This is a genomic window from Pseudonocardia humida (assembly GCF_023898865.1).
GTDB lineage: Bacteria > Actinomycetota > Actinomycetes > Mycobacteriales > Pseudonocardiaceae > Pseudonocardia > Pseudonocardia humida.
Genome location: NZ_JAGSOV010000005.1, coordinates 1 through 57087 on the forward strand (window position 1 = coordinate 1; position 57087 = coordinate 57087).

Genomic DNA, 57087 nt, shown 5'->3' on the forward strand with positions numbered 1-57087 from the left:
CGGGGGCCCGCCCGCGCCGCGCCCGCCGGCGCCCCGGCCGCGGGGCGGGCGCCGCGGCGCGCCGCGGCGCAGCGCGGGGGTGTCGGAGCTGTCGGAGCTGGTCAGGGTGCTGGTCACGGCTCCTCCTACCGCAGGAACGCGGCGGCCACGCCGCTGTCGACCGGGATGTGCAGGCCGGTGGTCTGCGCCAGCTCGCCCGCGGTGAGCGCGAACACCGCGGCGGCCACGTGCTCGGGCAGGACCTCCCGGCCCAGCAGGGTGCGCTTGGCGTAGTAGGCGCCCAGCTCCTCCTCGGGCACGCCGTAGACCTCGGCGCGCTTGGCGCCCCAGCCGCCGGCGAAGATCCCCGACCCGCGCACCACGCCGTCGGGGTTGATCCCGTTGACCCGGATGCCGTGCGGGCCCAGCTCCGCGGCCAGCAGCCGCACCTGGTGGGCCTGGTCGGCCTTGGTGGCCCCGTAGGCGACGTTGTTCGGCCCGGCGAACAGCGAGTTCTTGGAGGAGATGTAGACGACGTCGCCGCCGATCCCCTGCTCGATCATGACTCCCGCCGCCGCCCTGGACACCAGGAACGAGCCCTTGGCCATCACGTCGTGCTGCAGGTCCCAGTCGGCGACGGTGGTCTCCAGCAGCGGCTTGGAGATCGACAGCCCGGCGTTGTTGACCACCAGGTCGAGCCCGCCGAAGGCCAGCGCGGCCGCGTCCACGGCCGCCCGCACGGCGTCCTCGTCGCGCACGTCGGCGCCGACGCCGATCGCGACGTCGGTGCCGCCGATCTCGGCGGCGGCCGCCGCGGCCTTGCCCGCGTCGAGGTCGGCGAGCACGACGCAGGCCCCCTCGGCGGCCAGCCGCTCCGCGGTGGCCCTCCCGATGCCCGACGCGGCCCCGGTCACCAGGGCGATCCGCCCGGCCAGCGGCCGGGGGGCGGGCATCCGGGCGAGCTTGGCCTCCTCCAGGGCCCAGTACTCGATGCGGAACTTCTCCGACTCCGGGATCGGGGCGTAGGTCGAGATCGCCTCCGCGCCGCGCATGACGTTGATCGCGTTGACGTAGAACTCGCCGGCCACCCGAGCGGTCTGCTTGTTCGCCCCGAAGCTGAACATGCCCACGCCGGGGACCAGCACGATCGCCGGGTCGGCCCCGCGCATGGGCGGCGAGTCCGCGTCCGCGTGGCGCTCGTAGTAGGCGCGGTAGTCCTCGCGGTAGGCCGCGTGCAGCTCGCGCAGCCGGGTGATCGTCCGGTCCAGCGGCGCGTCCGCGGGCAGGTCGAGCACCAGCGGGCGGACCTTGGTGCGCAGGAAGTGGTCCGGGCAGGAGGTGCCCAGCTCGGCCAGCCGCGCGAGCTCCTCGCCGGCGAGGAACTCCAGCACCACCTCGGAGTCGGTGAAGTGGCCGACCTGGCGGCGGTCGGTCGAGGCCAGCCCGCGGACGACCGGGGCCAGCGCGGCGGCCCGGGCGCGGCGCTCGTCGGGCGCCAGTGCGGCGAAGCGGGGGCGCACCGGGCCGAACGGCTCGGCCCCGCCCGCGCGGGCGTCGATGAAGGCCTGCGCGGTGCGGATGATCTCCAGGGAGTTGCGCTCGCACTCCTGGCTGGTGGCGCCCCACGCGGTGATGCCGTGCCCGCCCAGGACCACCCCGATCGCCCGGGGGTGCGCCCGGTGCACCGCGGCGATGTCCAGGCCGAGCTGGAAGCCGGGCCGCCGCCACGGCACCCAGACCACCCGCTCGCCGAAGATCTCCGCGGTCAGCGCCTCGCCGTCGGCCGCGGTGGCCACGGCGATCCCGGCGTCGGGGTGCAGGTGGTCGACGTGCGGCGCGTCGACGAGCCCGTGCATGGCGGTGTCGATCGAGGGCGCCGCCCCGCCGCGGCCGTGCAGGCAGAAGTCGAACGCCGCGACCATCTCGTCCTCGCGCTCGACGCCCGGGTATACGCCGGGCAGCGCGCGCAGCCGGTCGAGGCGCAGGGCGGCCAGCCCGCGCTCGGTCAGGGTGCCCAGGTCGCCGCCGGAGCCCTTCACCCACAGCAGCTCGACCGGGCCGCCGGTCACCGGGTCGGTCGCGCTGCCCTTCGCCGAGGTGTTGCCCCCGGCGTAGTTGGTGGTGGTCGGGTCGGCGCCGAGGCGGTTGCTCCGCTCGAGCAACTCCTGCACGGTGGCGTGGCTCATGGTTCCTTCCGGTGTCGTCGGTCCGGCCGGTTCAGGAAAGCCACGTTCAGGTCCGCTGCGGGCAGCATCGTGGCTTTCCTGGACGTCGGGGCGGGCCGGGTCAGGCGCCCCAGCCGGCCTGGGTGCCGCCGACCCGCTCGGCCACGATCCGCTCCTGGTAGCCGGAGCGGCGGTAGGCCGCGACCGGGTCGGGGTCCAGGCCCATCTCCTCGCGCAGCCCGCCCAGCAGCGGGCGCACGTCGGTGGAGAAGGCGTCCATCAGCGCGGCGTTGGCGCCCAGCACGTCGCCGCCGGACTGCGCGGCGGCCAGCGCGTCGGTGTCGACCAGCAGCGCCTTGGCCGTGGCCTCCTGCACGTTGAGCACCGAGCGGATGATCGCCGGGATCTTCGCCTCGATGTTGTGGCACTGGTCGAGCATGAAGGCGATCGGCGCGCCGCCGGAGGTGTAGCCGGTGCCGAGCGCGTCCGCGGAGACGATCTCGAACAGGATCCGGAACAGCTGGAACGGGTCGGCCGCGCCGACCATCAGGTCGTCGTCGGCGTAGAAGCGCGAGTTGAAGTCGAACGCCCCCAACCGCCCGGCCCGCAGCAGGAACGCCACGATGAACTCGATGTTGGTGCCCGGCGCGTGGTGGCCGGTGTCGATGCAGACCGTCGCCTTCGGGCCCAGCTCCAGGCAGTGCGCGTACGAGGTGCCCCAGTCGGGCACGTCGGTCGTGTAGAAGGCCGGCTCGAAGAGCTTGTACTCCAGCAGCATCCGCTGGTCGTCGCCGAGGCGGTCGTAGACCTCGCGCAGCGCCTCGGCCAGCCGGTCCTGGCGGGCCCGGATGGAGTCCTGACCGGGGTAGTTGGTGCCGTCGGCGAACCAGAGCTTGAGGTCGCGGCTGCCGGTGGCGTCCATGATGTCGACGCACTCCAGCAGGTGGTCGGTGGCCTTGCGGCGCACCCCGGGGTCGGGGTTGGTGACCGAGCCGAGCTTGTAGTCGTCGTCCTGGAACACGTTGGCGTTGATCGTGCCGATGCCGATGCCGTGCTCGCCCGCGTACTTCGCCAGCGCCCCGTAGTCCTCGACCCGGTCCCACGGGATGTGCAGGGCCACGGTCGGGGCGACCCCGGTGAACCGGTGCACGGTGGCGGCGTCGGCGAGCTTCTCCCACGGGTCGCGCGGCACCCCGGCCTGGGCGAACACCTTGAACCGGGTCCCGGAGTTCGCGTACGCCCACGACGGCGTCTCGATGCGCTGCTCGCGCAGCGCCCGCCGCGCCGCCGCTGCTCGATCCGTCACGTCCGTGCCTCCGTTCGGGCCAGCTGGTCCTCCAGGTGGAAGACCTCCTCCAGGACTTCGAAGCCCTCGTCGGGCGGACCGCCGTCCAGACCCGTGAAGAACGGGGCCATCTCGGCCTGCCAGCGGGCGTTCACCGCGGTGGCGGCCATCGCCCGCCGGGCCGCGCCCAGGTCGTCGGCCTCGACGTAGCCGACGAGCAGGCCGTCGGGACGCAGGTGCAGCGAGTAGTTGCGCCAGCCGCTGTCGCGCAGCGCCGCGAGCATCTCCGGCCAGACGGCGCGGTGGCGCTCCCGGTACTCGGCGAGCCGGTCGGGCCGGACCTGGAGCAGGAAGCAGTAGCGCACGGGGCACCCCCTGGAGCGCCGGGGCGGGCCGGTGCGCCGGCCCGCCCCGGTCCGGTCAGAAGTCGAACTGGTCGATGTTGCTCGCGTCGAACACCGTGGGCGGGCCGAGCACGACCTCGCCGTCGGCGCCGATCGTGTACTCGCCGAGCTTGCCCGCGGTGAACGTCTCGCCCTCGGCCCCGGTGATCTGCCCGGAGGCCAGCGCGGCGCCGGCGTACCCGGCCAGGTAGCCGATGTCGGCCGGGTTCCACAGCGCGAACTGGGCGACGGTGCCGTCCTTGACGTACTCGCGCATCTGGTTGGGCAGGCCCAGCCCGGTGACCGCGACCCGGCCCTTGTACTCCGAGCCGGAGATGTAGCGCGCGGCCGCGGCGATGCCGACCGTGGTCGGCGCGACGATGACCTTCAGGTTCGGGTGGGTCGCCAGCAGGCCCTGGGCCTCCTGGAACGACTTCTGGTCGTCGTCGTTGCCGTAGACCGTGGCGACCAGCTCCAGCCCGGCGTTCTCCGGCTTCTGCAGCTCGGCGTTCACCACCTCGATCCAGGCGTTCTGGTTGGTCGCGTTCGGGGTGGCCGACAGGATCGCGATCTCGCCCTGGCCACCGGTCAGGGCGGTGGCCATCTCCACCAGCTTCTGCCCGATGCCCTCGGTGGTCGCCTGGTTGATGAACACGTCGCGGCACTCCTTCGCCGCGTCGGAGTCGAAGGAGACGACCTTGATGCCGGCCTCGCGGGCCTGCTGCAGCGACGGGCACACGGCGTTGGCGTCGTTGGCCGCGATGCCGATCACGTCCTGCTGCTGCTGGATCAGCGTGTTGATGTAGCTGACCTGCGAGGAGGCGCTCGCGTCGTTGGGGCCCACGAGCTTGTACTCGCCCTTGAGCTCGGCCACGGCGGCCTCGCCGCCGCCGGTCTCGACGTCGCTGTAGGGGTTGTTGAGCTGCTTGGGCAGGAAGGCGATCTTGAGGCCCTCCTTGATCGGGGCGTTCGGGTCGGCGGTGGCCGCCGGCTCGCCGCCGCCCGCTCCCGGTTGCTCGGACTCGACGCTGTCGCGGGTGGTGCCGCCGCAGGCGGTCAGGCCGAGCGCGACGACGGCGCCGAGGGCCACGGGCGCGACGGTGCGCCGCAGGTGTCGGAACATCGGACTTCCTCTCAGGAGGGCCGGGCGGAGGACGGGGACGGGGCGACCGACGCGGACGTCGTCGGCGGGGTGGAGCCGGCCGGCGGGGGGTCGGCGGGCGGCGGGTCGGCGGCGGGCGGGGTGGGCCCGGAGCGGCGGCGGGCCAGGGCCGGGCGGATCGCGCCGGCCGCGTTGGGGGCGATCACCGAGGCGATCAGCAGCAGGCCGGTGACCACGGTCAGCGCCTCGGTGGACACGTCGGCCAGGCGCAGGGCGTTCTGCAGCGCCGCCAGCAGGGTGGCACCCGCGGCCACGCCCCACAGCGTCCCGCGCCCTCCGAAGATCGAAACGCCGCCGAGCAGCACGGCGGCGACCACGGCGAGTTCGAGGCCGGCGCCGTTGTCGGCGCGGGCGCTGGCGTATCGCAGCGTCCACAGCACGCCGGCCAGCGCGGAGATCCCCCCGGTGAGCACGTAGAGCCAGAACTTGGTGCGCGCGACGCGGATGCCGGCGAAGCGGGCGGCGTCCACGCCCGCGCCCATGGTGAACAGCGAGCGCCCGAGCGGGGTGGCGTGCAGGACCACGGCGAACGCGACCGCGAGCACCAGCAGCGGCAGCAGCAGGTTGGGCAGCCCGAGGGTGCGCCCGGTGACCAGGTCGGTGTACGCGCTCGGGAACTGGGCGACCGCGGCGTCGCCGAGCACCACCAGGGCCAGCCCCCGGTAGAGCGCCAGCGTCCCGATGGTGACCGCCAGCGACGGCAGCCCGAACACCGTCACGAACAGCCCGTTGACCGCGCCCAGGACGAGCCCGAGCAGCAGGCACAGCGGGATGATCGTCTCGATCGGCAGGCCGCCCTGCCACATCGCGCCCATCGCCGCGCTGGACAGCCCGAGCGTGCTGGCCACCGACAGGTCGATCTCGCCGGTGATCACGACCAGGGTCATGGGCAGCGCGATGAGCAGGATCGGGGCCAGGTCGAGCACCAGGAACGACAGGTTGCGGCCGGTGCCGAAGCCGTCGACGGTCAGCGCCGCGACGACCAGGAACAGCACCAGCAGCGCGATGACCGCGCGGTCCCACCCGGCCAGCCGCCGCCGGACCGGCGGGCGCCCCTCCGCGGTGCGCTCAGCCATGGTGGGCCTCCCTCCGGCGCAGCCGCGCCGCCACCCGGGCCGCGACGGCCCGGTCGGTGCCGATGGCGGCCAGGATCAGCGCGCCGACGATGGCGCCCTGCCAGAACTGGTCGATGGCCAGCACCGGCAGCGCGCTGCCGATGGTGGTGAGCAGCAGCGCGCCGATCGCGGCGCCGTAGACGGTGCCGCTGCCGCCGAACACCGCCACCCCGCCGACCACGACGGCGGCCACGACGTCCAGCTCGTCGCCGGTGCCCGAGGCGGCGTCGACGGTGCCGAACCGGGCCGCGAACAGCACCCCGGCCAGTCCGGCCAGCGCCCCGCTGACGGCGAACGCGGCCAGCAGCCGCCTGCCCACCGGCACCCCGGCCAGCACGGCGGCCTGCGGGTGGGAGCCCATCGCGTAGAGCTCGCGGCCCGACCGGTAGTTGCGCAGCGCGTACCCGGCGACCAGCACCACCGCCAGCGCGATGAGCAGCAGCCATGGCACCCCGAGCACCGTCGCGGTGCCGAAGGCCAGGAACGCCGGGGGCAGCTCGTCGGCGTTGATCTGCTGGCCGCCGGCCCAGAAGAAGCAGACGCCCCGGTAGACGTAGAGGGTGCCCAGGGTGACCACCAGCGCGGGCACGTTGCCGAAGCGCACCAGCGCCCCGTTGACCAGCCCGCACAGCCCGCCGACGAGGGTGCCGACCAGCAGCGCCACCACGACGGGCGTGCCGGGCGCGGCCTGCAGCAGCGAACCGGTGGCGAACGCCGAGAGCCCGAGCACCGAGCCGACCGACAGGTCGATGTTGCGGGTGATGACCACGACGGTCTGCCCGACGGCCAGCACGACCAGGATGGCCGCGCCCAGGGCCAGGTCGCGCACGCTCTGCGCGGACAGGAACCGCGGGTTGATCGCGGCGGTCACCGCGACGAGCGCGCCGAGCGCGAGCACGATCCCCAGCTCGCGGGCCCGCAGCAGCACGGCCACCCGGGACGCCGCGGCGTCGTCGGGGGTCCGCCCGGTGGGCGCCGCGGCCTTCTCCGGCGCAGTCACGCCGCCGCCCCCTGCCCGGTGGCCGCCCGCATCACGCTCTCCTCGTCGGCCCGCTCGCGCGGGATCTCGGCGACCAGCCGGCCCTCGCGCATCACCAGCACGCGGTCGGCCATGCCGAGCACCTCGGGCAGCTCGGAGGACACCATCAGGACCGCGACGCCCTCGGCGGCGAGGTCGGACATCAGCCGGTGCACCTCCGCCTTGGTCGCGACGTCGATGCCGCGGGTCGGCTCGTCGACGATCAGCACCCGCGGCGCCGTGGACAGCCACTTGGCCAGCACGACCTTCTGCTGGTTGCCGCCGGAGAGCCGTGACACGGGGTCGTCGAGGTCGGCGTACTTGGTCTGCAGCCGCGCCGTCCACTCCCGCGCCGCGCGGCGCTCGGCCCCGCCGAGCAGCAACCCGAACCGCGCCAGCGAGCGCCAGCGGGTGGTCGTGGCGTTGCGCGCGACCGAGGCCTCCAGCACCAGCCCCTGCTGGCGGCGGTCCTCCGGGACCAGGGCGACGCCGGCGGCCATCGCCGCGCGCGGGTCGCCCGCCCGCAGCTCGCGCCCGCCGACCCGGACCACGCCGGTGTCGCGCGGGTCCACGCCGAACACCGCCCGCACGACCTCCGAGCGCCCGGCCCCGACCAGTCCGGCCAGCGCCACGATCTCCCCCGCCCGGACCTCGAACGACACCTCGGAGAAGACACCGCGCCTGCCCAGGTCCCGCACGGCGAGCAGCACGTCGCCCGCGGGCACGTCCCGCTTGGGGAACAGCGTGGACAGCGGCCGGCCGACCATCCGGCGGACCATCTCGTCGACGGTCAGGTCCTCGATGGGGTCGCTGGACACGAGCGCGCCGTCGCGCAGCACCGTGACGCGCTGGCACAGCGCGGTGATCTCCTCGAAGCGGTGCGAGATGAACAGCAGCGCGGCGCCGCCGTCGCGCAGCGCCCGGGCCACCGCGAACAGCCGCTCCACCTCCACCGGCGACAGCGCGGCGGTCGGCTCGTCCATGACGATGACCCGGGCGTCCAGCGACAGCGCCTTGGCGATCTCGACGATCTGCTGGTCGGCGATGGACAGCCCGCGGGCGGGGCGGTCGGGGTCGATCGCCACGCCGAGGCGGGTGAAGAAGCCCGCGGCCAGCGCGTTCATCGCCGGCCGGTCGACCCGGCGCAGGGAGCGCCGCGGCTGGCGACCCATGACGACGTTCTCGGCGACGGTGAGGTCGGGGAAGAGCGTGGGCTCCTGGTAGATCACCGCGATGCCGGCGGCGATGGCGGCGGCCGGGCCGTCGAGGGTGAGCGCGCGCCCGTCCAGCTCGATGGTGCCCGAGTCGGGGCGGTGCACGCCGGCCAGCATCTTCACCACGGTGGACTTGCCGGCGCCGTTCTCCCCGACCAGTGCGTGCACCTCGCCCGCGTGCAGGTCGAGCGACACCTCGCGGACGGCGGCGACCGCGCCGAACGACTTGGTGACCGCACGGACCGCGAGCCGCGGCGCCTGCTCGGTGCTCATCCACCCTCCTCGGCTTCGGCGATGAAACGTTTCAAGAGGTGGCTCCGGACCGTACGGTGGCCCACCGGGCCCGTCAAGGGGATGTCAGTGCACCGGTCGTGGCGTGCGCCTTCGCCGGGCCGGTCCCGGCGGTGTCGTACAGTCTGATCACGTTTCACTCACGGGAGGCTGCGGTGTCCGGACCAGGCGCGCCGAGCATGAAGGACGTCGCCGCGCGGGCCGGGGTCTCCCTCGGCACGGTCTCCAACGTGCTCAACCACCCCGAGCTGGTCAGCGAGCGCACCCGCCGCCGGGTGCAGTCCGCGATCGACGCGCTGGGCTTCGTGCGCAACGAGTCGGCCCGCCAGCTGCGCGGGGGCGGCAGCCGCACGGTCGCCTACGTGGTGTTCGACGCGGCCAACCCGTTCTTCACCGACGTGGCCGCGGGCGCGCAGGCCGCCACGGACGCCGCGGGGCTGGCGCTGTTCCTGTGCAACAGCGGCGAGGACCGCGAGCGCCAGGCCGCCTACCTCGACCTGCTGGAGCAGCAGCGGGTCGAGGGCGTGCTGATCACCCCGGTCGACCCGGCCGACCCGCGGCTGGCCGCGCTGGCCCGGCGGGGCACGCCGGTGGTCCTCGTCGACCGCGGCGCGGGCCCCGAGCACTGCTCGGTCACCGTCGACGACGTCCTGGGCGGCGACCTCGCCGCCACCCACCTGCTCGACCTGGGCCACCGCCGGATCGCCTTCGTCGGCGGCCCGCGCAGCATCGGCCAGGTGGCCGACCGGATCACCGGCGCCGAGCGGGCCATCGCCCGCGGCGGCGGCGAGCCGCTGACGGTGCTGGAGACCGAGAAGCTCAACATCGCCGAGGGCCGCCGCGCCGGCGAGCGCTTCCTCGGGCTGCCCGCCGCCCGCCGGCCCACCGCCGCGTTCTGCGCCAACGACCTGCTCGCGTTGGGCCTGCTCCAGCAGCTGGTGCACCTGGGCCTGCGGGTGCCGCAGGACGTGGCGATCGTCGGCTACGACGACATCGAGTTCGCCGCCGCCGCGGCCGTCCCGCTCACCTCGGTCGCCCAGCCGCGCCAGCGGCTCGGGCGCACCGCGGCCGAGCTGCTGCTCGACGAGGCCCGGGGCCCGGCCGGGCACACCCACCAGCACATCCTGTTCGCCCCGGAGCTGGTGGTGCGGGCCTCGACGGGCCTGCACCGAGCCGCCACCGTCGCCTGACCACTCCCCGCCCGTCCCCGTCGGGCGGGCGGGTCAGGCCGGGCGCAGGGCGCGCAGCAGCTCCGCGGCCACGGCGTCGGGCTGCTCGAGCAGTGCCAGGTGGCCGGCCCCGGGCAGCGCCACCGACCGGGCACCGGGCACGTGGGCGGCGGTGGGCTCCGCGCCCCCGCCGACCAGCGGGTCGTCCGCGCCGTCGAGGACCAGCAGCGGCGCCGTGAGCTCCCCGGCCCGCAACCGCTGCCACGGGGTGGGCCGCACGGCCGCCACCGCCGGGACGTCGGCGAAGTTCTCCGGCACGAACGCGGGCGCGCGCAAGGTGCTCGTCACCTGCGCGTGCACGGCCGCGGCCAGGGCGGGGTCGGGGATGCGGTGGGCGAAGGCCACCGTCTCGGGCAGGCCCGCCAGCAGCGCGGGCAGCCCGTCGCGGGCCAGCCGCAGCACCTGCCCGGCCCACGCCAGGAACGCCGGCGCCGGCGGCTGCCCGGCGACCGGGGCACCGAGCAGGGCGAGGGAGGCGACCCGGTCGGGGTGGGCCAGCGCGACCTGCACGGCCACCATCCCGCCCAGGGAGTGCCCGACCAGGTGCGCCGGGCCCGGTCCGACCGCGTCGAGCACGGCCACCACGTCGGCGGCCAGGTCGGCCAGGCGGTAGCCGCTCGACGGGGCGTCGGACGGGCCGTGGCCGCGGGTCGACGGGCGCACGACCCGGTGCCCGGCGCCGACCAGCCGGTCGGCGACCGGGTCCCACCCGGCGGTGCTCATCGCCAACCCGCTGAGCAGCACCACCGGCGCGCCACCGGTGGGACCGCTGTCGTCGACGTGGAGCCGGACGCCGTCCCGCTCGACGGTGCGCCGGCCTGTGCGGTTGCCTTCGGACACCAGCCGATCATGCCCGTCCGGCGTCAGCCGTCCCAGCCCGGACGGACCAGCCCGCTCTCGTAGGCCATCACCACCACCTGGGCCCGGTCGCGCGCGCCCAGCTTGGTCATCGCCCGGCTCACGTGCGTCTTGGCCGTGGTGGGGCTCAGGAACAGCTCCCTGGCGATCTCCTCGTTGGTGCGCCCGGCCGCCACGTGGGTGACGACCTCGCGCTCGCGCTCGGTCAGGCTGGCGATCAGCGCGGCGCGGCGCCGGTCGACGCGGGCCGGGCGGGCCCGCGCGGCGAACTCGGCGATCAGGGTGCGGGTGACCGCGGGCGCCAGCAGCGCCGCTCCCCCGTGCACCACCCGGATGGCCTGCACGAGCTCGGCCGGCTCGGAGTCCTTGACCAGGAACCCGCTGGCCCCGAAGCGGATCGCGTCGAAGACGTAGGAGTCGTCGGTGAAGGTGGTCAACACGATCACCCGGGTACCGGACAGCCCGACGTCGGCGGCGATCTCGCGGGTCGCGGCCAGCCCGTCGTGGCCGGGCATCCGGATGTCCATCAGCACGACGTCCGGGCGCAGCCTGCGGGCCAGCCGCACCGCGACCTCGCCGTCCTCGGCCTCCCCGACGACCTCGACGTCGCGCTGGGCGTCCAGCAGCGCGCGGAAGCCGCTGCGCACGAGCGCCTGGTCGTCGGCCAGCAGCACCTTGATCACACGGTCGCTCATCGGACCACCCGCTCCCCGATCCCCTCGCCGGCCGCCCGGGGGCCCCGGTCCCCCGACAGCGGCAACCGCACCTCGACCCGGAACCCGCCGCCCGGGCGCGGTCCGATGCGGCTGGTGCCGCCGAGGGACTGGGCCCGTTCGCGCATGCCGGCCACCCCGCTGCCGCCGCTGCCGGTGTCCTCGACGTCGACGGCGCCGTGCGGACCGCCGTCGTCGTCGACCTGGACGGTCAGCTCGTCGTCGGCGTGGATCAGCCGCACCGTGGCGGTGGCCGCGCCGGAGTGGCGGCGGGTGTTGGTCAGCGCCTCCTGCACGATCCGGTAGGCCGCCCGGTCGACCCCGGGCGGCAGCTCGGCCGGCAGCCCCCCGGTCTCCACGCGCACCGCCAGCCCGGCGGCCCGCGCGTCGCCGACCAGCGCGTCGAGGTCGGCCAGGCCGGGCACCGGGTGGTGCGGGGGCGCGACGTCCACGCCGCGCAGCACCCCCAGCGTCGCGCGCATCTCGCGCAGCAGGTCGCGGCTGGACTGCTTGATCGCGGTGAGCGCGGTGCGGGCCTGCTCGGGGTCGTCGTCCATCAGGTACAGCGCCACCCCCGCCTGCACGTTGATCAGCGACACGTGGTGGCCCAGCACGTCGTGCAGCTCCTGGGCGATGCGCAGCCGCTCGTCGCTGCGCCGGCGCAGCGCGGCCTCCTCGCGGGCCGCGCCGGCCTGCTGGATGCGCTCGCGGCGGGCCCGCCAGCCCTCGCAGGCCGCGATCACCGCCACCAGCGCGGCGATCCAGGCCGCGGTGCCGGCCAGCGGCAGCGCGCCGGGGTTGCGCAGCATGTGCACGGCGGCCAGGGCGGGCACCGCGAGCGCGGTGGTCGTGTACGGGACGCGGCGCCGACCGGCCAGCACGGCCGAGCACAGCGCCACCAGCGGAGCCAGGAACAGCGGACCGAACGGGTAGCCCAGCACCAGGTAGGCGAGCACGAGCGCCGTGGCCGCCACCAGCACCGGCGACGGGTGGCGGCGGCGCAGCGCCAGCACCAGCGCGCTGGCGAGCAGCAGGGCGTCGCCGAGCAGGTCGAGCGGGCGTGCGGTCGGCTGGACGAGCGCGGCACCCCGCGTGCCGACCAGCAGGACCACCGCGACCAGCACCGCCGACACCGCAGGCCAGGCCCGGCCCGCGAGCCGGCCCACCCGGGCCCAGCGGCCCGCGACCCGTCCCGCGGAGAACGTCACCCGCTCACGGTAGCCAGCGCGCGGCCCCCGGGGCGTCGTCCGCGGGGAGCGCGGGCGGCTACTCCCCCGGCAGTAGCCGTTCGACGGCCTCCCGGAGCGCCCGCGGCGCCCGGACCAGGAAGCTCTCGGTCACGAGCTCGCCGACCTCGGCCCAGTCGACGCTCGGCCCGAGCACCATGCCGACCACGTCGGGGCCCCACGGGGCGGGGAAGAACGGGGGGCCACCGGCGCGCAGGACCTCCAGCTCGGGACCGGACGAGCGCAGCATGAGCACCGTGACCGGGCCGTCGGTTCCGGCCGCCCGGGCGAACGCCTGCGGGCGGCCGCCGACGATGGTCAGCAGGTGGGCGAAGGTGCGCCGGCGGACCTGCCAGCGCACGCCCTCCCAGGCCGCCTCCTCGCGCACCTCGGGCAGGGCCAGGCAGGCGGCCCGCACCGGAGCGAGGAGGTCGGGCGGGACGTCGTCGGGGCCGCTCACCGGTGGGCGGCGCGCGGCTCAGTCGTCGTCATCGTCGTCGTTCTCGCCGTTGTCGTTGTCGTTATCGTTGTTGTCGTTGTCGTCGTTGTCGTTGTCCACCGGCGGCTCGCCGACCCGCTGGATGTTCAGCGAGCCGAACGCCCCGCTGGCGTCGACGACGACGTCGCGGGTGCCCGAGCCGTCGCACGCGGCGTTGCAGTTCGTCCCGCTGAAGATCCGCACGCCCTCGACCTGCACCCTGGCGTCGGCCGGCACCACGACCCGGGTGCTGCCGAAGACGAACCCGACGTCGACCCGGTCGTCGCCGGGGACGACGTTGACGACCGAGCTGCTGAAGGCCGAGAAGCCGTCGTCGGCCACGAGCACCTGGCTGGCGCCGAACACCGCGGCGCCGAGCACGGCGAGCCCGACCAGCGCCTGGACCGGACCGCGGTGCCCCGACCGGGCCGGCGGAGCGGGGGCGGGCTCGGGCTTGTCCACGACGGCCTGCGCGACCGGCTGCGCCTCGGCACTCGTGTCGGGGTCGGGGAGGTCGGCGACGAGCGGCGCCAGCTCGCTGCGGGTGCGCGCGGCCCAGCACCGCCCGGAGCGCTCCTCGTACTCGGTCATCGTGAGCACGCCGTCGGCGTAGGCCTGCTGGAGGCGGGCGTCGACCTCCCGCCGCTCGCGGTCGCCGATGCGCACCTCGGGTCGCGACTCGTCCACGACCTCATCCTGGCAGCAACCCGCGCCGGCACGTCGCCCGGTCGGTGGACGAGCGGTCACGCGGTGGCGTCAGCGCCTCCGGTCGTGCCGGTGGCGTCACGTTCCCCCCGCCGGCGGTGGCCGGCCGGCGGAGCGGCGCACCCGTCCCCATGGCTTCACCACCGCCAGCACCGTGGCCACGACCAGCGCGGTGAGCGAGACCGCGGGCGGGAACGCCAGCGCGCCCAGGCCCGCGGCCGGGTCGGGGCCACCGGCGGCGCCGCGCGCGGCGGCGTCCTGCAGACCCGCCCGCAGCACCAGGGCGACGAGCGCGACGAGCACGAGGTTGAGGGCCAGCTTCACCGCGACCCACCAGTAGCGCAGCAGGCCGTAGCGGGTGCCCAGGCCGAGCACCACGCCGCTGAGCAGGCTGAGCAGCCCGGCGCCGAGCAGCGGCCAGAACAGCAGCGGCGACACCTGCAGGCACAGGGCGGCTGTCCGCGCGTCGCCCAGCAGCGCGCCCAGCACCAGCACTCCCAGCACGACGTCGACGCCGACCCACCCGCCACTGGCCAGCAGGTGCACGACCAGCCACGCCCGGCGGCCGCCGCGGCTCAGCGGTCTGGTCACCGGCGGGCCGGCGATCGGGCGGGCGGAGCGGCGCATGTCGCCATGCTGGGCGTTCCGCCGGACCGCGGCGTCGGGCCGCGGGCCCGTTCCGGCTACCACCGCGGGTGTACCGACGCCGCCGGCCCGTACTCCCGCGGGAGCACGGGTGATCCCCGATCCCGACCCCACCCCGAGCGGGCTCGCTCGGGGTGGGGTCGGGATGCCCGGGTCGTCCCGTGCGCCCGGCGACGGACCCCGGCTGACGTCCGTGGGCGGATCCGGCGCCGCCCCCGCGTTCCTAGCGTTCCCGGCGTACCGAGCACGACCGAGCACCGAGACCCGGGAGAGACCATGGACCTCACGACCGCGACCCCGACGCCCGCCACCCGCCCGGACGGCGCTGACGGCCTGCGCCGGCACGCCCCGACCCTGCTGCGCGTGGCGCTCGGCGTGGTGTTCGTCTGGTTCGGCGCGCTCAAGATCGCCAACGTGACGCCGGTGGCCGCGCTGGTCGCCGACACCCTGGCGTTCGTCCCGGTCCCGCCCGAACTGCTGCTGCCCGCGCTCGGCGCGTTCGAGGTGGTCGCGGGCGGCCTGCTGATCGCCGGGCGGCTGCTGCGCCCGGTGCTGGCGGTGCTGGTCGCGCACCTGGTCGGCACGTTCCTGGTGCTGGTGACCCTGCCGGGCGTGGCGTTCCAGGACGGCAACCCGCTGCTGCTGACCACCGAGGGCGAGTTCGTGGTGAAGAACCTGGTGCTGGTGGCCGGCGCGCTGGCCGTCGCGGCGGTCCTGCCGCCGAGAAGTCGCTGACCGCGTCGGGGCTGATGACCTCGGTGGGCGGGGTGCCGCGCAGGATGCGCTTGATCGGGGTCTCCGGCTTCTTCCCGGTCAGCGCGCGCGGCACCGCGGGCACCACGACGATCTCGTCGGGCACGTGCCGCGCCGACGGCTCGCGGCGCGGCGCGCCGGCGCTGCGGCCCTTCAGCGCGTCGTCGAGCGATGAACGTGTGCGCCTGGCTCAACCGGTGGCGGCGGGGACCCGGGCGCGGACCAGGACGTACGCCTCGGTCCCCGGGAACGCCATCCCGGCCCGCAGCGCCCCGTCCTCGCGCAGCCGCTGCAGCACCGCGCCCGCGAGCTCGGCGGCGCCATCCGCAGCCCAGACGGTGACGAGCAGCCCGACTCCCGCGCCCCGGTCGACCAGCACCTCGCCGCCGGCGAACCCGGCGCAGGACCGCAGCCGCGGCAGCGCGTCGCGGAGGAACTCCAGGGCGGCCGGCACTCGGGACGGGTCGACCCGCACCCGGGTCAGCCGCACCGCGGCACCCGGGGCGGCGACCGGAGCGCCCTCGCGGAGCGCGACCTCGTAGCCCTCCACCACCAGGTCACCGCCTGCCGCCGCGGCCGCGATGTCCCGGGCCCTGGTCAGGGCGGCTTCGGAGGAGTGCGTCGACTCGTCCCAGTAGGACACCGCCACGATCACCCCGCCCGCCCGGTCGACCATCGTGACCAGGCCCCGGTTCCCGGCCGCCGCCTCCACGGCGGCCCGGTCCGCCTCCTCCAGGCGTGCGACGCCGTCCTCGACCCGGTCCCGCTCCCCGAAGATGATGTTGACCCGCGCGTGCATGTCGACCTCCTCGACGTACCGCCGTCACCCGGACACCGCGTCGCTCCGACCCGATGAGTCAGCGACTTAAACAACTCTGCAATTGCGATACTATGCAGGAATGGGTCGACCCGGGGCCGGACCGGGCGTGAGACGAATGACCTCGACGGCGTCGAGCAGCCGGGCGAGCGCGAGTGCCGAGGCGGCGCGAGGCCCGGCCGTCAGGGGGCGGCCAGGCGGGCGAAGGCGGTCACCGCCGAGAAGTCGCTGACCGCGTCGGGGCTGATGACCTCGGTGGGCGGGGTGCCGCGCAGGATGCGCTTGATCGGGGTCTCCAGCTTCTTCCCGGTCAACGTGCGCGGCACCGCGGGCACGACGACGATCTCGTCGGGCACGTGCCGCGGCGACAGCTCGCGGCGCAGCGCGCCGGCGATGCGGCCCTTCAGTGCGTCGTCGAGCTCGGCGCCCCCGCGCAGCGCCACGAACAGCAGCAGCCGGCCAGGGCCGCCGCCCGCGGCGTCCTCCAGGTGCACGACGAGGCTGTCGGCCACCTCGGGGAGGTCCTCGACGACGGAGTAGAACTCCGCGGTGCCCAGCCGCACGCCGCCGCGGTTGAGGGTGGCGTCGGACCGGCCGGAGATCACGAAGCTGCGGTGCTCGGACATGGTCACCCAGTCGCCGTGGCGCCAGACGCCGGGGTAGGTCTCGAAGTAGGACGACCGGTACCGCTGGTCGCCGGGGTCGTTCCAGAACCGCACGGGCATCGACGGCATCGGCTGCCGGATCACCAGCTCGCCCAGCTGCCCGACGACCTCGTTCCCGTCGGGGTCGAACGCGGTGACGTCGACGCCCAGGCACGGCCCGGACAGCTCGCCGCGGTACACCGGCAGCCAGACGTTGCCCGCGACGAACCCCGAGCACACGTCGGTGCCCCCGCTCATCGAGTTGACCAGCACGCGGCGCCCCAGCAGCCCGTCGAGCCAGTCGAAGCCCTCCGGCGGCAGCGGCGAGCCGGTGACACCCAGCATCCGCAGCCGCGACAGGTCCAGCTCCGCGGTCGGGTCGACGCCGGCCTTGCGGCAGGCCATCAGGTAGGCCGGGCTGGTGCCGAGCAGGGTGGCACCGGTCTCGGCGGCCACGCGCCACTGGGCCAGGAGGTCGGGGTGCAGGAAGTCGCCGTCGACCATGACGACCGTCGCGCGCCGCAGCAGGCCGGAGACCAGGATGTTCCACATCGTCCACGCGGTGGTGGTGAACCACAGGAACGTGTCGCCGGGCCCGATGTCCAGCTGCAGGGCCGCGCTCTTGAGGTGCTCGAGCAGGATGCCGCCGTGGCCGTGCACGATCGCCTTGGGCAGGCCCGTGGTGCCCGAGGAGAACAGCACGTAGAGCGGGTGGTCGAAGGGCACCGGCTCGAACGCGAGCGGCTCGTGCCCGGCCAGCAGCTCCTCCCAGGTCAGCGCGTCGGGAAGCGGGCGCGGCCCGTAGGGCACCTCGACGACGCGGCGCACGGTGGCCAGCCCGGCCCGGATCGTGGCGACGTCGTCGGACTTGTCGATGCTCTTCGCGCCGTAGGTGTAGCCGCTGACCGCGAGCAGCACGGTGGGCTCGATCTGGGCGAAGCGGTCGACCACGCTGCGCGCGCCGAACTCCGGCGCGCAGGAGGCCCAGACGGCGCCGAGCGAGGCGCAGGCCAGGAACGCGACCAGGGCCTCGGGGATGTTGGGCAGGTAGCCGACGACTCGGTCGCCGTCGCCCACGCCGAGCGCGCGCAGCCCGGCGCGAGCCCTGGCCACCCGGTCGGCCAGCTCGCCGAAGGTCAGCTCGACCGGGTCGCGGGTCTGCGAACGGGCGATCACCGCGACCCGGTCGGTGTCCTCGGGGAGGCCGAACATGTGCTCGGCGTAGTTGAGCCGCGCTCCGGGGAACCACCGCGCGCCGGGCATCTCCCGCGAGCCGAGCACGGTGTCGTAGCCGCCTCGGACCCCGAAGTGGTCCCAGACCGCGGCCCAGAAGCCCTCGACGTCGTCGACCGACCAGCGCCAGAGGGCGTCGTAGTCGTCGAAGCGCAGCCCGCGCTCCGCGGCGAGCCGGCGCACGAACCGGCCCAGGGACGTGGTGTCCAGGACGTCGTCGTCGGGGCGGCGCATGATGTCGGCCAACGGTGCCCTCCAGCCATGGTCGTCAGCGGACCGTACTGCGCGGGGCCCGCCCCGCGCCCGTGCCGCCGACCGACGCCACACCGACGGCCACGACAATCATCCGGTGCGCCCCCGCGACAGGTCGTCCCGTTCGTCCGGTGCCCGCCACCGCCGCGCCGCGGAACCGGAGCAGCCGCCGGAGGCCGTGCCCCAGCACGGCCACCAGCACGGCCACGGCCACGGCCCGCCGCCCCGGGCCGACCGGCGGGTGCGCACGCTGCTGTGGGTGCTGCTCACGCCGTGCGTGCTGGCCACCCTCGTCGGGCTGGTGCTGCTGTACCCGACGACCGACCCCACCGCCGACGTCGAGGCCGCGGGCCCGCGCGTCGACGGGCACGTCAGCGCGGCGGTCGAACGCGCCTGCGACGAGGAGGCCGCCCCGGACGCCGGTCCGCCGGACTGCATGGCGCTGACCGTGCAGCTCGCCGAGGGGCCGCTGGCCGGGCGCACGATCGAGGTGCTGATCTCGGCGCCGGGCGGGCGGGCGCCGTTCGGGGCGGGCGACGACGTGGTGCTCACCGCGGCCGGCGGCGACCCCGCCGACCCGGCCGCCTACGTCGTCGTCGACCTGCAGCGGGAGGTGCCGCTGCTGACGCTGTTCGCGGTGTTCGCGGTGGCCGTGGTCGGGCTGGGCCGGATGCGCGGGCTGGCCGCGCTGGCCGGGCTCGGGCTCACCGTCGCGGTGCTGGTGGGCTTCGTGCTGCCCGCGGTGCTGGCCGGGCGCAACGCGCTGCTGGTCGCGGTGGTCGGCTGCTGCGCGATCATGTTCGGGGCGCTCTACCTGACCCACGGGGTGTCCGCGCGCACGTCCACGGCGGTGCTCGGCACGCTCGCCGGGCTGGTGCTGATCGCGCTGATGGGCATCACCTTCGCCGAGCTGGCCCACCTCACCGGCGTCGACGAGGACACCGCGAGCCTGGCCGCCACCCTGGGCACCGAGGTCGACGGCCGCGGGCTGGTGCTGGCCGGGCTGGTGATCGGGGCGCTGGGCGCGCTCGACGACGTCACGGTGACCCAGACGACCGCGGTCTGGGAGCTGCGCGCGGCCGACCCGCGGCTGCCCGCGGCGCGGCTGTTCGGCTCGGCCATGCGCATCGGCCGCGACCACCTGGCCTCCGCGGTCAACACGCTGGTCCTGGCCTACGCGGGCACCGCGCTGCCGCTGCTGCTGCTGTTCTCGGTGGCCGAGCGGGGCCTGGGCGACACCCTCACGACGCAGGTCATCGCCACGGAGGTGGTGCGCACGCTGGTCGGGAGCATCGGCCTGGTGATCTCGGTGCCGGTGACCACCGCGCTGGCCGTCGCGGTGGCGACGCGGGGTTCGCTGCGCCTGCCCGACGCGGACGAGCCGACCACCGGGGCCGTCCCGGACACGGCCGCCGAGACCACCGGGCCGATCCTGCGGCAGTCCTGAGCCTCGGCGGGGCTCAGGCGGGCAGGCGCTCTCCGGCTTCGACGGGGACCGTGATCCGGTTCTGCGCGGGCGGCAGGGGGCAGGTGGCGTAGGCGGTGAACGCGCAGGGCAGGTTGACGGTGCGGTTGAAGTCGATGCGGACCCGCCCGTCGGCGTCGGGCTCGTCGACGGTGAGCGTGCGCCCGCCGCCGTAGTGCTCGTGCCGGAGGTGGCGTCGCGGAAGTGCAGCCGCAGGCCGGCGGTCTTGGCGGTCAGCGCGACCAGCTCCTGCTCGACGCCGCCGAGGGTGAAGCGGAGCACGCCCAGCGCGGTCGGGAAGTGCGAGAGCCCGTCGACCACGGCCCCGACGGTGATCCGCCGCGGCTGCGGGTAGGGCTCGCAACACCCGTCCACCACCCACGCCGGGTCCACCGGGAAGGCGGGCACGCCGGTGAAGGAGGTGCGGGTGGGCGCCTGCGGGTCGCGCACCCGCAGGGCGTAGTCGTCGGTGCGGCGCCTGCGTCCGGTCCTGCACTGCGACACCGCCGCGGCGGCGGGCATTCCGCGAACGGCGGTCCCGGATATTCCCGCCGGTGGCTGTGCCGTGCTTCACGGCACCGATTCCCGGCGCGACCGTGGCTGCCCGCCGGGGCCGCTGGTTACTGTGGACGGGCTGGTCCGCTCCGGAGGTCCGTGATGCCTGGTCGTCGCCGCGCTCTGCGCGCCCGCGTGCTCGTGGGCCGGCGCTGGCTGGACGGCGTCGGCTCGCCTCCCGGGCACTGTCGCCGCTGACCCGGGCCGCCTCCCGGTCGCCGTGCGGACCCCGCGTCCGCCACGGGCACCGCCGCGCCGAGCGAGCACGCGCCCCGCACGCCGCCACCCGCCTCCGGCCGACGAGGAGCGTCACGAGCATGCCGAGCCACGACCCCGCACTCCACCTGGCCCTCGCCCTGGACGGCACCGGCTGGCACCCCGCGTCCTGGCGCGAGCCGGGCGCGCGCCCCACCGAGCTGCTGTCCGCGGCGTACTGGACCGAGCTGGTGCAGGAGGCCGAGCGGGGGCTGCTCGACCTGGTCACCCTCGAGGACGCGATGGCGCTGCAGTCGGCCCACCCGTCCCGCCCCGACGACCGCACCGACCAGGTGCGCGGCCGGCTCGACTCGGTGCTGGTGGCGGCCCGGGTCGCCCCGCTCACCCGGCACATCGGCCTGGTCCCGACCGTGCAGGTCACCCACACCGAGCCGTTCCACGCGTCCAAGGCGATCGCCACGCTCGACTACGTCAGCACCGGGCGCGCCGGGGTGCGGGTGCGCGTGTCGGCCCGGCCCGACGAGGCGGCGCTGTTCGGCCGGCGCGACGCCGTCGCGATCGACCGCACCCGGCCCGACGACGCCGGGCTCACCCAGCTGTTCGCCGAGGCCGCCGACTACGTCGAGGTCATGCGCAGGCTGTGGGACAGCTGGGAGGACGACGCGGAGATCCGCGACGCGGCCACCGGCCGGTTCGTCGACCGGGCCAAGCTGCACTACATCGACTTCGTCGGTGAGCGGTTCTCGGTGCGCGGGCCCTCGATCACGCCCCGCCCCCCGCAGGGCCAGCCGCTGGTCACCGCGCTGGCCCACCAGACGGTGCCCTACCGGTTGGTCGCCGGATCGACCGACCTGGGCTTCGTCACCCCGCAGGACCCCGGGCGAACGGCCGCGATCCTCGCCGAGGTCCGCGCCGAGCAGGCCGCGGCCGGTCGCGGCGCCGAGCCGCTGCCCGTGCTCGGCGACGTCGTGGTCTTCCTCGACGAGGACGCCGCGGCGGCCGCGACCCGCAAGGCCCGCCTCGACGAGCTGGCCGGGGCCGAGCTGCACAGCGACGCGCTGGTGTTCGCCGGCACCCCGGCCCAGCTCGCCGACCTGGTGCAGGAGTGGCACGCGGCCGGGCTGGCCGGGGTGCGGCTGCGCCCCGGCGGCAACGCCCACGACCTGCCGCTGATCACCCGGGCGCTGGTGCCCGAGTTGCAACGCCGCGGGGCGTTCCGCACCGCCTACGCCGAGTCCACCCTGCGCGAGCGCTTCGGCCTCGCCCGCCCGGCCAACCGCTACGCCGCCGTCTGAGGGGTCGAGGAATGAGCACAGGCACGCGCGCTCGCAAGCAGATCCACCTCGCCGCGCACTTCCCCGGGGTCAACAACACCACGGTGTGGAGCGACCCGGCGGCCGGCAGCCACATCGAGTTCTCCTCGTTCGCGCACCTCGCGCGGACCGCGGAGCGGGCCAAGTTCGACTTCCTGTTCCTGGCCGAGGGCCTGCGCCTGCGCGAGCAGAACGGCCTGGTCTACGACCTGGACGTGGTCGGGCGTCCCGACACCTTCACCGTGCTGGCCGCGCTGGCCGCGGTCACCGACCGGCTCGGGCTGGCCGGCACGATCAACTCCACGTTCAACGAGCCCTACGAGGTGGCCCGCCAGTTCGCCACGCTCGACCACCTCTCCGCGGGCCGCGCGGCGTGGAACGTGGTCACCTCGTGGGACGAGTTCACCGGGGAGAACTTCCGCCGCGGCGGCTTCCTCGCCCAGGACCAGCGCTACGTGCGCGCCCGGGAGTTCCTGGCCGCCACCGCGACGCTGTTCGACTCGTGGTCGGGCGACGAGATCGTCGCCGACCAGGCGTCCGGGGTGTTCCTGCGCGATCCCGACGCCGGGCGCTTCGCCGTGCACTCCACCCAGTTCGACATCTCCGGGCGCTTCGCCGTGCCGCGCAGCCCGCAGGGCCGCCCGGTGATCTTCCAGGCCGGCGACTCCGAGGAGGGCCGCGAGTTCGCCGCGGCCGGCGCCGACGCCATCTTCACCCGGCACGGCACGCTGGAGGCCGGGAAGGCCTTCTACGCCGACGTCAAGGGCAGGTTGGCCCGCCACGGCCGCACGCCGGACTCGCTGAAGATCCTCCCGGCGGCCACGTTCGTGCTCGGCGACACCGACGCCGACGCCCAGGAGAAGGCCGACGTCATCCGCCACCAGCAGGTCAGTGGGCAGACCGCGATCAAGTTCCTGGAGCAGCTGTGGAACCGCGACCTGTCCTCCTACGACCCCGACGGCCCGCTGCCCGCGGAGGACCCGTTCGTCGGCGACAGCCACATCGCCCGCGGCCGGGCCAGCGTGCGCATGCACCGCGACCCGCTGGCCACCGCGAGGCAGTGGCGGGAGCTGGCCGAGGCCAAGAACCTCTCGATCCGCGAGCTGATCATCCAGGTGACCGGGCGGCAGTCGTTCATCGGGACGCCGTCGGCGGTGGCCGCGGCGCTCGACGAGTTCGTGCAGGCCCAGGCCAGCGACGGGTTCATCCTGGTCCCGCACATCACCCCCGGCGGGCTCGACGAGTTCGCCGACACCGTCGTGCCGCTGCTGCAGGAGCGCGGCGTGTTCCGCACCGAGTACGAGGGCACGACGCTGCGCGAGCACCTGGACCTGCCGCCGCTGCCGACACCGCGGCGCGGGTAGGCCGCGACCGCGTGGACCGCTCACGGGCCGTCCCCGCCTTCTCACGGAGAAGGAGTAGTCGGGTCAGCGCGAACGGATTGTGCCGTCGGCGATAACGGACGGAGCGCGTGCGACGATCCGACCAGTGTCTGCTGCTCCCCACGCCGGACCGTCCCCGGGGCCGGCGACAGCGACGTGGTCGGGTGGGTGAACGCGGTCCGCCGCCTCTCCGGCCGGATCGGAGAACCGTGCGCATCCTGCTGCTCTGCTCGGCCTTCAACGGTCTCAGCCAGCGGGTCTGGACCGAGCTGCGCCGCGACGGGCACCACGTGGTGGTGCAGACGGCCGACTCCGACGACGCCGTCCGTGCCGCCGTCGCCCGCGCCCGGCCCGAGCTGGTGCTGTGCCCGTTCCTCAAGGAGCGCGTGCCGGAGGACGTGTGGCGCCGGCACCCGACGGTGATCATCCACCCCGGCCCGATCGGCGACCGGGGCCCGTCCTCGTTGGACTGGGCCATCGCCGAGGGCGCAGACCGGTGGGGGGTGACGGCGCTGTCGGCCATCGACGAGATGGACGGCGGCCCGGTCTGGGGCACCCGGACCTTCGCCGTCGACACCGCCGACCCGCCCCGAAAGAGCAGCCTCTACGGCGGCGCCGTCACCGACGCCGCCGCCGCGCTCGCCCGCGAGGTCGTCGAGAAGGCCGCCGACCCGGCGTTCACCCCGCTGCCGCTGGCCGACCACGCTCCCGGCGCCGCGCGGGGACGGCTGCGCCCGCTGATGACCCAGGTCGAGCGGGCGTTCTCCTGGGAGGACCCGACCGCCGACGTCCTGCGCCGCATCCGGGCCGCCGACGGCTTCCCCGGCGTGCGCACGACGCTGGCGGGCCTGGACGTCTCGGTGTACGACGCCCATCCCGACCCGCACTACGGCGCCGCGCCCCGGGTGCGCCCCGGCGAGATCTCGCTGTGCCAGAACGGGGCGGTGCTGGTGCACACCGGCGACGGCGCGCTGTGGGTCGGGCACGTCCGGGTGCGCGGCGGGGGCAGCACGCCGAGCGTGAAGCTGCCGGCCACGACCGCGCTCGGCGCCCGGGTCGCGCACCTGCCCCGCCGCCACGAGCCGTTCCCCGGCCGGCCGGGCCAGTCGAGCTGGTCGGGCTACCGCGAGATCGGCTACGACCGGGTGGGCCCGGTCGGGGTGGTGAGCTTCGACTTCCACAACGGGGCGATGTCCACCGCCCAGTGCGAGCGCCTGACCGCGGCCCTGCGCTACGCGGCCGGCCAGGACACCGCGGTGCTGCTGCTGCAGGGCGGCGACTCCTTCTCCAACGGCGTCCACCTCAACGCGATCGAGGCGAGCCCCCGGCCGGGCCCGGAGGCCTGGCGCAACATCAACGCCGTCGACGACGCCTGCGCGGCCGTGCTGGACTGCACCCGCCAGCTCGTGGTCGCCGCGGTCGGCGGCAACGCCGGGGCCGGCGGGGTGATGTTCGCCCTGGGCGCCGACATCGTCCTCGCCCGCGAGTCGGTGGTGCTCAACCCGCACTACAAGAGCATGGGCCTGTTCGGCTCGGAGTACTGGACCTACACGCTGCCGCGCCGGGTCGGCTCCGCGACCGCCACCCGGCTCACCGAGCAGTGCCTCCCGATCGGCACCGCGGAGGCCGCCGAGATCGGCCTGGTCGACGAGGTGCTGCCGGGCACGCGCGCGGAGTTCGAGGCGGCGGTACTGCACCGGGCCGTGGAGCTGGCCTGCGGCGCCGACCGCGTCCGGCTGCTCGCGGACAAGGTCCACCGCCGGGAGTCCGACGAGCGCCACCGCCCGCTGGCCGCCTACCGCCACCACGAGCTGGCCGCGATGAGCCTGGACATCTTCGAGAACCGCAACGGCTTCGACGAGCTGCGCCACGCGTTCGTCACCAAGCAGCCCTCCGGCCGGCCGGCCGCCGCGGCCCGCGCCCACCTGCTGCCCGCCCTCGTCCCCGCTTAGACCGCGTCCGGGTCCGACGGCCCCCGGGTCACGGCCGGACGCGGTAGCGGAGCAGGGTGCACCCGACGGCGAAGCCGCGCGACTCCAGCGGCTCGAGCCGGATCGCGGTGCCCTCGGGGAAGAGCCGCTGCCCGGTCCCGACCGCGACGGGGAAGACGAACAACCGCAGCTCGTCGACCAGCCCCTCGCGCAGGGCCTCCTGGGCCAGCCGCGGACTCCCGGTGATGACGACGTCGCCGCCCTCGCCCGACCTGAGCGCCCGGACGTGGTCGGCGGCCGGGCCGCGCACGACGGTGGTGTTCGTCCACCCGGGCTCGGTCAGCGTCGAGGACACGACGTGCTTCTGCACGCGCTGCAGGTAGTCCGCGACCCCGGTCGTGTCGTCGCGCAGGTGCGGCCAGAAGTCGCGGAACGACTCGAACGTGCCCCGCCCCACGAGCAGCACGTCGGCGGCGTCCTGGTGGACCCGGTTGACCTCGACCAGGTCGCTCTGGTCGACGCCCTGGGCGGCCGGGTCGAACCACCCGCCGGACATGTCCATCACGCCGTCGGCGGTCAGGTTCTGGGTGATCACGATCTTGCGCATGCGGCTCCGTCCCTCGGCGTCGTCTTCCGCGGGTAGGACCCGGGCGGGGCCGGGACCTCATCGGCGGACCATCGACGGCGGGACATCCGGCACCCGCCTCTGATCCTGCTCACGAACCCCTGAGCCGGGACAGCAGGCGCTGCAGCGTGGCGCGCAGGGCGTCGATCTCGGCCGCGCTGGTCAGCCCGGTCCAGCGCTCCTCGACGCGGCGGCCCGCAGCGATCGCGACCGCGCGGACGGCCTCGCCGCGCTCGGTCAGCAGGACCAGGCGGGCGCGGCGGTCGTGGGGGTCGGGCCGGCGCTGGACGTAGCCGGAGCGTTCGAGCTGGTCGACGGCCTCGGCCATGGACTGCTTGCGCATGTTCGCCCGCCGGGCCAGCTCGCTGACGGCGATCCCCCCGGCCGGGACGAACGGGAAGACGTTCGCGTGCGGCGCCCGGATGCCGTCGAGCCCGGCGGCGCGCAGGGCGGCGTCGACGTCCTCCCCCCAGTGCTGGTGCAGCAGCCGCAGCAGCAGGCCGAGCGCGTCCGGCTGCCCGTCGCCCACGACATGGACAGGCTCCTGTCTTTCTGTGCTAGCGTCATGTTCGTCAGGCACCTGTCTACTTTACCCCGGAGGCCGCGATGCCCATCGCCGACGTGCTCGACTCGACCATCTCCTACACCGACCGGGGCACCGGCACCCCGATCGTCTTCCTGCACGGCAACCCCGGCTCCTCGCACGTGTGGCGCAAGGTCCTCGACCACCTCCCCGACGAGCTGCCGGCCCGGCTGCTGGCCCCCGACCTGATCGGCATGGGCCGCTCGGGCAAGCCGGACTCGGACTACCGCTTCGGCGACCACGCGCGGTACCTCGACGCCTGGTTCGACGCTCTCGAGCTCGACCGGGCGGTGCTGGTCGGGCACGACTGGGGCGGCGCGCTGGCCCTCGACCGCGCCGCCCGGCTGCCCGACCGGGTGCCGGGCGTCGCGTTCTTCGAGACGGTGCTGCGCCCGATGAGCTGGGCCGAGCTGCCCGCGGGCGGCCGCGAGCGGTTCCAGGCGCTGCGCGAGCCCGGTACCGGTGAGCGGATGGCGCTGGAGGAGAACGACTTCATCACCGTCGCCCTCCCCCGCACGATGATCACCGAGCTGTCCGCAGCCGAGGCGGCGGTCTACGCCGAGCCGTACCCGGACGCGCGGAGCCGCCGACCGCTGCTGGCGTGGGCGCGGTCGATGCCGGTGGACGGCGACCCGCCGGACGTGCACACCAGGGTCGAGGCCTACGACAAGTGGTTGGCCACCAGCCCGGAGGTGCCCAAGCTGCTGCTCACCTTCTCCGGGCACCCCACCCTGATGGTCGGCCCGGAGGCGGTCGACTGGTGCCGCACGAGCATCGCCGGTCTGGACGTCGTCGACGGCGGGGTCGCCGGGCACGTCGCGCCGGAGGACCGGCCCGCGGAGATCGCCGCCGCGATCAGCGCGTGGGTCACCGGCCACGGGCTGGTGCGGCGATGAGCGACGAGCTGTTCCGGATCGACCGGTTCGACGTGCCCGATCCCGCGTTCGACGAGTTCCTCACGAGCCTGCAGCCCACCCACGACCTGCTGCGCGAGCTGCCCGGCTGCGGGCAGAACGTGCTGCTGGAGGGTCCGCGGGAGAACGGCTCCACCCGGCTGCTCACGCTCGTGACCTGGACGGACGACGCGGCCATCGCCGCGGCCCAGCGGGCGGTGCGGCGGCTGCACGAGGCCACCGGGTTCTCCCCGGCGCGGACGGTCGCCCGGCTCGGGGTCACCGCCGACCTCGGCCTCTACCGGGTCCGCCCCTGGCCGCAGGCCCGGTGACCGGCCCATGGGGAAATCCCTACCCGCCTCCGCGGGCTGGCCTGCTGGGAGACGATCTCCGCCGGCTCGATGCTCGGCGGCATGCCGAAGCTCGCCTCCACCCCCGTCGAGGGGTCCGTCCACCGGGTGCGCTCCGGCGCGTCCTCCGTCCTCACCGGGGTCCGCCGCGGGCACCCGGCGCTGTTCTGGTTCGCCGTCGCCGCGGGCGGACTGGTCGTCGCGGCCGCCGTGGGGCTCGTGGTCGACGACCGCGTCCTGCTCGGTGCCCCGCTGTGGCTCAAACCGCTGAAGTTCGCGCTGTCGTTCGGCATCTACGCCCTGGCCCTGGCCTGGATGCTGTCGCTGGTCGACGGCGGGCGCCGGACCGGGGCGGTGCTCGGGTGGATCGTCGCGGTGGGTTCGGCCGCCGAGGTGGGGATCATCTTCGCGCAGGCCGCGCGCGGCGTGCGCAGCCACTTCAACGAGGACACCGACATCGACGCGCTGCTGTTCTCGATCATGGGGATGACGGTGGCGGTCATCTGGCTGGCCACCGCGTGGCTGGCCGTCGGGGTGCTGCGCCGTCCAGGGGTCGACCCGGTGGTCACGTCCTCGATCCGGCTCGGCCTGTCGGTCGCGCTGCTCGGGATGCTGGTCGGCGTGGTGATGTCGGTCAACGGCGGGCACGCCGTCGGGGTGGCCGACGGCGGGCCGGGCCTGGCGGTGTTCGGCTGGAGCACGGCGGGCGGCGACCTGCGCGTCGCGCACTTCGTCGGGATGCACGCCCTGCAGGTGCTGCCGCTGCTGGCCGCGGTGCTGCTCGCGGTGCCGCGGCGCACGCTGCCCACGGGGGCCCGGCTGCCCCTGGTCCGCCTGGCCGGTGCCGCCTACCTGGTCCTGCTCGGGCTGCTGACGTGGCAGGCGCTGCGCGGCCAGCCGCTGACCGCACCCGACGGCGCCACGCTCGCCGTCCTGGGCGCGCTGCTGGTCGCGGTCGGCGCCGCGGCGGTCGTGATCGTCCGGCGCGGGCGAGCGCCGGTCAGCCGAACAGTTCGTGCACCAGCGCGGTGATCGGCACGACGGCCGGCCCCCCCGTCGCGGACCAGCTCCCGCACCCGGCGCCAGCCGTACGCGGTCCCCGCGGCGGGGTCGTCGCCGGCGAGCGCCTGGTCGAGCTGGTCGAGCTCGAAGCGCAGCATCGTCGCCTCGACCTCGGTGGCGACCGCCCCCACCAGCTGCCGACGCGCCGCCCGCAGGCGCGCGCAGCTCGGCGACCAGGGCGGCCACCGCATCGGGGTGCCTGGAGGGCGGGGTCCGGTCGCCACCGGGATCGGCCGGACGACGATCGGGGGGCGCTCGGGTGGGCGGGGGCCGGGAAGGCGCGGACGGTCTCAGCGGGCATCGCGGGGCTCCTGGCGAAGGGAGTCCGGCCGGCGGGCAGCTGCACCGGCGGGAGTGTCGGACACCGGTGGCGTCGCGATCACGACCCGTGGCGCTGACCGGCCCCATGGCGTTTTCACCAACACTGGGGACGGATCATCGCCGGACCGGCCGACCGGGCAGCGCGTCCGGCACGAGCCGCCCGTCGCGCACCACGGCCGTGCCGTTGACCAGAACGTGCACGATGCCGGCCGAGGGCAGCGTCCCGTCGGCGTAGGTGGCGCGGTCGGCGAGGCGGTCGGGGTCGAGCACCACGACGTCGGCGTCGCTGCCCGCGCCGATGCGCCCCTTCCCGGCCATCGCCGGCACCGCCGGGCGCAGCACCCGCGCGGGCACCGAGGTGCAGCGCGCGATCGCCTCGGGCAGCCCGAGCCCGGCCCCGGTGAGCATCCGCACGGCGCGCGCGAACGTGCCGGCGCCGCGCGGGTGCCCCACCGCCCCGGGCGGCAGCGGCCAGGTCATCGGGTCGGGCGCGGGACCGGTCCAGGTCAGCGGCATCGCGTCGCTGGCCACCGCGGTCCCGTCGAACAGCAGGGCGCGGTGCAGGAACGCCGCGTCGGCCGGGTCGTCCTCGTCGAGGAAGTGGACCAGCACCAGCCCGCCCGGGTCCTCGGCGCGCAGCTGCTCCAGCCGCCGCGCGTCGGCGACCCGCTCGCCGGTGCGCACGTAGGTGAGCGAGTCGGGGCGCAGGCCCTGGGCGGTGAGGCGCTCGGGGGCCAGGAAGGCCGCGCCGATGGCGGTGGACCCGGCGCCGTAGGGGTAGGCCTCGGTGGTCACCGCGGAACCCTGCGCGCGCACCCGCTCGACGAGGCCCAGCACCCGGTCGACGTGCCGGGTGGAGGTGCTGTTGACGTGGCAGTAGTGCATGGCGGCGCCGGTCTCACCGGCGGCGCGCACGATCTCCTCGGCCCCGTCCACCGGCAGTCGCGGGTCGACCTCCACCAGCGGCCGGGCGTGGGTGAACGTCGGCGAGCCCGCCTCGGCGGCCAGCGCGGCCACGGCCAGGTACTCGTCGGGGTCCAGGCCGGGCGCGTAGCCGGCCAGCACGCCGATCCCGAGCGCGCCGACGTCCAGGTCGGCGCGCAGCCTGCCCAGCACCGCGGCCCGCTGGGTGGCCGAGGCCGCCGCCTGCCAGCGCGGGTCGCCCAGGTTGCGCAGCACGCTCGCCGTGCCCCCGCCGACCGGCACGCCGGCCAGCTCGACCATCCGGGCCAGCGCCCAGGAGGTGGCGTAGCCGTAGTTGATCGGACGCCCCTGCGCGGCGGCCGCGGCGTAGGCGGCGGCCACCGGGAGCGTGCCCGCCTCCAGCTCCAGCGCGGTGGTGACGCCGTCGAGGGCCTGCAGCCGCTGCTCGGGGATCGCCTGGCCGTGGCTGTGCAGGTCGACGAAGCCCGGGCAGACCACCAGCCCGCGGACGTCGATCCGCTCGACGCCGGCCAGCGGTCCGGTGGAGATCGCCGCGACCGCGTCGCCGTCGAGGGCGACGTCGGCCACCGCGTCCAGCCCGCTGTCCGGGTCGATGACCCGGCCACCGGCCAGGACCAGGGGGTACTCCGCCACCGGCGCTCCCGTCGTCGTCCCCGCCGCTGCCCGTGCCGTCGTCCGTGCCGTCGTCCGTGCCACCGCCCGCACCGATCATCCTGCCCGCCCGCTCAGGCCGCCCGCAGCACGTGGCTCCACGAGCCGATCACCAGCCCGTAGAGCCGACCGGCCGTGGCGGGCGGCACCCGGCGATAGAGCGCGGCGACCACCCGCGCCGGGGGACGGTTGGTGACCTGCGACGCGGCCAGCCGCGACACCCGCCGCACCCGGCGGGCCCGGCGGCGCTCGTAGTCGCGCAGCGCGGGCACGACCGCACCGCCGCGCAGCGCCCGGCGCAGCAGCCAGGCGTCCTCCAGCGCCTGGTTCGCCCCCTGGGCCTGCGACGGCGGGAAGGCGTGCGCGGCGTCGCCGAGCAGGGTCGTGGGTCCGGCGCCCCAGGCGTCGGGGACGCGGTGCAGGACGTGCGGGTACAGCGCGACGTCGGCGTCGGTCACCGCGGCGAGCAACCGGCCCACCGGCTCGGCGTAGCCGGCGAACCGCTCGCGCAGCATCGCCACCGGCGAGCCCGGGAGCGGGTCGGCGGCGCCGCGGCGCACGTCGAACCACCACTGCAGGCGCCCGGACCCGGCGGGCAGCAGCCCGACGAAACCGGCCGGACCCACCAGGCACCGGCCGCGGTGGCCCCCGGCGAGCTCGGGCAGCACCGGCGAGAGCCCCTGCCAGGTGGCCCAGCCGGCGTCGCGGGCCGGGGGGCCGCCGAGCACCGCGCGGCGCACCGCGGAGCCCTGGCCGTCGGCCCCGACCACCACGTCGGCGTCGAGGCACGCGCCGTCCGCCTCCACGACGGCCCGCCCGCCCCGCACCCGCACGTCCTCGACCCGCCGCCCGAACCGCACGGTGCCCTCCGGCAGCCCCTCGGCGATCCGGGCCACGAGCTCCTGCCGGGAGACCGACACGAAGCCGAAGCCGGTGCGCTCGCGCGGCACGCGCAGGTCGACCGCCGAGGTCGGCCGGCCGGTGTGGTCGCCGAAGTCCAGGCGGTCCAGCGGGGTGCCCGTCCCGTCGAGCGCGACGCCGAGCCCCGCGAGGGCCGCGGTGCCGTTGCTCGCCAGCGTGACGGCCGCGCCGCCGGCGCGCAGCGACGGCGCCCGCTCCAGCACCCGCACCCGGTGGCCGTCCGCGACGAGGCCCCGGGCCAGCGCCAGCCCGCCGACCCCGGCTCCCACGATCAGCACGTCCACGTCACCCTCCCCCGGTTCACTACGCTCGTCGTGAACCGACGGTGCCATACTCGTGGTCCGTGCCGCCACCCAACGAGCCCCGGCGCCGGGCGCTGGCCGACGCCGCGATCGCGCTGCTGGCCGCGGCGGGCGTCCACGGGGTCACCCACCGCTCGGTCGAGCGCGCCGCCGGGCTGCCCCCCGGGACCTCCTCGAACTACTTCCGCGACCGGGAGGCGCTGCTCGTGGCGGCGGCCGAACGGGTGGTGGACCTGCACCACCGCGACCTCGACGCGGCCGCGGCCACCGCTGCCCCGCCGACCGCGCCCACCGCGCAGCGGGTCGCCGACCTGCTCACCGACTCACTGCTGCTCGCCGCGACCACCCACCGCGACCGCTACCTCGCGGTCTTCGAGCTGCGCCTGGAGGCCCGCCGCCGCCCCGCGCTGGCCGCGGCGCTGGACCGGCTGGTCGACGGGTCGCGCGGCGTCGTCGCCCGCCACCACGCCGAGCTCGACCTGGCGATCCCCCGCGACCGCATCCCCGAGCTGCTGGTGCTCTACGGCGGCGCGTTGTTCACCCTGGTCACCGCCCCGGAGGCGGCGGTCACCAGTGACGCCGCCCGGACCGCGGCCGAGGCGCTCACCCGCGTCGCCCTCGCGACCGCGCCGACCTGACCCCGGACACGACCGGGGCCCCGCGGGGTTGGACCGGTCGGAGCCGGGTATCGCGCCGGCATGGAGCAGACCCCCATCGAGGACCCCCGCGCGCGCGCCTTCGCCGAGACCCTGCAGGAGTTCGAGCGCTCCGCCGACCCGACCGCCCTGGTCGCGCTGTTCACCGACGACGCCACCCTCACCCGGCTCGACGCCCGCGGCGAGCGCGACGACCCCGAGGGCTTCTGGCGCGAGTACCGCGACCAGTTCGACGAGCTGCGCACGACCTTCGAGCACGCCGTGGAGGGCGAGGACCGGTGCGCCCTGGAGTGGACCAGCAGCGGCACCCTGGCCACCGGGCGGTCCGTGGAGTACCGCGGGGTCACCGTCGTGGAGTTCGCGGGCGAGTCCGTCTCCCGGCTGCGCACCTACTACGACACCGCGGCGTTCACCGCGGTTCCGGCCGGCACGGCGTGAGCGGGCCGGCCGCCCGGGATGGCGCCGACGGCCCCGCCGCAGTTTCCCCGTCCCGGTAGATTCCGCCCGGTGGAGGACCAGCGGGATCCGGACGCGACGCGGGGTTCGCTGGTGGAGTCCGCGCCCGTCGGCCTGCTGACCCTCGACGTGGCCGGCCGGGTCGCGCAGGCCAACCCGGTGGCCGCGGAGCTGCTGCGCACTCCGCGGGCCGCGCTGCTGGGCGTCGAGCTGCACGCGCTCGTGCACGACGCCGCGCACGGCTGGCGCGACTGCCCGTTCCACCGGGCGGTGGACGGCGACGGTCCGCTGCGCGGCGAGGAGCTGTTCCACCGCCCGGACGGCAGCACGCTGGCGGTGGGCTGGAACGCCGGCCCGCTGCTGCGCGACGGGCGCGGCGTCGGCGCCGTCGTGGTGCTCGACGACATCTCCGAGCGCGCCGACGCCGCCGCGCGCGACCGCTTCCTGGCCGGGCTGGCCCGCGACCTGCAGCCGCTGGAGGACCCGGACGAGGTCATGGCCACGGTCGCCCGGCTGGTCGGCGAGCACCTGCGGTGCGACCGCTGCGCCTACGCCGAGGCCGAGGCCGACGAGGACCACTTCACGATGACCGGCAGCTACGCCCGGGGGCTGCCCGAGCTGGTCGGCCGGATGGCGATGTCGCAGTTCAGCGCGGAGACGCTGCGCTGCATGCGGGCCGGTGAGCCGTACGTGGTCGGCGACGCCTTCACCGACCCGCGCATCCTGCCCGAGCAGCGCGACATCTACCGGCGCACCGGGATCACCGCGGTCATCTGCGTCCCGCTGCGCAAGCGCGGGCGGTTCGTCGCGGCGATGGCGGTGCACCACGCCACCCCTCGGGTGTGGACCGACGCCGAGGTCGACCTGCTCAGCACGGTCGTCGCCCGGTGCTGGGACTCCCTGCAGCGGGCGCACGCGCTGGCCGCGGTGCGCGAGAGCGAGCAGCGGTACCGGCTGCTGGTGGAACGGGCCAGCGACGCCATCTGGCTCAGCGACGAGCACGGCCGCTACGTCGAGGTCAACGAGGCCGCCTGCGAGCTGCTCGGCTACTCCCGCGAGCAGCTCCTGCAGATGTCGGGCGAGGACCTGGTGCGGGCACCGGACCGGGAGCGGCTCGCCGCGCTGCCGGGGCGCCTGGCCGACGGCAGGGCCCTGACCGAGGTGTGGGAGCTGCGCCGGGCCGACGGCAGCACGGTGCCGGTCGAGGTGAGCACGCGCTCGGCCGGGCGCGGTCGGCGGCAGTCGATCGGCCGCGACATCACCGCCCGGCTGCGCGCGGAGGCCGAGCGCGAGCGCCTGCTCGACCGCGAGCGCGAGGCCAACCGGAACCTGCGGGTGCTGCAGGGCGCCACCGCCGCACTCGCCATGGCCGACACCCCCGACCAGGTCCTGGAGGTGATCCTCGGGCAGGCCGGGCGGTTGGAGCCCGCGGGCGCCGTCGTCGTGCTGGGCCGCGGCGGTGCCTTCGACCTGCTCGTCGAGCGCGGCAGCACGGGTCCGCTGCCTGCGGCGACCGCCGCCGAGCACCCCCTCGCCGAGGCCGTGCGCACCGGGCAGCCGCAGTGGACGACCGAGCCGCTGGCACTGCCGCTGGTGGTCTCCGACCGGGCGATCGGCGCGGTCGGCCTGTGGTTCGACGACCGGCCCCCGCCGCTGACCGCCGAGCGCCGGGCCGCGGTGATGTCGGTGGCCGGCCAGTGCGCGCAGGCCCTCGACCGCGCCAGACTGCACGAGGCCGAGCACGAGGTCGCCGACGTGCTGCAGCGCAGCCTGCTGCCCGCGCGGCTGCCGGCGCTGGCCCGGCTGGCCTGCGCCGCCCGCTACACCCCCGCCGCCGAGCACGCGCTGTCGGGCGGCGACTGGTACGACCTCATCCCGGTGGACGGGTCGCGCGTCGCGCTGGTCGTGGGCGACGTGGTCGGCCACGGACCGGCGGCCGCGGCGGTGATGGGGCAGCTGCGCAGCGCGCTGGCCGCCCACCTGCTCGACGGCCACTCCCCCGCCGCCGCCCTGGAGCGCCTCGACCGGTTCGCCTCCCGCATCGCCGGAGCCGCCGGCAGCACCTGCGCGTGCATGGTGCTGGACTGGTCGACCGGCGAGCTGACCTGGTCACTGGCCGGACACCCACCGGTGCTGCTGGTCGACGACGACAGCGCGTACTTCCTGGAGGGCGGCGACGGCGCGGTGCTGGGCGTCCCCGGCCGGGCGCCCTACGCCGAGGCGAGTGCGACGGTGCCGGCGGGCGCCTCCGCGGTGCTCTACACCGACGGGCTGGTCGAGCGCCGCGGCGAGACCCTCGACACCGGTCTGGACCGGCTGGCCCACGCGGCCGTCCGGCGGGCCGCGTCGGACCCGGACGCGCTGGTGGCCGGCCTCGTCGAGGCCGTCCTGGACGCCGAGGGCCCGGCCGACGACGTCGCGCTGCTGGTGGTGAGGGCGATCCCGGCCCCGCTGTCGGGCCGGCTGCCGGCCGCGCCGACGAGCATGCGGGCGCTGCGCCGCGAGGTCGCCGGCTGGATCGCGGCGGCCGCGTTGGCCCCCGACACCGCGGAGGACCTGGAGCTCGCCCTCGGTGAGGCCGCCGCGAACGCCGCCGAGCACGCCTACCCCGAGGGCGGGGGCGAGTTCGAGTTCGCGGTGGCGCGCACCGACGACGGGTCCGTCGAGGCCCGGGTGCGCGACCACGGGCGGTGGCGCCCGGTCCCCGAGGACAACGGCTACCGCGGGCACGGCCTGCGGGTCATCCGCGAGCTGGGCCAGGACGTGCGCGTCGACCGCGGCGAGGACGGCACCGAGGTCCGGTTCCGGATCCCGGCCGCGCCGGTGCGCCCGGGCGCACCGGCCCCTCGCCGGCCCGGCCGCGGGCGGGCCGGCGAGCCGGCGACGGTGCAGGAGTGGCCCGGCGGGTTGATCGTGCTGCGCGGCGACGTCGACTTCGCCGGGCGGGAGACGGTCGCCCCCGCGCTGCTGCGGGCGGCGAAGGGGCCGGGTCCGCTGGTCGTGGACCTGACCGCGGTGCGCTACCTGAGCAGCGCGGGTGTCGCGCTGCTGGCCCAGACCGCCGCCACCGGGGTCGCGCTGTCGGTGGTGGTGGCGGCGGGGTCGGCGCCGGCGCGGGTGCTGGAGCTGACCGGCCTCACCGGTGCGCTGGCGGTGACGGTGCGCGACGCGGAGGGGCCGTGACGGCGGGGCTCAGTCGACGGCGACGTCGACGGTGACGTCGATGTTGCCGCGGGTGGCGTTGGAGTACGGGCAGACCTGGTGGGCCGCCTCGACCAGCTCGGTGGCGGTTGCCCGGTCGACGCCGGGGATGTCGGCGTGCAGCGCCACGGTCAGCCCGAACCCGCCCGCGTCGTTCGGCCCGATGCCCACCTCGGCCGACACCGCGGAGTCGGTGAGCTCCAGCTTGCGCTGGCGGGCGACCACCTTGAGCGCGGAGTGGAAGCAGGCCGAGTAGCCGGCGGCGAAGAGCTGCTCGGGGTTGCTCGCCCCGCCCGCCCCGCCCATCTCCTTGGGGGTGGCCAGGTCGAGGTCGATCAGGCCGTCGGACGAGCGGACGTGGCCGTTGCGGGCGTCGCCGGTGGACATGGCGGCGGCGGTGTAGAGGACCTTCACGGTGGCGGCTCCCTAGGTAGAACGTTCGGTCTCTTTCTGTCTCCGAGAGTGGCACGCGCGCTCGGGTAGCGCAAGACCGAACGTTCTCCCTGTTAGGCTGGTCGCGTGTCCACCACCACCGTGCGGCGCGTGTCCGAGGCCCGCGAGCGCCTGCTGCGCACCGCATCGGCGCTGTTCTACGCCGAAGGCATCCGCGCCGTCGGGGTCGACCGGGTCATCGAGGAGGCCGGGATCACCCGGGCCACCTTCTACCGGCACTTCCCCAGCAAGGACGACCTCGTCGTCGCCTACCTCACCGTCGTGCACGAGGCCGTCCGCGACGCCGCGGGCGAGGAGGTGGGCGAGCAGCGGCTGCGCCGCACCGTCGGCACGATGGGCGAGATGGTGTGCTCCCCCGGCTTCCGCGGCTGCTCGTTCATCAACGCCGCCGCCGAGTTCGCCGACCCCGACAGCCCCGTGCACCGGGCGGTCACCGCGCACCGCCGATGGCTCGGCGCGCTGTTCGCGGCCGACCTGACCGCCGCGGGCCACCCCGACCCCGCCGCCGCGGCCGCCCACCTGATGATGCTGCGCGACGGCGCGATGGTCGCCGGCTACCTGGCCGACCCCGAGGTCGCCCGGACCACCCTCGGCCGCGGGCTCGACGCGATCCTGGCCGAGGCCCGATGATCTGCCGGTGACCAGCCCCCGCGAACGCGCCGCCGCGTTCTGCCGCCGCTACGGCCTGCGCGTCCCCGTCCTCGAGGCCCCGATGGCCGGCGCCTGCCCGCCGGAGCTGGCCGTGGCGGTCGCCGAGGCCGGCGGCATGGGCGCGAACGGCGTCGTGCTCGACCCGCCCCCGCGCATCACCGAGTGGGTGCAGCGCTTCCGCGCGGCCGGCGACGGCCCGCTCCAGCTCAACATCTGGATCCCCGACCCTCCGGTCGACGCCCCGGCGCGCGTCGCGGCGGCCGAGGCGTTCCTGGCCCGCTTCGGCGAGCCCGGCGAGCCCGGCCGGGCGGCACCGGTGTTCAGCGAGCAGTTCGCCGCGATGCTGGCGGCCCGGCCGACGGTCGTGTCCTCGATCATGGGCCTGTTCGAGCCCGACCAGGTCCGCGCGCTGCACGAGCGCGGCATCGCCTGGTTCGCCTGCGCCACCACCCTCGACGACGCCCTGGCCGCCCAGGACGCCGGGGCCGACGCGGTGGTCGCCCAGGGCATGGAGGCGGGCGGGCACCGCGGCACGTTCGACCCGGACGCCGCGGAGGCCACCACGGTCGGGCTGTTCGCGCTGCTGCCCCGGTTCGCCGACGCGCTGCGGGTCCCGGTGGTCGCGGCCGGCGGGATCGCCGACGGGCGCGGTGTGGCCGCCGCCCTGGCGCTGGGCGCGAGCGCCGTGCAGGTCGGCACCGCCCTGCTGCGCTCCCCCGAGGCCGCGATCGCGCCCGCATGGGCGGCCGCGCTGGAGGGGCTGGCCCCGGAGGACACGGTGCCCACCCGCGCCTACTCCGGGCGGCTGGGCCGCGCCGCGCCCACCCCGTACGTGACGGCGTGGACATCGTCCGACGCGCCGCCGCCCGCCCCCTACCCGCAGCAGCGCAGGCTGGTCGGGCGCTGGCGGGCCGGGCGGCCCGACGGGCTCGACGCGGTCAACTTCTGGTCCGGCCAGAGCGCCGCCCTGGCCACCGCCGAGCCCGCGGGCGCCATCGTGTCCCGCATGTGGCGCGAGGCGCAGGCGCTGCTCGGCTGAGGGGTCGGTACCGCAGGTCGGCGACCACACCGAAGTGGTCCGACCCGACCAACCTCGTAGGCGCGTGGGAGCGCTCACATCCGTACCCCCACTCGGGGGACGGGGCCGTCACTCCCCGTGCTAGCCTCCCCGCGTGCTGGTGGGCCGCGGCGGGGAGTGCGGCCGGCTCGACGACGTCCTGGTGGCCGCGGCTGCGGGAGACCCACGCGTCGTGGCGCTGCGCGGTGATCCCGGGATGGGCAAGACCTGCCTGCTGCAGTACGTGGCGGAGCAGGCCGGTGGCTTCCGCGTGGTCCGGGCCGCCGGGCACGAGGCCGAGCGGGAGATCCCGTTCGCGGCGCTGTCGATGCTCGTCGGCCCCCTGCTGGCCACGGTGCCCCGGCTGCCCGACGCGCAGGCCTCCGCGCTGGAGGGCGCGCTGAACCTGGGCCCGGCCGTGCACGGCGACCGGCTCGCCGTCGGCCCGGCCACGCTGGCCGCGCTGGCCGCGGCGGCCGAGCAGGGCCCGGTGCTGCTGGCCGTCGACGACGTGCACCTGTTCGACATGCCCTCGCTGGAGACGCTGTTCTTCGCGCTGCGCCGGCTGCACTCCGAGCGCGTCGCGGTCGTGATGACCGCCCGCTCGGAGGCCGACGTGCTGCCGGTCGTCGAGCAGTGGCTCGAGCCGATCGAGCAGATCCGCGTCGAGGGCCTCGACCTGGAGTCCGCCCGGCAGCTGACCGCCGAGCGCGGCACGCTGTCGGTCGCGACGTGGGAGGCCGCGACCGGCAACCCGCTGGCGCTGCTCGAGATGACCGCGTCCACCAGCGCGGACGTCCTCGACGAGCCGCTGCAGCTCTCGGCACGGCTGCTGCGCGCCTACGGCAGGCGCCTGGTCGGGCTGCCCGCGCGCACCCGCGACGCCCTGCTGCTGCTCGCGGTGGCCGGCCGGGCGGGCGACATGCTCGACGGGGCGCTGGCCCAGCGCGGGCTCGACCGCTCCGACCTGGAACCGGCCGAGGACACCGGGCTGATCGTGCAGGACTCGGGCACCACGGCGTTCACCCATCCCCTCGTCTGCAGCGCCGTGTACCACTCGGCCTCGCCTGCCACCAAGCGCTCCGCGCACCGCACCCTGGTCGAGGTGTACTCCGGGCGCAGCGCCCCCGGCGCTGCGGAGCGCCGCGCGTTCCACCTGGCCGCGGCCACCGCCGGGCCGGACGAGGCGGTCGCCGCCCAGCTCGCCGAGTCCGCGCGCACCGCCGCCGCCCGGCACAGCCACACCACCGCGGCCGTGCTGTTCGAGAAGGCCGCCCGGCTCAGCCCGCCCGGACCCGACCGCGCGGCCCGCATCCTGGAGGCCGCCCTGGCCGGGCAGGCCGCAGGCACCCTCGACGTGGTCGCCCCCCTGCTCGACGCGGCGATCGCCGAGACCGAGGACGAGGACCTGCTCACCGCGGCCCAGCACCTGCAGTGCCGGATCGCGATGTGGAGCGGGCACCCCGCGCAGGCCCGCGACCAGCTGCTCGACCTGGCCGAGCGCACCCGGACGCGCTCGCCGCAGTGGTCGGCGGTGATGCTCAGCCAGGCCGCGGTCGTCAGCATCACCCTGGGCGACCAGCGCGCCGCGGGCGACATGGCCGCCCGCGCCGCCGAACTGGTGCGCGGCGTGCCCGACGAGCTCGCGCTGCAGGTGCTGCTCGTGCGCGCGCTGACGATCGCGATGAACGACGACCCGGCCCCGGCGCGGGCCCTGCTGCAGCGCTGCGAACCGCACCTGCGCGCGGTCGATCCGCTCTCGATCGATCAGCTCCCGGTGGTGGCCGCGCTGGCCTACGCCTCCTTCGAGGAGACCGCGCCCGCCCGCGCGCTGCTGGAGGGCTCCGTGCGCGCCACCCGCAACGCGCAGGCCGTCGGGCTACTGCCGTTCCAGCTGTCCTGGCTGGCCTGGCAGTGCTGGCGCGACGGCGAGTGGGTCAGCGCGCTGGCCCACGCCCAGGCCGCCGTCCAGCTCGCCGAGGAGACCGGGTGGGCCACCGAGCTGCCCAACGGGCTCATCGTGCAGGCCACCGTGGAGGCCGCGCTGGGCAACGCCGAGGACGCCAGGACGCACGCCGAGCAGGCCGCCCGCATCGGCGCCGGCCAGTCCGACTCGAGGATCTTCGCCGCGCACGCCGCCCGGGTGCTGGGCCTGCTGGAGCTCGGGGCCGGGCACCCCGAGCAGGCCGCGGAGCACCTGGAGGCGGCGGGCGGGTTCGCGCTGGCCCACCGCATCGGCGACCGGGTGCTGTTCAGCTGGGCCGCCGACCTGACCGAGGCGCTGGTCCGCTCCGGGCGGGTCGAGCAGGCGCGCACGGCGTCGCTCGCGGTGGCCCGGGAGGCCGAGCGCACCGGCGGGCCGAACGCGATGGCCGTCGCCGCCCGCTGCCGGGCGCTGCTGGCCGAGTCCGACGAGGACGGCCTGCGCGCCTTCGAGGAGGCCCTGCGCCGGCACACCTCGGCGGGCAGGCCGTTCGAGCAGGCCCGCACCCAGCTCTGCTACGGCGAGTTCCTGCGCCGCCAGCAGCGCCGCGTGGACGCCCGCCCGCACCTGACCGCGGCACTGGCCACCTTCACCCGCCTCGGCGCGGCGCCCTGGGCGCGGCGGGCCGAGGCCGAGCTGCAGGCCACCGGGATGACCTCGCGGCGCAGCGCCGCCCCCAGCACCACCGAGCGGCTCACCCCGCAGGAGCTGCAGGTGGCCACCGTCGTCGCCGACGGGGCGACCAACTCCGAGGCCGCGACCCGGCTGTTCCTGTCGGCCAAGACGATCGAGTACCACCTGTCCAACGTCTACCGCAAGCTCGGCATCCGCTCCCGGGTCGAGCTGGCCCGGCGGATGATGGAGGGCCCGGAGCAGCCCGCGCCGACGCCCCGGGCCGCGCCGTCGAGCCCGCCGTCGAGCCCACCGTCGCACCCCCCGGCCCAGTCGCGACCGCGCTCGGGGCCCCGGGCCACCCCGCCCGCGGCGCCCCGCGCCGCGCCGCCCGGCGCCTCGGACGCGCTCAGCCCTGGTCCCGCCGCGGCCAGACCGCCCGCCATGGCCTGACCGCCTTCTCCGCCGCCTCGGCGCCCACCGCCACCGGCTCGACGCCCGGCCCGACCAGCGGTTCGACCGCCGGTGCTGCCGGTGCTGACGGTGCCGCCGACTCCGTCGGTCGCGGCGGCAGGACCGACGGGACCGGCGCCCCGAAGGAGATGGCCAGCTGGGCGGGCGTCACCTTCACCACGTCCTGGTTGAAGATCGCCCCGACCGCCAGCAGGCACCGGGCCACCAGCCCCGAGCACGTGTAGGTGCCGTCCATGAAGAAGGTGATCCGCCAGCCCAGGAACGCCCACAGGGCGATGCTGACCGTGGACAGCGCGCTGTACTGCGCCTTGCGCTCGAGGATGTCGACCGCGACGTCGACGACCTGCTGGCGGTCCTCGGGCGAGGCGTCGATGTGCACGATCGTGTACGGCTCGTCGACGTAGTCGGCCAGCGTCGCGTGGCGCACGCCCGACCCGACCGCCTCGACCAGGTCGCCGTCGGCGGAGATGATCAGGGCGGCGTGGGTGTACTCGCGGTAGACGCGGTGGTCGCGGCGCAGGCGGCGGGCCTGGCCGAACCGGATCAGCCGGTGGCGGAACCCGTGCGCGCGGCTGAGCAGGAAGTCGCCCGGCTGGACGGCCTTGGCCGTGCCGCCCCCGGGGACCCGCTCGATCGTGACGTGGTCGAGGGAGAGGGCCGGGGGGACCTCGCGGCGGGGTGGGTGCGTCGCGGCCATCGCTGTGCTCCTGCGGGACGGGTCCGGCCGCGGGCGCGGGCGCGGGGAGCGCGCGCCGGGCGGCGGGACGGGGTGGTGCTCGCGACATCGCCGCGCACGGCGGCGCGGGGGCTGTCCACCGCACCATAGAACGGCGCGGCGCGCGGCGGGGTCGCCCGCCGCGGCGCTGGGGTGTCCGGTTCACGCCGGGCGGTCACCGGCCAACCCCCTCGAACGGTCGGTGGGGCCCGGGCGGGCGCCACGGGGTGCTCCACCCGCGGTGACGGACGGGTCGAGCGGCCCACCGGCGGCGACGACCAGCCGGGGCAGGTCGCACAGGTGCTGGTCGTCGACCGAGAACGTGGACCCGCCGGTACCGCCCTGGTCGAAGGCGACGAGCCGGTAGTACAGCAACCCGGAGGCGCCCAGGCGGCGCCAGGCCTGCACGGGCACCGTCCACCGGTCGCCGGTGCCGAAGACGCCCTCGATCTCGCCGCCGAAGTAGTAGTTGTCGCCCGAGCGGTGCTCGATGGTCTCCATCAGCGTGCGGGAGGTGGCCATCTCGACCATCCACAGCGGCAGCCCGGCGGCGTCCACCCGGAACTGCGGGGGCGCCCCGGCGGCCGGCCAGGTGGCCGGTCCGACGATGCGGGGCTGGACCGCGGCGAGGGCGGTGGGCAGCGGGCGGGGCGTCGCGCGGGACACGGTCGCCGCCCTAGCCCGCGGCCAGCGGCAGCGGCCGCTCGACGTCGGCCACGGGGCCGGGGTGCAGCGGCACCGCGCGCGGCCGGGAGGGCCGGCGCCGGGCGGGCACGACGACGCGCGGGCGCGCCTCGATCCCGGCCGGGCCGAAGCCCGTGCGTTCCAGCGCGGTGCGCAGCGTGCCCAGCACGCGGGCCCGGGTGGGTCCGATGCTGCCCACCGGCATCTCGGTGAGCTGGGAGACGACCGCGTAGTCGCCGTGCTGCTCGTAGAACAGGGCGTCGACCAGGCGACGGCGCCGCCCGCTGAGCGCGTCGACCGCGTCGCGGACGGCGCGGCCCGCCTCCTCGTCGAGGAAGACCGCCTCCGGGCCAGGGGTGGCCTCGACGATCTGGTCGGTGAGGATCTCGTCAGGCACCTCGCGCCGGGTGAGGGCGGGCAGCGCCAGGCACTCGCGGCGGGCCGTGGTGCGCAGCCAGCCGCCGAGGCGCTCTGGCTCGCGGACGGTGTCCAACCGCTCGACGGCGCGCAGCCAGGTGTTCTGGGTGGCGTCGGCGGCGTCGGCGTCCTGCAGCCGGAACGAGCCGACGACCCCGCGCACCAGCCCGCTGAACCGCGTCATGATCTCGGTCCAGGCGCGCTGGTCGCCGGCTCGCGCCGCGTCGACCAGCTCGGTGGTGCTGCGTTCGCTCCACGGCTGCGGCATGTCGGCGTGCTCCCCCCTCGGTCGTCACCGACCGTAGGGAGGACGGGCCCGGCACGGATTCCGGAGAAACCCCGGGATGATCCGCGGGTGCCCGCGCGGGCGACCCCGGGGTGCGCCGGGTGCCGCCCGCGCACCCGGCTCCGCGGGTCAGCTCAGGTGCCGGCCCAGGAGGCTGAGGTCGGCCGGGCCGAGCCGGTCGCGCGCGGTCTTGGCCTGGTGCCAGTACGGGTAGCGCAGGGGCTGCGCGCTGACCGCGTCGAGGCGGGCCACCTCGTCGTCGGTGAGGGCGAGCTCGGCGGCGGCGAGGTTGTCGGCGAGCTGCTCCTCGGTGCGCGCCCCGACGATCACCGAGGTGACGGCGGGCTTGGCGATGAGGTAGGCCAGCGCCACCCGGGCGGCGGACACGCCGCGGGCCTCGCCGATGGCCACCAGCTCCTCGATGGTGTCGTAGAGCTTGTCCTCGTCGTGCACGGGGGGCTCGTCCCAGTCGGTGAGGTGGCGGCTGCCCTCGGGGGCCTGCGCGCCGCGGCGGTACTTGCCCGAGAGCAGGCCACCGGCGATCGGGCTCCACACCAGGATGCCCAGGCCCTGGTCGATCGACAGCGGCACCAGCTCGTCCTCGGCGTCGCGGGCCTGCAGCGAGTAGTAGATCTGCTGGCTGGCGAACCGGGCGGTGCCGGTGCGCTCGGCGACCCCGAGCGCCTTCATGAGCTGCCACGCCGCGTAGTTCGACGCGCCGATGTAGCGGACCTTGCCCGAGCGCACGAGCGCGTCGAGCGCGTCGAGGGTCTCCTCGAGCGGGGTCTGCCCGTCCCACTCGTGGACCTGGTAGAGGTCGATGTGGTCGGTGCCCAGCCGGCGCAGGCTGGCCTCGGCGGCCCGGATGACGTGGTGGCGGGAGAGCCCGGCGTCGTTCGGGCCCGCGCCCATCGGCATCCGCACCTTGGTGGCCACGAGCACCTCGTCGCGGTCGGCGCCCAGGGCCTGGCCCAGGATCTCCTCCGACAGCCCGGACGAGTACACGTCGGCGGTGTCGATGAGGTTGACCCCGGCGTCGCGGGCCAGCGCGATCTGCCGCCGCGCGTCCGCCACGTCGATCTTGCCGACGACCTCGGCGAACCCCGTCCCGCCGAAGCCCATCGTGCCCAGGGTGATCGTCGAGACGCGCAGGCCGGACCTGCCCAGCTGTCGGTACTCCATGCCGGTCACCCTATGACCGCGGGCCGCGCCCCGCCCGCGGATCAGTAGTGGATCACTCCCGGCTGCCCGCCGCCGACCGCGACGGCGTCGCCGTTGATCGCCACGCTGCGCGGCGAGGCCAGGAACGCCACCACGTCGGCGACCTCCTCGGCGGTGACCATCCGCCCGATCGTCGTGGACCGGCCGAACCGGGCCACGGCCTCCGCCTCGTCGACCCCGTCGCGCTCGGCCCGCTCGGCCACCATCGCCGGCGTGCGCTCGGTGACCGTCAGCCCCGGGTGCACGACGGTGGCGTTGACGCCGCTGGGCCCGAGCTCGGCGGCCAGCGCGGCGGTCATGGCGGCCACGGACACGTTGCGCACCGACCCGACCAGCGACGACGAGCTGCGCGCGTTCAGCCCGCTGATGCTGATGATCCGGCCCCAGCCCGCGGCGACCATGTGCGGCGCCACGGCACGGGCGCAGCGCAGGTAGCCCAGGACCTTGGTCTCGAACTGCTCGCGCATGACGTCGTCGCCGGTGGTGGCGGCCGACGCGGCCCCACCCACCGAGCCCGCCGGCGTGGCCGCGGCGTTGACCAGCACGTCCACCCCGCCGAACTCGGCCACCACCACCTCGACCGCCGTCCGCACCGAGGCGTCGTCGGCGGTGTCGGCGGGCACCGCGAGGACGCGGCGCCCGGAGCCCGCCAGCCGCTCGGCGGCGGCCCGCAGCGCGTCCGCGTCGCGCGCCACCACCGCCGCGTCCGCGCCCTCCGCGGTCAGCGCGGCCGCCACCGCGAAGCCGATCCCCCGGCTGCCACCCGTCACGATCGCGCGCTTGCCCGTCAGCCGTAGGTCCATGTCGATCAGTCTGCCCGCCCGTCCGGCACCACGACGCGGCGTGCCCGCCGTCACCCGTCAGTGGGTACTTCGCCCGGCGACGGGCCCCGTCCGGGGGTGTCCGCGTTTATCCGCACCGCCGACAGCCGATCGTCTTCCATGTGACCACGAGGTCGCCCACCGCACTGGGCCCTGCTCGCGTCGCGGCGATCCTGGTGGGCTCCGTGGCCGCCCTGCTGGGCCCGGCGGCGGGCCTGCTGCTGGAGGGCCCGGCACTGGACGCCGTCGTCGACCTCGCCCTGCTGCTCTTCTCGACCACCGCCGCGCTGCTGTGCCTGCGCGCGGCCCGGCTGGCGAGCGGGCGCACGCGGCACGGCTGGGCGGCGATCGCGCTCGGCTGCGCGGCGTGGGCGGTGAGCCAGGCGCTGTGGAGCGCGTCGACCGCGGCGCTGGGCGCGACGCCGCCGCACCCGTCGCCGGTGGAGCTGGGGTTCATGGCCTTCCCCGTGGCCGCGGTCGTCGGCCTGCGGTGGATCACCGAGCCCGCCGCGGCCGAGGGTGGCAGCGCGTTGCGGCGGGCGCTGGACCGGCTCATGATCGCCTGCGCGCTCGCCCTGGTGACCTGGGTGACCGTGCTGGACACCGTCGTCGACGCGAGCACCGGCGAGGTGCTCGTCGACGGCCTGGCGCTCTACTACCCGCTGGCCGACGTCGTGCTGGTGACGGCGGCGGTGATCACGGTCGCCCGGCTGCGCCACGACATCGCGCGCCACCTGCTGCTCGGCGGCGGCCTGGTGCTGATGGCGGTCACCGACCACGTGTTCGCCCACGAGCTGGCGGTCGGCTCGCCGCGCGGGACCACGGCGTTCGCGTGGGGGTGGTGGATCGCCTTCGCGATGGTCGGCGCGGCCGCGCTCGTCCCCGGCAGCGGCCGCCCGCCGGCGGGCGCTCGCCGAGCGGAGACGCTGCGGGTGCTGAACCAGCTGGCCCCCCACGTCCCGCTGGCGGCCGCGGCGGTGCTCGCCGCGGTCGACCTCGTCGTGGCCGTCGAGGACGACGCCGTGGCCGGGTTCCTGCTGGCGGCGCTCGTGCTGCTGGTGCTGGTGCGGCAGTACGCGATGCTGCGCGAGAACCTGGCGCTCGACGCGGCCGTGCGCCTGCGCGAGGAGCAGCTGCGCCACCAGGCCCTGCACGACCCGCTCACCGGGCTGCCCAACCGGGCGATGTTCCTCGACCGCCTCGCGCGGGCGCTCGACCTGGCCCGCCGCGAGGGGCGCGCGGTGTCGGTCGCGTTCCTCGACCTGGACGGCTTCAAGGCGGTCAACGACGCCCTGGGCCACGCGGCCGGCGACGCGCTGCTGGTGCGGGTGGCCGAGCGGCTGCGCGGGGCGGTCCGCCGGACCGACGCGCTGGCCCGCCTGGGCGGCGACGAGTTCGCGGTGCTGGTCGAGGACGGCGACCCGGCGCGGGCGGCCGCGGGGTTGGTCGAGGCGCTGCGGACGCCCTTCGCGCTGGCGGAGCGCACGGTCGCGGTCTCGACCAGCGTCGGGGTGGCGACGGCGGAGCCGGACGGCCCGGACGACCTGCGGGCCCCGAACCTGCTGCACCGCGCCGACGTGGCGATGTACGCGGCCAAGACCGCGGGCCGGGGCCGCGTGCGGGTGCACTCCCCCGCGCTCGACCTCGCCCGCCGCGACGACCGGCCGCCGCTCGAACGGGCCTTCGCCCGCGCGCTGTCCGCGGGCGAGGTGCGCGCCGACTTCCAACCCGTCGTCGACCCCGTGACCGGACGGATCGCCGCGCTGGAGGCGCTGGCCCGGTGGACCCACGACGGCGTCGACGTGCCGCCTGCGACGTTCATCCCGATCTGCGCCCGGGCCGGGCTGCACCACCAGCTCACCGCGGCGGTGCTGGAGCAGTCCTGCGCCCGGCTGGCCGGGTGGAACGCCGCGCTGGGGCACCGGCGGCTGCGGGTGGCCGTCAACGTCGACCCCACCGAGTTCTCCGACCCCGCGCTGGTGGAGCGGGTGGTCGGGCTGCTCGAACGGCACCGGCTGGCCCCGGCCCAGCTGGCCCTGGAGATGACCGAGATCGCCTTCGGCAACCGGCCCGACACCGTGCTGGAGGTGATCCACCGGCTGCGAGGGCTGGGCGTGCGCCTGGCCCTGGACGACTTCGGCACCGGCTACAGCACCCTGGCCCGGCTGCTGGCCACACCGGTGGACACGGTCAAGATCGACCGGGTGTTCGTCACCGACGTCGACCACGACGACCGCCAGCGCGCCTTCCTGGCCGCGCTGCTGGAGCTGGCCCGCGCGCTGGGGATGCGGACCGTGGCCGAGGGCGTCGAGCGGCCGGGCCAGCTGCGCGAGCTGCGCGCGCTGCGCTGCGACCTCGTGCAGGGCCACTTCATCGCCCGCCCCGCCGACGCCGCCACCACGACCGGGCTGCTGCTCGCCGGGCGACCGCTGCTGGGCCCCGAACTGCTCGACCCCACCCCCAGCCCGGCCTGATCGCGCCGCTCAGCGGCGCCCGGGAGCCGGCAGCGGCCCGAACAGCTCGACGAGCTCCTCGAACCGCACGAGCACCGCGGCGAGCGTCAACCCGGCCACCACCCCGACGAGCACCCCGACGACCGGCGGGAGCGCGCCCGGCGCCGGTGGCCCCGCGTCGAGCAGCCCGGCCACTCCGCCGGCCAGCGCCACGGCGCCCAGCACGGCGTTGCGCACCACGTGCACGCGCCCGAGGGGCCGGCGGGCCGCGCCGAAGCACCGGCACGGCTCGGCCAGGCCCCGGCGCACCGTGCGCACGATGCCGCCGGTCAGCACGGCGAGCAGGGCCAGCGCGAGCGCGGACCCCGGCCAGGACGGGCCGGGCAGGCACATCGCGACCACCACGGCCGCCTCGGCCAGCACGGTCGCCCCGGCCACGGCGGCGGCGGTGCGCGGCCCGGCCAGCCGCATCCGCACCAGCGAGGCGCCGAACTCGGTGAACGCGGCCCGGTCGCGCACCTTGCCCGCCACCGATACGGCGAAGACCGCGCCCAGCGCGACGCGGCAGCACAAGACGACCATCGGCAGCGCACTCACCACGCACCCGCCCGGCCGTCCGGGCGGGCCAGCACGAGCAGCTCGTCGCTGACCCCGAGCAGGGTCGGCTCGCCCTCCAGCTCGCGCAGCGCGTCGAGCAGCCGGGCGGTTCGCGGCCCGTCGGCCAGGATGCGGTCGAGCCCGTGCACCGCCCAGGCCGGGCCCTCCAGCGCGACGACCCGGTCGAGCCGGAGCCCGGCCTCGGCGAGCTCGCCGGCCAGCTCGTCGGGGCGGTGGCGGTGCCCGGCGGCGGGCCCGCGGTCGACGCAGCCGCGCCAGGACGGCACCCGCGGCCCGTGCGCCGCGCCGGGCGGGTCGTCCTCGACGCCGCCGCGCAGCAGGCCGTCCAGCGTCGCGGCGACCCGGTTGACGGTGGCCGCGACCACCACGCCGTCGGGGCGCAGCCGGCGCGCGGCCCGCCGCCAGGCGCGCACCCTGGCCGCCCGCTCCGCGCCGTGGCGGCGCGGGTCGAGCATGAGCACCCCGTCGAAGCCGCCCGCCGGGCCCGGGGGCTCCGGGCGCGCCCCGGCGACGTGGACCGAGTACCCCGCCCCGGCCAGCGGCCCGGCGAACCGCCCCGCGTCCTCGCCGAGGTCGAGCAGTGCCGCCGGGGCCCGGGGCAGCATCCGGACCAGCACGTCCCAGGTGCGCAGGCCCCGCAGCCGCACCGACGCCGGCCGGCGCCCCGGCCCGGCCCGCTCCGAGCGGTGCGGCTCGGGACGGTGCGGCTCGAGACGGTGCGGGAGGGACCGCGGGTGCGCCGGTCGGCTGGCCACCACCGGCGCGGGCCGCGCGGGCGGGGGCGGGGCGTCGTCGTGCAGCAGCGCCAGGTGGGCCGCGGCCAGCTCGGGGCACGGGTCGACGCCGAGCTCGCCCGCGAGGTCCTGGCGGACCCGCTCGAAGGCGGCGAAGGCGGCGTCGCGGCGCCCGACCGCCCGGTAGGCGCGCAGCAGCCGGGCCTGGACGCGCTCGTCGAGCGGGCAGTCCCTGGCCTGCTCCTCCAGCACCGGCAGCACCTCGTCCACGCAGCCGCGCTCCAGCGCCGCGTCGACGTACCAGGACAGCACCGCGTGCCACTCGGCGACCAGGGTGAGCAGGCGCGGGTGCCCGAGCAGCAGGGGCAGGTCCGGCGCCGGCGGACGCCACATCCGCACGGCCTCCCCCGCCGCCAACCAGAACCGCGTGCGGTCACCGGTGCCGCGGGCCCCGCGGGCCTGGGTCACCAGCGCGCGGAAGCGCAGCGCGTCGACCTCGGCCGGCCCCACCCGCAGCGCGTAGGCCGCCCCGAGCGCGGGCAGCAGCGCGCTGGCCGAGCGGCTGGGCCGGTCGGGCTCGAACACCTGGCGCAGGTGCTTGACGTGGGTCTGGATGATGTTGGTGGCGCGCGGCGGGCAGCCTTCGGGCCACAGCGCGGCGGTCAGCTCGTCGCGGGTGACCGGGTGCCCGCCGGCCAGCGCCAGCACCGCCAGCACCGCCCGGCGCTGCGGCGGCCCGGCGTCCAGCTCCGCGTCGCGGGCGGCCCGGACGGCACCGAGAAGTTGTATGCGCAACGGCACGGCTCGCTGACCCATTTCCTCCCACATCCGCCCCGAATCGGACGTTTCCGGTCGCGGGAATGAATGCCCCACCGCCACCGCGCCGTTCAGTTTGCCCACAACCGGCGACCAATGCCAAGCCGTTGTGGAACGGCACCCGCGCACGCTATAAAGCGCCCCCACGCGACCATGACCTGGCAGCCCGCCGCCATTCACGCCGCCTATTGCCGCCATCCGCGCCATCGACCTGCCGCCGTGCGGCGCCATTGCCCGGCGCACGGCTCCTCGAACTCCCCCGGACCGGACGTCCAGTCCGCGTCCAGTCGCCCTTCAACCGGTCGCCCGATCATTCGCCGTGCCACTCGAAAGGAGACGAACGTGAAGAGAACCATAAATTCGCTCGGTGACCGGCTGCTCGGCAGGCTCGTGCCGCGGGTGAGCGCGGCCGCCGAGCCCTGCGGGCCGTTGGACGCCCGCTACTGCGGCTGCGCGGGCAACTGGACCTACGAGCGGCTCTGCTGTCGCTACAGCGGGTCCTGCTACCCCTGCCGGCGGGCCTACCAGGGCTGCTGACCCCCTCCGGTCGGGCGGTGGCGTCGCCGCCCGACCGGCCGCCGCCCCGACCCACGCCAGCCCCGGAAAGGGAGCCCAGCCATGCTCTACCTGACCATCGCGGTCGTCCTCGTCGGCGCCCTCTGCGTGCTCGACCTGCTGCTGACCCTCGGCGTCGTCCGCCGCCTGCGCGAGCACACCGAACTGCTCTCCGCCCCGCGGACGGACATGTCCTCCGACGTCATCGCGGCCGGGCGACGCCCCGCCGCCTTCACCGCGGCCGACGCCGACGGCGTCCCGGTCGGGCTCGACGACCTCGCCGCGGACGCCCTGCTGGGCTTCTTCACCCCGAGCTGCCCGGCCTGCACGGAGCGCCTGCCCGACTTCCTCGCCCTGGCCGCGCGGGTGCCCGGCGGCCGCGACAAGGTCGTCGCGGTGGTCGCCGGGGGGCTCGGCCCGGACGGCTCCGTCGCGGGCGAGGCCGCCGACCTGGTCGCCCGGCTCGGCGGGGTCGCCCGCGTGCTCCCCGAGGCGCACGACGGCCCGGTCTCGGCGGCCTTCCAGGTCGTCGCCTACCCCTCGTGGGTGCTGATGGACGGGGCGGAGGTCGGGGCGAGCGCGGTCGGGATGGACCGGCTGCCCAGCCCGGTCCCGGCCTGACCCGGACCGGGCGCCCGGAGAGGCGGACGACCGTGGCCCAGCCGACGACGACCGACCACCGCGCCGAGCACCACGCGCCGGCGCCGGAGGCCGGCGAACCCCACGCGGGCATGATGCGCACCGCGGTGGCCGCCCTCGACCTCGCGTGGCGGGCGGCGCCGCGCTCGGCGGCCGCGGCCGTGCTGCTGGCCGTGCTCGGCGGCATCGCCCCGGTCCTGGTCGGCGTGCTGACCAAGCTGCTGCTCGACCGGCTGGCCGGGGAGCCCGGGGCGGGCGGCTGGGGCGCGCTGGTCGGCCTCGGGGTCGCGCTGGCGGCCTGCGGGCTGGTGACCGCGTTGCTGCCGCACCTCACCGGCCACGTGGAGGCGGGCTGGGGCCGGGCGGTCGCGCTGCGCGGCCAGGGCGTGCTCTACGCCGCGGTGAACCGGCTGGTGGGCCTGATCCGGCTGGAGGACCCGGCGTTCCGCGACCGGCTGCGACTGGCCGAGGAGGCCGGCCGGACCGGGCCCGTCGTGATCGCGGGCGGCACGCTGGAGATGGTCCGCGGCACGCTCACCGTCGGCGGGTTCGCGGTGACGCTGGCCGCGCTCAACCCGTGGATGGTGCTGCTCGTCGCCCTGGTCGCGGTGCCGACCGCGCGCGCGGAGCTGACGATCTCGCGCCAGCGCGCGGACACCGACTGGCGGCTGAGCCCGGCCGAACGCCGCCAGATCTTCTACGCCGACCTGCTGACCGGCCTCGCCGCGGCCAAGGAGATCCGGCTGTTCGGGCTGGCCGAGCTGTTCAAGGGACGGATGCTGGGCGAGCTGCGCACGGTCAGCACCGAGCTGGCCGCGCTGGACCGCCGCGAGCTGCGCGCGCAGGTCGGGCTGGCGGTCCTGGGCGCGGCCGCGGCCGGTACCGGGCTGGTCTGGGCCGTGCTCGACTGCGCGGCCGGACGGCTGAGCATCGGCGACGTCGCACTGTTCGTCGCCGCGACCGGCGGCGTGCAGTCCGCGGTCGGGGCGGCCATCAGCCGCTTCGCCGGCACCCACGGCGCCGTGCTGCGCTTCGGCCACTTCCGCCACGTCGTGGGCATCGGACCGGACCTGCCCCTGCCCGCCGACCCCCGACCGGTCCCGCCGCTGCGCCGGGGCATCGAGCTGCGCGACGTGTGGTTCCGCTACGGGCCCGACCGGCCGTGGGTGCTGCGCGGGCTCGACCTGACCGTCGCCCGCGGCGAGACCGTCGCGCTGGTCGGGCTCAACGGCGCCGGCAAGAGCACGCTGGTCAAGCTGCTGCTGCGGTTCTACGACCCGCAGCGCGGCGAGGTCCGCTGGGACGGCGTCGACGTGCGCGAGCTCGCGCCCGACGGCCTGCGCGACCGGGTCGGCGCCGTCTTCCAGGACTTCATGAGCTACGACCTGTCCGCCGCGGACAACATCGGACTCGGCTCGGTCGACGCCCTCGACGACGGCGCGGACGGTGCGGCCCGCATCCGCACGGCCGCCGAGCGCGCAGGCAGCCACGACACGATCGCGGCGCTGCCGCACGGCTACGCCACCGCGCTGACCCGGATGTTCTCCGACTCCACCGACGCCGCCGACCCGACGACCGGGGTGCTGCTCTCCGGCGGGCAGTGGCAGCGGGTGGCGCTGGCGCGCTCGTTCATGCGCGCCGACCGCGACCTGCTGATCCTCGACGAGCCCAGCTCCGGCCTGGACGCCGAGGCCGAGGCCGACGTCCACCGGCGGCTGACCGGGCTGCGCCGCGACCGCACGACCCTGCTCATCTCCCACCGCCTCGGCGCCGTGCGCGACGCCGACCGGATCGTCGTGCTGCGCGACGGGCTGGTCGTCGAGCAGGGCAGCCACGCGCAGCTGATGGCCCGCGACGGCGACTACGCCGCGCTGTTCCGGTTGCAGGCCACCGGCTACCGCGAGGAGGAGCCCACGTGACGCGGCTGCGGGGCGCGCAGGCCGCCGCGGCGGTCGCCGCACTGGCCTGCGGGGCCGCCGTCGTCCGGCTGCGCGGGCGCTGGCTGCACGTGACCGTCGACGGCCCGTCGATGCTGCCCACCCTCGCCCCGGGCGACCGGGTGCTCGCCCGCCGCGGGCCCGCCGTGGTGCTGACCGGCGACGTGGTGGTCGTGCACCGCCCGACCGGGGACCGCTGGTCGCCCGACCCGGCCCCCCGGCCGGCCCCGGCGACCGGCCCGCTGATGATCAAGCGGGTGGTCGCCGGGCCGGGAGACCGGGTGCCCGCGCTCGTCGCGTCCGGCTGGGACGCGCCGGCCGGCACGCGCGTGCCGGCGGGGCGCTACGTGCTGCTCGGCGACAACCTCGACGACAGCCTCGACTCGCGCATCCTCGGGTCCTGCCCGGCGGGTTCGATCGTCGGGGTCGTCCCCCGGCTCAGCCCTTCGCGCGCACCCGCGGCGGCACGATCATCCGCTTCGGGTCGACCAGGGCCAGCGCCAGCAGCCCGACGACCGGCAGCAGGGTGAGCTGCACCAGCCCGGCGCCCGCCCAGCCCATCCCGGCGACCAGCCGCGCGAAGATCAGTCCGGACGCGGCCGCGGCCACGTAGTAGGTGAGGATGAACAGCCCCGCGCCGCGCCCGACGTGCTCGGGGCGCACCGCCCGCTGCAGCGCGGTGCTGCAGTTGGTGAACAGCACGCCGCTGGCGAAGGTGCCCATCAGGAACGCGAGCACGTACTGCGCGGCCACGCCGTCGGCCACCTGGTAGGCCAGCAGCGCGGTGAGCGCGGAGCCGACGAACCCGACGGCGAGCAGGAGCCGCTGGTCGACCCGGTCGGCCAGCCAGCCCACGGGCAGCGCCATCATCGCCCCGAACCCGACCAGCGACGCGGCCAGCGCGGCCTCACCGGGGCCGAACCCCAGCTGCTCGCGCAGGAAGGTCGGGTAGAGCCCGAGGAAGCCGTAGAACACCAGTCCGGAGACCGCCGAGGCGATGCCCAGGCCGAGCGAGCCGCGGTTGTACGGGCTGGCCGGCACGTGCTCGTAGCTCGCGGTGTCGGCGGTGCCCGCCCGGCCGGTGACCGCCTCGCTCATCGAGCGCGGGACCGCGACCAGCAGGATCGCGGCCATCACCAGCCCGGCCACGCCGAACACGTAGAACGGGGTGCGCCAGGTGCCGCTCGCCTCGACCAGCGCCTGCCCGAGCACCGGGCCGAGGAACACGCCCAGCCCGAACGCCAGCCCGATGAACCCCGCGGCCAGCGCCCTGCGGTGGAAGAAGTACGCCCCGATGACCGCGTAGATCGCGGTGGCCTGCACACCCTCGCCGATCCCGGAGACCAGCCGGTAGACCGCCATGTCGACGAAGCCGGAGGCGAGCGGGATGGCCACGGTGCCCAGCGAGTACACCAGCACGCTGACCACGACGATCGTCCGGCGGGACATCCGGTCGAGCAGGTAGCCCGCCGGCAGGCCGGTCAGGGCCAGGCCCAGGGTGAAGCCGGTGGCCAGCAGGCCGGCCTGGTCGAGCGAGAAGCCGAACTCCTCGCGGATCGGCGGCACCAGCGGGTAGAAGACCTGCCGGTCCATCGCGTTGAGCATGTAGGACACGCACAGCACGGCCAGGCCGATCACGGCGGCCCGGCTCACCCCGCCGTCGGGGGGCGCCCCCGCCGGTCCCGCCCCTTCCCCGCGTGCGCCCTGCTCACCGGAGACCGCCGGCTGCGCCATCGAAGCTCCCGACCTGCCAGGTGTCCGCTGTGCGGACAACCGTCCGATATTGGTGGGGATGAGCCTGACCCGTCCGGTGGCGGCAGTCAAGGTCGTCTTCCCGGAGGTGGAAGGCCCGGGCACGACGACGGCCCGCCGGCGTGCTGCCGGCGGGCCGTCGCGGGGTCGGCTCAGACCACCTCGGGCTCAGCGCGCGGTGCCGCCGCGGCGCTTGTTGTAGATGTCGAAGGCCACCGCGAGCAGCAGCACCAGGCCCTTGACCACCGACTGGATCGACTGGTCGACGCCCATCAGCTGCATGCCGTTGCTCATCACCGCCATGATCAGACCGCCGACCATGGCGCCGACCACGGTGCCCACGCCACCGGTCACGGCGGCGCCGCCGATGAACGCCGCGGCGATGGCGTCGAGCTCGAACATGTTGCCCGCCGCGGGCTGGGCGCCGTTGGACCGCGAGGAGTAGATGATCCCGGCGACGGCCGACAGCAGGCCCATGTTGACGAAGATCCAGAAGTTGACCGTGCGGACCCGCACGCCCGACAGCTGGGCCGCCGACAGGTTGCCGCCGATCGCGTAGACCTGGCGGCCGAACACGGTGCGGCGGGTGACGACGCCGTAGGCCAGCACGAGCGCGGCCAGGATGATCAGCACGACGGGCAGGCCGCGGGCGTGCGCGAGCTGCCAGGCGAACGCCATCACGACCGCGCCGACGAGCACCACCCGCGCCACGAACAGCGGGAACGACTCGACCGGCTGCATGTAGGTGATCCGGGCCAGCCGGGTGCGGAAGCCGCTGACCGCGTAGCCCGCCACCGCGATCGCCCCGATCAGCAGGGTGAACGCGTCGAAGCCGTCGCCGCCCAGCAGGCCGTTCAGGAAGCCGCTGGCGACCACCTGGTACTCGGGGGTGAACGGCGAGAGCGAGATGTTGTCCAGCACCCGCAGGGTCAGCCCGCGGAACAGCAGCATGCCGGCCAGGGTCACGATGAACGCCGGGATGCCGACGTAGGCGACCCAGAAGCCGTGCCACGCGCCGACCACCAGGCCCACGGCGAGCGCGGCCAGCACGCCGACCCACCACGGCAGGCCCTGCTGGATGACCAGCACCGCCGAGACCGCCCCGGTCAGCGCGACCACCGAGCCGACCGAGAGGTCGATGTGCCCGGCGATGATCACGATCACCATCCCGATGGCCAGCACCAGGATGTAGGAGTACTGCAGGACGATGTTGGTGATGTTGATCGGGCTGAGCGACGTGCCGCCGGTCAGGATCGCGAACAGCGCCACGATCGCCACGAACGCGATGTAGATGCCGCTCTGGCGCAGGTTGCGGGTGAGCAGCGTGCGGATGTCGCTGGTCCCCGTGTGCAGGGCCGCGGCCGGTGCGGCCTGCTCCGGGGACGGGTCCGCCTTGGGCGCGGTCTGGGTCATCCGGCGAGCTCCCGGTCCTGGGTCATGAGGGCCATCAGGCCCTCCTGGGTCGCGTCGCCGACCGGAACCTCACCGGTGATCCGACCGGCCGACAGGGTGTAGATGCGGTCGCAGATGCCGAGCAGCTCGGGCAGCTCCGAGGAGATCACCAGCACCGCCTTCCCGGCCGCGACCAGCTTGTTGACGATCGTGTAGATCTCGTACTTGGCGCCGACGTCGATGCCGCGCGTCGGCTCGTCCAGGATGAGCACCTCGGGATCGGTGAACAACCACTTGCTCAGCACGACCTTCTGCTGGTTGCCCCCGGACAGCTTCCCCACCACGCTCATCACGGTCGGCGCCTTGATGTTCATCGCCCGACGGCTCTCCTCGGCGACCTTGGTCTCCTCGTTGCCGTTGACCCAGCCGCGCTTGGACAGCTTGCCCAGCGCGGCGGCGGAGATGTTGCGCCGGATGTCGTCGATGAGGTTCAGGCCGTAGCGCTTGCGGTCCTCGGTGGCGTAGGCGATGCCGTTGTCGATCGCCTCGGCGACGGTGCGGGCCCGCACCTCCTTGCCGCGCACGAAGACGCGCCCGGTGATGTTGCGCCCGTAGGAGCGGCCGAACACGCTCATCGCCAGCTCGGTGCGCCCGGCGCCCATCAGCCCGGCGATGCCGACGACCTCGCCGGCCCGCACGGTGAGCGACGCCCCGTCGACGACCTTGCGGTCCTGCGTGGGGTGCCAGACCGTCCAGTCCTCGATCCGCAGCACCTCCTCGCCCGCCGCGGACTCCCGGTCGGGGTAGAAGCTCTCCAGGTCGC

At 75.9% G+C, this 57087-nt stretch carries 49 protein-coding genes and 2 pseudogenes (1 of these 51 only partly in view); 20 read left to right on the plus strand and 31 right to left on the minus strand.

All coding sequences use genetic code 11. The features are described from left to right. Nucleotides 1-125 precede the first annotated feature (125 nt). From KDL28_RS01095 to KDL28_RS01125, 7 genes are all read right to left on the minus strand, one after another. Nucleotides 126-2165 (minus strand): bifunctional aldolase/short-chain dehydrogenase, encoded by a 2040-nt coding sequence (locus tag KDL28_RS01095; RefSeq protein ID WP_252435234.1) that lies wholly within the window; start codon nucleotides 2163-2165, stop codon nucleotides 126-128. 100 nt (nucleotides 2166-2265) lie between these two features. Then, entirely contained in the window at nucleotides 2266-3450 is a 1185-nt protein-coding gene (gene rhaI / locus KDL28_RS01100) for an L-rhamnose isomerase (protein WP_252435235.1), read from the minus strand. Then, the gene (locus KDL28_RS01105) at nucleotides 3447-3794 is read right to left on the minus strand and encodes an L-rhamnose mutarotase (protein WP_252435236.1); all 348 of its coding nucleotides are present in this window, start codon (nucleotides 3792-3794) and stop codon (nucleotides 3447-3449) included. The genes rhaI and KDL28_RS01105 overlap by 4 nt, the downstream gene beginning before the upstream one ends. A 55-nt stretch (nucleotides 3795-3849) precedes the next feature. Continuing rightward, a complete protein-coding gene (gene rhaS / locus KDL28_RS01110; RefSeq protein ID WP_252435237.1) occupies nucleotides 3850-4935 on the minus strand; it encodes a rhamnose ABC transporter substrate-binding protein in 1086 nt (361 codons plus the stop codon). An 11-nt stretch (nucleotides 4936-4946) separates the two neighbouring features. Next, nucleotides 4947-6050 (minus strand): ABC transporter permease, encoded by a 1104-nt coding sequence (locus tag KDL28_RS01115; RefSeq protein WP_252435238.1) that lies wholly within the window; start codon nucleotides 6048-6050, stop codon nucleotides 4947-4949. Then, the gene (locus tag KDL28_RS01120) at nucleotides 6043-7089 is read right to left on the minus strand and encodes an ABC transporter permease (RefSeq protein ID WP_372496847.1); all 1047 of its coding nucleotides are present in this window, start codon (nucleotides 7087-7089) and stop codon (nucleotides 6043-6045) included. Before KDL28_RS01120 ends, KDL28_RS01115 begins: the two co-directional genes overlap by 8 nt. Beyond that, nucleotides 7086-8594 (minus strand): sugar ABC transporter ATP-binding protein, encoded by a 1509-nt coding sequence (locus KDL28_RS01125; protein WP_252435239.1) that lies wholly within the window; start codon nucleotides 8592-8594, stop codon nucleotides 7086-7088. Before KDL28_RS01125 ends, KDL28_RS01120 begins: the two co-directional genes overlap by 4 nt. A gap of 197 nt (nucleotides 8595-8791) precedes the next feature. Between KDL28_RS01125 and KDL28_RS01130 the strand changes: the two genes are divergently transcribed. Next, entirely contained in the window at nucleotides 8792-9802 is a 1011-nt protein-coding gene (locus tag KDL28_RS01130; protein ID WP_252435292.1) for a LacI family DNA-binding transcriptional regulator, read from the plus strand. Nucleotides 9803-9835: 33 nt separating this feature from the next. On the opposite strand, the gene KDL28_RS01135 is transcribed toward KDL28_RS01130, so the two are convergent. From KDL28_RS01135 to KDL28_RS01160, 6 genes are all read right to left on the minus strand, one after another. After that, nucleotides 9836-10681 (minus strand): alpha/beta fold hydrolase, encoded by an 846-nt coding sequence (locus KDL28_RS01135; protein ID WP_252435240.1) that lies wholly within the window; start codon nucleotides 10679-10681, stop codon nucleotides 9836-9838. A 23-nt stretch (nucleotides 10682-10704) separates the two neighbouring features. Then, entirely contained in the window at nucleotides 10705-11382 is a 678-nt protein-coding gene (locus KDL28_RS01140) for a response regulator (protein ID WP_252435293.1), read from the minus strand. An 8-nt stretch (nucleotides 11383-11390) separates the two neighbouring features. Further along, nucleotides 11391-12620: a sensor histidine kinase gene (locus KDL28_RS01145; protein WP_252435241.1), complete on the minus strand. Its 1230-nt coding sequence runs from the start codon at nucleotides 12618-12620 to the stop codon at nucleotides 11391-11393. 58 nt (nucleotides 12621-12678) lie between these two features. Further along, on the minus strand, nucleotides 12679-13098 hold the full coding sequence (locus KDL28_RS01150; RefSeq protein WP_252435242.1) for an MmcQ/YjbR family DNA-binding protein: 420 nt from the start codon (nucleotides 13096-13098) through the stop codon (nucleotides 12679-12681). An 18-nt stretch (nucleotides 13099-13116) separates the two neighbouring features. Beyond that, nucleotides 13117-13803, minus strand: coding sequence for a DUF1707 SHOCT-like domain-containing protein (locus KDL28_RS01155; protein WP_252435243.1), 687 nt, complete (start codon nucleotides 13801-13803; stop codon nucleotides 13117-13119). 96 nt (nucleotides 13804-13899) lie between these two features. Further along, complete coding sequence (locus tag KDL28_RS01160; protein ID WP_252435244.1) at nucleotides 13900-14448, minus strand: hypothetical protein; 549 nt, start codon at nucleotides 14446-14448, stop codon at nucleotides 13900-13902. 294 nt (nucleotides 14449-14742) lie between these two features. On the opposite strand from KDL28_RS01160, the gene KDL28_RS01165 reads away from it, so the two are divergent. Then, nucleotides 14743-15201 carry a DoxX family protein gene (locus KDL28_RS01165; protein ID WP_252435245.1) on the plus strand — a complete coding sequence of 153 codons (459 nt, stop codon included), beginning with the start codon at nucleotides 14743-14745 and terminating at the stop codon, nucleotides 15199-15201. A gap of 208 nt (nucleotides 15202-15409) precedes the next feature. On the opposite strand, the gene KDL28_RS01170 is transcribed toward KDL28_RS01165, so the two are convergent. Both KDL28_RS01170 and KDL28_RS01175 read right to left on the minus strand, forming a co-directional pair. Next, nucleotides 15410-16018: a hypothetical protein gene (locus KDL28_RS01170; RefSeq protein ID WP_252435246.1), complete on the minus strand. Its 609-nt coding sequence runs from the start codon at nucleotides 16016-16018 to the stop codon at nucleotides 15410-15412. A gap of 200 nt (nucleotides 16019-16218) precedes the next feature. Then, entirely contained in the window at nucleotides 16219-18147 is a 1929-nt protein-coding gene (locus tag KDL28_RS01175) for an acetoacetate--CoA ligase (protein WP_252435294.1), read from the minus strand. A gap of 115 nt (nucleotides 18148-18262) precedes the next feature. On the opposite strand from KDL28_RS01175, the gene KDL28_RS01180 reads away from it, so the two are divergent. Then, nucleotides 18263-19612 (plus strand): YibE/F family protein, encoded by a 1350-nt coding sequence (locus KDL28_RS01180; protein WP_252435247.1) that lies wholly within the window; start codon nucleotides 18263-18265, stop codon nucleotides 19610-19612. Nucleotides 19613-19625: 13 nt separating this feature from the next. On the opposite strand, the pseudogene KDL28_RS42010 reads toward KDL28_RS01180, so the two are convergent. After that, a pseudogene (locus KDL28_RS42010) lies at nucleotides 19626-20152 on the minus strand (DUF1684 domain-containing protein). A gap of 350 nt (nucleotides 20153-20502) precedes the next feature. On the opposite strand from KDL28_RS42010, the gene KDL28_RS01195 reads away from it, so the two are divergent. The 3 genes from KDL28_RS01195 to KDL28_RS01205 all read left to right on the plus strand — a co-directional run bounded on the left by KDL28_RS01195 (nucleotide 20503) and on the right by KDL28_RS01205 (nucleotide 25048). Beyond that, nucleotides 20503-21696 carry an LLM class flavin-dependent oxidoreductase gene (locus KDL28_RS01195; protein WP_252435248.1) on the plus strand — a complete coding sequence of 398 codons (1194 nt, stop codon included), beginning with the start codon at nucleotides 20503-20505 and terminating at the stop codon, nucleotides 21694-21696. A gap of 11 nt (nucleotides 21697-21707) precedes the next feature. Continuing rightward, on the plus strand, nucleotides 21708-23078 hold the full coding sequence (locus KDL28_RS01200; protein ID WP_252435249.1) for an NtaA/DmoA family FMN-dependent monooxygenase: 1371 nt from the start codon (nucleotides 21708-21710) through the stop codon (nucleotides 23076-23078). A gap of 227 nt (nucleotides 23079-23305) precedes the next feature. Next, a complete protein-coding gene (locus KDL28_RS01205; RefSeq protein ID WP_252435250.1) occupies nucleotides 23306-25048 on the plus strand; it encodes an enoyl-CoA hydratase-related protein in 1743 nt (580 codons plus the stop codon). A gap of 28 nt (nucleotides 25049-25076) precedes the next feature. Here the strand turns inward: KDL28_RS01205 and KDL28_RS01210 are convergent, their stop codons facing one another. After that, nucleotides 25077-25634: a dihydrofolate reductase family protein gene (locus KDL28_RS01210; RefSeq protein ID WP_252435251.1), complete on the minus strand. Its 558-nt coding sequence runs from the start codon at nucleotides 25632-25634 to the stop codon at nucleotides 25077-25079. A 109-nt stretch (nucleotides 25635-25743) separates the two neighbouring features. Further along, on the minus strand, nucleotides 25744-26181 hold the full coding sequence (locus tag KDL28_RS01215; RefSeq protein ID WP_252435252.1) for a MarR family winged helix-turn-helix transcriptional regulator: 438 nt from the start codon (nucleotides 26179-26181) through the stop codon (nucleotides 25744-25746). A 74-nt stretch (nucleotides 26182-26255) separates the two neighbouring features. Here KDL28_RS01215 and KDL28_RS01220 point away from each other — a divergent pair. From KDL28_RS01220 to KDL28_RS01230, 3 genes and pseudogenes are all read left to right on the plus strand, one after another. Then, nucleotides 26256-27131, plus strand: a pseudogene (locus KDL28_RS01220) (haloalkane dehalogenase); the annotation flags it as partial. Next, entirely contained in the window at nucleotides 27128-27460 is a 333-nt protein-coding gene (locus tag KDL28_RS01225) for a hypothetical protein (protein ID WP_252435254.1), read from the plus strand. The pseudogene KDL28_RS01220 and the gene KDL28_RS01225, both read left to right, overlap by 4 nt. An 81-nt stretch (nucleotides 27461-27541) precedes the next feature. Then, complete coding sequence (locus KDL28_RS01230) at nucleotides 27542-28510, plus strand: hypothetical protein (RefSeq protein WP_252435255.1); 969 nt, start codon at nucleotides 27542-27544, stop codon at nucleotides 28508-28510. Nucleotides 28511-28975: 465 nt separating this feature from the next. Here the strand turns inward: KDL28_RS01230 and KDL28_RS01235 are convergent, their stop codons facing one another. Both KDL28_RS01235 and KDL28_RS01240 read right to left on the minus strand, forming a co-directional pair. Further along, nucleotides 28976-30439, minus strand: a complete 1464-nt coding sequence (locus KDL28_RS01235) for an amidohydrolase family protein (RefSeq protein ID WP_252435256.1) — start codon at nucleotides 30437-30439, stop codon at nucleotides 28976-28978. 92 nt (nucleotides 30440-30531) lie between these two features. Continuing rightward, nucleotides 30532-31662, minus strand: coding sequence for an FAD-dependent oxidoreductase (locus KDL28_RS01240; RefSeq protein ID WP_252435257.1), 1131 nt, complete (start codon nucleotides 31660-31662; stop codon nucleotides 30532-30534). 59 nt (nucleotides 31663-31721) lie between these two features. Here KDL28_RS01240 and KDL28_RS01245 point away from each other — a divergent pair, with 59 nt between their 5' ends. From KDL28_RS01245 to KDL28_RS01255, 3 genes are all read left to right on the plus strand, one after another. After that, nucleotides 31722-32318, plus strand: coding sequence for a TetR/AcrR family transcriptional regulator (locus KDL28_RS01245; protein WP_252435258.1), 597 nt, complete (start codon nucleotides 31722-31724; stop codon nucleotides 32316-32318). A gap of 60 nt (nucleotides 32319-32378) precedes the next feature. Next, nucleotides 32379-32774 carry a nuclear transport factor 2 family protein gene (locus KDL28_RS01250; RefSeq protein WP_252435259.1) on the plus strand — a complete coding sequence of 132 codons (396 nt, stop codon included), beginning with the start codon at nucleotides 32379-32381 and terminating at the stop codon, nucleotides 32772-32774. 69 nt (nucleotides 32775-32843) lie between these two features. Further along, entirely contained in the window at nucleotides 32844-35975 is a 3132-nt protein-coding gene (locus KDL28_RS01255; RefSeq protein WP_252435260.1) for a SpoIIE family protein phosphatase, read from the plus strand. A 9-nt stretch (nucleotides 35976-35984) separates the two neighbouring features. Here KDL28_RS01255 and KDL28_RS01260 read toward each other — a convergent pair whose 3' ends face one another. Continuing rightward, nucleotides 35985-36407, minus strand: a complete 423-nt coding sequence (locus KDL28_RS01260; RefSeq protein WP_308215904.1) for an organic hydroperoxide resistance protein — start codon at nucleotides 36405-36407, stop codon at nucleotides 35985-35987. 105 nt (nucleotides 36408-36512) lie between these two features. On the opposite strand from KDL28_RS01260, the gene KDL28_RS01265 reads away from it, so the two are divergent. From KDL28_RS01265 to KDL28_RS01275, 3 genes are all read left to right on the plus strand, one after another. Continuing rightward, nucleotides 36513-37076 carry a TetR/AcrR family transcriptional regulator gene (locus KDL28_RS01265; protein ID WP_252435261.1) on the plus strand — a complete coding sequence of 188 codons (564 nt, stop codon included), beginning with the start codon at nucleotides 36513-36515 and terminating at the stop codon, nucleotides 37074-37076. A 7-nt stretch (nucleotides 37077-37083) separates the two neighbouring features. Continuing rightward, entirely contained in the window at nucleotides 37084-38136 is a 1053-nt protein-coding gene (locus tag KDL28_RS01270) for an NAD(P)H-dependent flavin oxidoreductase (protein WP_252435262.1), read from the plus strand. Between the two features lie 133 nt (nucleotides 38137-38269). Next, nucleotides 38270-41203, plus strand: coding sequence for a LuxR C-terminal-related transcriptional regulator (locus tag KDL28_RS01275; protein ID WP_308215905.1), 2934 nt, complete (start codon nucleotides 38270-38272; stop codon nucleotides 41201-41203). Here KDL28_RS01275 and KDL28_RS01280 read toward each other — a convergent pair. The 5 genes from KDL28_RS01280 to KDL28_RS01300 all read right to left on the minus strand — a co-directional run bounded on the left by KDL28_RS01280 (nucleotide 41160) and on the right by KDL28_RS01300 (nucleotide 45350). Next, nucleotides 41160-41921 carry a C40 family peptidase gene (locus KDL28_RS01280; protein WP_252435297.1) on the minus strand — a complete coding sequence of 254 codons (762 nt, stop codon included), beginning with the start codon at nucleotides 41919-41921 and terminating at the stop codon, nucleotides 41160-41162. The two genes, KDL28_RS01275 and KDL28_RS01280, sit on opposite strands and share 44 nt — an antisense overlap. A 180-nt stretch (nucleotides 41922-42101) precedes the next feature. Beyond that, entirely contained in the window at nucleotides 42102-42605 is a 504-nt protein-coding gene (locus KDL28_RS01285; protein ID WP_252435263.1) for a hypothetical protein, read from the minus strand. Nucleotides 42606-42615: 10 nt separating this feature from the next. Beyond that, on the minus strand, nucleotides 42616-43308 hold the full coding sequence (locus KDL28_RS01290; RefSeq protein WP_252435264.1) for an RNA polymerase sigma factor: 693 nt from the start codon (nucleotides 43306-43308) through the stop codon (nucleotides 42616-42618). Between the two features lie 147 nt (nucleotides 43309-43455). Beyond that, nucleotides 43456-44508, minus strand: a complete 1053-nt coding sequence (locus tag KDL28_RS01295) for an aldo/keto reductase (protein ID WP_252435265.1) — start codon at nucleotides 44506-44508, stop codon at nucleotides 43456-43458. Between the two features lie 41 nt (nucleotides 44509-44549). Then, nucleotides 44550-45350, minus strand: coding sequence for an SDR family NAD(P)-dependent oxidoreductase (locus KDL28_RS01300; RefSeq protein ID WP_252435266.1), 801 nt, complete (start codon nucleotides 45348-45350; stop codon nucleotides 44550-44552). A gap of 140 nt (nucleotides 45351-45490) precedes the next feature. Here KDL28_RS01300 and KDL28_RS41235 point away from each other — a divergent pair, with 140 nt between their 5' ends. Further along, nucleotides 45491-47842 carry a putative bifunctional diguanylate cyclase/phosphodiesterase gene (locus KDL28_RS41235; RefSeq protein ID WP_252435267.1) on the plus strand — a complete coding sequence of 784 codons (2352 nt, stop codon included), beginning with the start codon at nucleotides 45491-45493 and terminating at the stop codon, nucleotides 47840-47842. Between the two features lie 9 nt (nucleotides 47843-47851). Here the strand turns inward: KDL28_RS41235 and KDL28_RS01310 are convergent, their stop codons facing one another. Continuing rightward, nucleotides 47852-48418 (minus strand): MauE/DoxX family redox-associated membrane protein, encoded by a 567-nt coding sequence (locus KDL28_RS01310; protein WP_252435268.1) that lies wholly within the window; start codon nucleotides 48416-48418, stop codon nucleotides 47852-47854. Next, nucleotides 48415-49989, minus strand: coding sequence for an AfsR/SARP family transcriptional regulator (locus KDL28_RS41050; RefSeq protein ID WP_305882165.1), 1575 nt, complete (start codon nucleotides 49987-49989; stop codon nucleotides 48415-48417). The genes KDL28_RS01310 and KDL28_RS41050 overlap by 4 nt, the downstream gene beginning before the upstream one ends. Before the next feature lie 342 nt (nucleotides 49990-50331). Here KDL28_RS41050 and KDL28_RS01320 point away from each other — a divergent pair, with 342 nt between their 5' ends. The 4 genes from KDL28_RS01320 to KDL28_RS01335 all read left to right on the plus strand — a co-directional run bounded on the left by KDL28_RS01320 (nucleotide 50332) and on the right by KDL28_RS01335 (nucleotide 53650). Further along, entirely contained in the window at nucleotides 50332-50526 is a 195-nt protein-coding gene (locus KDL28_RS01320; RefSeq protein ID WP_252435269.1) for a hypothetical protein, read from the plus strand. A gap of 81 nt (nucleotides 50527-50607) precedes the next feature. Continuing rightward, nucleotides 50608-51165 carry a thioredoxin domain-containing protein gene (locus tag KDL28_RS01325; protein WP_252435270.1) on the plus strand — a complete coding sequence of 186 codons (558 nt, stop codon included), beginning with the start codon at nucleotides 50608-50610 and terminating at the stop codon, nucleotides 51163-51165. A gap of 32 nt (nucleotides 51166-51197) precedes the next feature. Beyond that, entirely contained in the window at nucleotides 51198-53102 is a 1905-nt protein-coding gene (locus KDL28_RS01330; RefSeq protein WP_252435271.1) for an ABC transporter ATP-binding protein, read from the plus strand. After that, a complete protein-coding gene (locus KDL28_RS01335) occupies nucleotides 53099-53650 on the plus strand; it encodes a S26 family signal peptidase (protein WP_252435272.1) in 552 nt (183 codons plus the stop codon). Before KDL28_RS01330 ends, KDL28_RS01335 begins: the two co-directional genes overlap by 4 nt. Here KDL28_RS01335 and KDL28_RS01340 read toward each other — a convergent pair. The 3 genes from KDL28_RS01340 to mmsA all read right to left on the minus strand — a co-directional run. Next, entirely contained in the window at nucleotides 53559-54854 is a 1296-nt protein-coding gene (locus KDL28_RS01340) for an MFS transporter (protein ID WP_252435273.1), read from the minus strand. The two genes, KDL28_RS01335 and KDL28_RS01340, sit on opposite strands and share 92 nt — an antisense overlap. Before the next feature lie 186 nt (nucleotides 54855-55040). Then, nucleotides 55041-56285, minus strand: coding sequence for a multiple monosaccharide ABC transporter permease (mmsB, locus tag KDL28_RS01345; RefSeq protein ID WP_252435274.1), 1245 nt, complete (start codon nucleotides 56283-56285; stop codon nucleotides 55041-55043). After that, a protein-coding gene (mmsA, locus tag KDL28_RS01350; RefSeq protein ID WP_252435275.1) for a multiple monosaccharide ABC transporter ATP-binding protein crosses the window boundary here: on the minus strand, nucleotides 56282-57087 show its 3' portion. The gene runs 733 nt beyond the window's last position; the window shows 806 of its 1539 coding nt (coding positions 734-1539); its start codon lies off the right edge, out of view; the stop codon is at nucleotides 56282-56284. Before mmsA ends, mmsB begins: the two co-directional genes overlap by 4 nt.

What these genes read in the sequence shown, in the direction of transcription:
- rhaS (WP_252435237.1), bottom strand. Translation starts at nt 4,935, where the DNA reads ATGTTCCGACACCTGCGGCGCACCGTCGCGCCCGTGGCCCTCGGCGCC.
- KDL28_RS01095 (WP_252435234.1), bottom strand. Translation starts at nt 2,165, where the DNA reads ATGAGCCACGCCACCGTGCAGGAGTTGCTCGAGCGGAGCAACCGCCTC.
- KDL28_RS01175 (WP_252435294.1), bottom strand. Translation starts at nt 18,147, where the DNA reads ATGCGCCGCCCCGACGACGACGTCCTGGACACCACGTCCCTGGGCCGG.
- KDL28_RS01300 (WP_252435266.1), bottom strand. Translation starts at nt 45,350, where the DNA reads ATGGACCTACGGCTGACGGGCAAGCGCGCGATCGTGACGGGTGGCAGC.
- KDL28_RS41050 (WP_305882165.1), bottom strand. Translation starts at nt 49,989, where the DNA reads ATGGGTCAGCGAGCCGTGCCGTTGCGCATACAACTTCTCGGTGCCGTC.
- KDL28_RS01280 (WP_252435297.1), bottom strand. Translation starts at nt 41,921, where the DNA reads ATGGCCGCGACGCACCCACCCCGCCGCGAGGTCCCCCCGGCCCTCTCC.
- KDL28_RS01230 (WP_252435255.1), top strand. Translation starts at nt 27,542, where the DNA reads ATGCCGAAGCTCGCCTCCACCCCCGTCGAGGGGTCCGTCCACCGGGTG.
- KDL28_RS01160 (WP_252435244.1), bottom strand. Translation starts at nt 14,448, where the DNA reads ATGCGCCGCTCCGCCCGCCCGATCGCCGGCCCGCCGGTGACCAGACCG.
- KDL28_RS01225 (WP_252435254.1), top strand. Translation starts at nt 27,128, where the DNA reads ATGAGCGACGAGCTGTTCCGGATCGACCGGTTCGACGTGCCCGATCCC.
- KDL28_RS01250 (WP_252435259.1), top strand. Translation starts at nt 32,379, where the DNA reads ATGGAGCAGACCCCCATCGAGGACCCCCGCGCGCGCGCCTTCGCCGAG.
- KDL28_RS01115 (WP_252435238.1), bottom strand. Translation starts at nt 6,050, where the DNA reads ATGGCTGAGCGCACCGCGGAGGGGCGCCCGCCGGTCCGGCGGCGGCTG.
- KDL28_RS01340 (WP_252435273.1), bottom strand. Translation starts at nt 54,854, where the DNA reads ATGGCGCAGCCGGCGGTCTCCGGTGAGCAGGGCGCACGCGGGGAAGGG.
- KDL28_RS01325 (WP_252435270.1), top strand. Translation starts at nt 50,608, where the DNA reads ATGCTCTACCTGACCATCGCGGTCGTCCTCGTCGGCGCCCTCTGCGTG.
- KDL28_RS01290 (WP_252435264.1), bottom strand. Translation starts at nt 43,308, where the DNA reads ATGCCGCAGCCGTGGAGCGAACGCAGCACCACCGAGCTGGTCGACGCG.
- mmsB (WP_252435274.1), bottom strand. Translation starts at nt 56,285, where the DNA reads ATGACCCAGACCGCGCCCAAGGCGGACCCGTCCCCGGAGCAGGCCGCA.
- KDL28_RS01200 (WP_252435249.1), top strand. Translation starts at nt 21,708, where the DNA reads ATGAGCACAGGCACGCGCGCTCGCAAGCAGATCCACCTCGCCGCGCAC.
- KDL28_RS01195 (WP_252435248.1), top strand. Translation starts at nt 20,503, where the DNA reads ATGCCGAGCCACGACCCCGCACTCCACCTGGCCCTCGCCCTGGACGGC.
- KDL28_RS01295 (WP_252435265.1), bottom strand. Translation starts at nt 44,508, where the DNA reads ATGGAGTACCGACAGCTGGGCAGGTCCGGCCTGCGCGTCTCGACGATC.
- KDL28_RS01125 (WP_252435239.1), bottom strand. Translation starts at nt 8,594, where the DNA reads ATGAGCACCGAGCAGGCGCCGCGGCTCGCGGTCCGTGCGGTCACCAAG.
- KDL28_RS01170 (WP_252435246.1), bottom strand. Translation starts at nt 16,018, where the DNA reads ATGCACGCGCGGGTCAACATCATCTTCGGGGAGCGGGACCGGGTCGAG.
- KDL28_RS01210 (WP_252435251.1), bottom strand. Translation starts at nt 25,634, where the DNA reads ATGCGCAAGATCGTGATCACCCAGAACCTGACCGCCGACGGCGTGATG.
- KDL28_RS01130 (WP_252435292.1), top strand. Translation starts at nt 8,792, where the DNA reads ATGAAGGACGTCGCCGCGCGGGCCGGGGTCTCCCTCGGCACGGTCTCC.
- KDL28_RS01165 (WP_252435245.1), top strand. Translation starts at nt 14,743, where the DNA reads ATGGACCTCACGACCGCGACCCCGACGCCCGCCACCCGCCCGGACGGC.